The sequence below is a fragment of the Mesorhizobium sp. KR1-2 genome (genome assembly GCF_040045035.1).
In the GTDB taxonomy this organism is placed as follows: domain Bacteria; phylum Pseudomonadota; class Alphaproteobacteria; order Rhizobiales; family Rhizobiaceae; genus Pseudaminobacter.
Genome location: NZ_JBDZDS010000011.1, coordinates 1 through 54,500 on the forward strand (window position 1 = coordinate 1; position 54,500 = coordinate 54,500).

Here is a 54,500-nt window from a genome sequence, read left to right on the forward strand (position 1 = left end):
GGGGCGCAGCGGTGTTCCCGCGTTGCGCCGGAAGTTCTCAAGTCCCTGCGGCGTCGAATGCTGCGGATGTGTCACGGATGGTGCCCGTCCTCTGGCGCCGGCTGGCCGCTTGCCGCGGCCGCGTCGGCGCAATTTGTTAGAATTCAATCATTATGTTTGGATCGTTTCATATTGGACCGAAGCCTGTCAAGGGCGCGTCTGACCGGACGGAACGATGGCGCTGCTGCAGGGCCAGCCTCATGGCCCTTAACCCCTTGGGGTTATTCTGGTTTGCTTCGCAAACCACCTCTGCCCCGCTCGACGGGGGGAGAGGAAGAGCCGTCCGCAAGGCTTGGCACCCTTCCTCTTCCCTTGTCAGAGGCAGAGTGGGGTAGGTGGCGCCGAATGCCATTGCTCCGCGCCAATAGCTAAGACCGATCACACGCCGCAGCCGCGTGGTGCATCAGACGACCCTGAGCACCCTGCCCTCCATGTGGCACCGCGCCAAAGCCTCGATGGTGACGTTCTCGGCGATGGCATCATGAGGGATCAGCAGGTAGCCCCAGGGCTTGCCGCCGTGCTTCAAGGCATGGCCGGTGGCGTGCCGGCACCAGTGCACCGCCGCATTACGCTTGGCCAGCACGATGCGGTCGTCCATCCGGTCCGACGCCTTGACCTCGATCATCAGGGTCCGCGTGCCGGTTTCGGCCACGAAATCCGGCTGATAGTCCAGTTCCTGCCCCTCGGCACGATAGCGAAGCTGGAACTGCCCCTTCGCCGGTCTGAACCATTTCAAGGCCTCGCGGTCGAGCACGACGGCCAGCATTCGCTCTGCGTCCGAATGGAACTTCTCCTCCGCGTAGAGGCAACGGGCGAAGCCGCCGAACAGATGTCGCGCCATGTTGCCCTTGTCGGCCGGGGGCAGCCGGAAATCGAGCACAGGCTCGTCCATTGCCTTGCTGAAGGTCCGCTCGCGCAAGGCCGTGTAGCCGCGGGTCACGACGACATCGTCGTCCGCATGCGCCTCCTGCCAGAGATGCTCCTGCATCTGCGCATGCACCGCCCGCGCGATCTCGTGCCGATGCAGCCACAGCACCTTGCGCGCGTCCCTCTCCGACATGCGCGACAGCAGGTGCCGGCTCACCTGCCCGGCGAGGTCGTAGAGCAGTTCGGCGTGCTCTTCATAGGCAACGTCGTCAAACGCGACCAAGGCGTCGACGATGCAATTGTCGAGGCGCTCTTCAATCACCGCCGCCGCAGCGCCGATCCTGTCGACCTGTCCGGTCCTGAGATGGGTCGCCCAGAGGTTTTCGGTTGGAACCTCGTAGGAGAACCGAGACAGGTCGAGCCGGAAGGACCGGTAGCCCCATTTCGCCTCATTCTTCGGAACCGCGAGGATAAGCGGTATCTCGATCGTCTCCTGCAGCACGAACTCGGTCGTATCCGTCACCACCGCCGCCAGTTCGTCGGCAGGCCCCTCCCTTCCCGCGCTCCGATAGCCGCTCGCGACCGCCGATATCAATGCGTCGCGGATTTCGGGCCGCATGAGATGACCAAGGCTCGGCAACGGCGCCCCGAATCCCACGGTCGCCTCGCCCATGATCGTCTCGTAAGTGAGCCGGGCGATCGCCCGCTTGTCGTCGCCGAAGCTCGCCTGCTCTTCATGGAATCCGCCCGGAGCATTGCTGGCGCTGCCTTCGGGCTCGATGCCCAGCCAGTCGACGAGCCGGGGCCTGGAAACCACCGTCACCGTCGATTGCTGCAACTGGCTTTCGGCAAGCACGAGCTGTTCCAGCCTTGCCGGCGAATCCGGGCGCCTGGCCTCCTCGACAATCTCTTGGAACCGGTCGTGCGCGACGATGTTCAGCCGGTCGATGGCGGCGATGCCGGTGCGACCACCGTAGGGAAGCCGCAGCCCGCGGCCGATCGCCTGCCAGACGAGGGTGTTCGAGTTGCCGGCCCTCAGCGGCACGATGGTGTAGAGATTGTTCACGTCCCAGCCCTCGCGCAGCATATTGACGTGGATGACGATCTCCGTCGGCTCGTCCGCGCGCTCGACCTTGAGCAGCCGCTCGACCGCCTCGTCCTCCCTGACGCTCGAATCCACCTGAATGACCTTGTTCGTAAAGCGCCCGTCGAAAAAGCGCGGGGATCGGATCAGCCGCATCAGTTCGGCGGCATGGCTCGTGTCGCGCGCAATGACCAGCACGATGGGTTTCACCGCCCCCACCCGGTTCTCGCGCGCATAAACCTCCAGCTCGACCCTGACGCCTTCATGCAGCCGGATGGCGTCGTGCAGCTTGATCTCCTCGATCTCCCCCGGCGACTTCCCGGCCGGGTGGAAATTCTCGCGGGTCACCACCGCCGGCTCCTTGACGAAGCCGTCCGCCAGGGCACGCCCAAGCGGATAGTCGAAGACCACATTTGCGAACGGCACCGGCCTGCGCGGCGCTTCCACGAAGGGCGTCGCCGTCAGTTCCAGGCCGAGCGTCGGCTTCAGCGCCTCGATGGCGCGAACGCCGGCCGAGCCGCGATAGCGATGCGCTTCGTCCATGATCAGCACAAGGTCGTCCAGGCCGGCCAGGTGGTCGAAATAGCTCTCGCCGATCTCCTCGCGCAGGCTGCGGATCCGCAGCGACCGGCCGTCACGCATTTCCGAATTGATCTTGGCCACGTTGAAGATGTTGACGGTGATGGCATGCCGCGTCCTGGCGCCGCCGACCCGGTAGGCGAAATTCTCGCCCGTCACGATCACGGGCGGCTCGATGCTGAACTGCTGGATTCCCGGAAGCACATATTTCGGCGTGCCGGGCGTGAAATCGGCGATCAGCTTGTCGTGGATCGTCAGGCTTGGCGCCAGCACCAGGAAATTGCGGATGCCGTGCGCCAGATGAAGATAGGCGACAAAGGCGCCCATCAACCGCGTCTTGCCCACCCCTGTCGCGAGAGCAAAGCACAGGCTCGGAAAGCCGCGCCCGAAGTCGGAAACCTGCGGGAACTCGCGGCGGATCGCGGCGAGAGCCGCGGCCAAGTCGCTCTCTTTTCCAGGCGGCAGGATCTCCATGATCCGGTCGAGGATTTCCAACGACCTCTGTTGCGGCGCGCGCAGGCTGAGGCGCGCGGCGATAGCGCCGACGTGACGACCGCTGTCTTTCCTCATGCACCCCTACCGTTTGCCTCCCGCATCCAGGAACAGCGCCGGTCCGCTCTAAGCCCGCCGTCGCTTCGGCGAAGCTCCGCCTCCGGCGGAACCGGCAGCCGTCCCCGAGATGCTCCCCCTGCTGCGCCGGCAGATCCCTCGCCGGCGCGCCCCATCTCACAGATGTTCGCCAGCCTCAAATATCGGGCTGTGGTTTCGCTGCGGCCCTCCCAGCGCATAGTCGTCCTTGCCCCATTCGCAACGAGCCGCGAGATGATCCGGAATCTTGCACAACGTCAGATTCGGGAATGCAGCCGCGCTGCCGCGAAAGGCACGGCACATGACCAGCAGCGTGCGTGAAGGCCCCACCTCTTCGCTCAACAGCGCCAGCTCCTCGACCGGCAGTGCACGCGGCGTGACGAAGATGAAGTCGCGCTCGCTCGATCGCCCATGCTGCCAGAACACCGTTTCGCTCGGCGCATAGGTGAAGCCATTCAGCTTGCACACGGCCTCGGCCAGCATCCGCTGGTCATAGGCGCGGGCGATCACCTCGCGCCCGTGCACGTCCCGCTCGATCAGCGACGGCGCAAGCCGGAAATAGTTAAAGCCGCCTCCGCCCTTCCATCCGGCGCCCTGTGTCACCCCGCCCTCGTCCGTGCCGTCGATCACCTTCTTGAGCCGGGGCACGATGTGGGTGTGGCAATGCCCACCCAGTTCCACCATGATCCAGCGGCGTCCCATCTTGTGGGCGACGGCGCCGGTGGTGCCCGAGCCCGCAAAGGAATCCAACACAAGGTCGCCGGGCCGGGTGGCGATATCGAGCACGCGCTTGATCAGGCGTTCAGGCTTCGGCGTCTCGAAAGCCTTGTGGGCCCCGAAGAGGCTTATGCTCTCCTTCTTGGCCTCCTGGCTATGCCCCACCTCGTTGTTGTCCCACCAGCTCCAGGCCGAGATGCCCTGGTTTTCCGAGAGGAAGGTCTTGCGGCGCGGAACCCCCTTCTCGTCCTTGCCGAAATAGATCCTGTTCTCGGCTACCAGCTGACGGAAAACGATTTCGGTGTTTTTCCAGCACATGCCGGGCGGGGGGCGGTGCCGCGCGCCACCGGGGGTGACGATCTCGTACATTTGGTTGGGACGATAGCCTTGCGCCGAATAGTCGGAAGACACCCATGGCCCGCGCGGATCGCCATCGGGGTTGCGATAGCCCTTCAGCTGCCGGGCGCTGCGGGGAATCTGGCTGAAGGCCAGCCGCGACGCGTCCTTGGCGAAGACAAGGATGTGATCATGGGCGTCGCCGAGGCGCCGGCGCGCATCGGGCGAGGTTCGCTTCTGCCAGACCACGTTGGCGACGAAATTCCGGCGCCCGAAAATCTCGTCGCAGACGATCTTCAGGTAATGCGCCTCGTTATCGTCGATGGCGATCCACAGCGAGCCGTCATCGGCGAGCAGCCGGCGGATGATCTCGATGCGGTCGCGCATCAGCCCCAGCCAAATCGAGTGCTCCACCCCGTCGTCGTAATGCGCGAAGGCGCTGCCGGTATTGTAGGGCGGGTCGATGAAGCAGCATTTGACCTTGCCGGAAAACTCTTGCTCCAATGCCTTCAGCGCCAGGAGATTGTCGCCGAAGACGAGGCGGTTGTCGCCCTCGGGAGGAACGACCGAGCCGTAGGACTGGTCTTTCTCCTCCAGAAGAATGCGCGGCTCCAACCGACGCCGCACATGCTTGTCTACCCATGTCAGCTCAAGGCGCTGCCGACGCGCTTCGGAAAGGAGGGGCTGTGACACGGCATCCTCCGGTTGCATAATGTCTAAATACAACTATTAAGGGAATTCATATTTGTAAAGACATTATTTCCTCGCCGACGCGCTGGACGCGGCGATCGTCACGCGCGGTGCCGGCACCGCCGGCCGCGATGGATCGCATCCGCCCTACCAGCGTTATGAGTGGTCGCACCCCAGCATCGGACCACACCCATGAACACCGCGAACCTGCAACTCGAAGGCCTTTATCTGGCCATGGCCGCAATCAACGAGATCCTGGTCAGGAAAGGCATCCTGACCGGCGAGGAGATCGACATCGCGCTGCGCCGCGCCGAGGCCAACGCCACCGGCGACAACCACATCATCGAAGACATGTCGCCGGCCAACCGGGACGCCGTCTGCTTCCCGATACGTTTCCTTCAATTGGCCAACAACAACGGCTCGGGCCGTGACATGCCGAGCTTCTCCGAGCTCACCAAGATGGTCGGCCAGACCAAGCAGCCCTACAACGACCAGATGTAGAAGCGTGCCGCGCCTACCCGGCCACGCCTCTCTTGCCGAGCGTCACTGACAATGCTTTGCTGGACCTCGGGAACGGAAGGCAGCCACAGCCGCCGCCTGAAGAGACCGGTGGCTCACAGGACCTCGACATTGACGGTGGGTAGCAGGAATTGAAGCAGCATCGCATTGTGCCTTCTGGCGCCGAAGGACTGGCTCCTATCGCCAGCGCGCGGACTTTCCCGAACGGTTCCCTGCCGAAGGCGACGGGCAAGGCATGACGATGTTCCCGAGAGCCTTGGGCCTTGCCGGCCTGATCCTGTCCGCGTCCATGGCCCAGCAGGCGAGCGCCGAGCCCGAGCCGGGCCGGCTGGCTGAAGGCACCTACCACTGCGAGGTCTATTCGCTGGGGGTGTTCATCCATCTCGGCGACATCGTCATCGAAGCCGATACCTATCGCGGCCCGTATCGCTTCGGACCGCCACCGCCGGCCCACAAATACGAACTCAGCCCGGAAGGCGAGATCACCTGGCACGGCCCCCTCGGCGGCTTCACCACAGGAGGAAACTCCATCGACATCACCCAGGTGACCGCCAACAGCGAACAGGCCGGCTCCTTCGACATCATCATGCGCGAGGTGAGTGGCAACTATTCGGCCACCACCTGCGACAAGCAGTGAGGCAACAAGCCGAAGGGCTTGGCCTCAGGCGGCCGTCGGTCCCGGATCGTCCGGGCCGTCGTCATAGTGCACCGGAATTCGCCTTGCCGGCTGTGCCGGAGGCTCATCGGCGCTGTGCACGAGACGCAGGATCGGACCGCGCGACCTCGGCTGGGCGACGCCTTCCTGCCTGCCGGCAGCGGCACGCCTGGCGGTTTCCGGCTGGTAGACCACCTCCTGCACCGTCAGCCTCTCCTCCTCGCCGTCGGCGCGGCGGATGGTGATGGACTGCCCCTCCGCGAGGCCCAGCAGCGCCAGCCCGCGCGGGGTGGTGATCGACAGCACCGCTCCGACCATGCCGCGCATCTCGTCATGGGCGACGATCCGGGTTTCGGCCGGGCCGTCGTCCACCGTGTAGGTGACGCGGCTGCTCAGGGTGACGACCGTGGGCGGGATGTCGTCGCGAAACACGACGGTCGCGCCGTCGATCTTGCGCCTGAGAAGTTCGCGCATCGGGTCGTCGCCCAGGCTGCGCTCCAGCATCACCTCGAGAATGGTGTAGTCCTTTGTCGTCAGTTGACAATCATCCGTGTTCGACATGGCAGGCCTCCAGCCGAGCCGTTTTCGGGCGGCATCGGCATCAAGCATTGATCTTGATTTCGGAAGATCTCCCCTGGGCCGAAGTCACCTCAACGACGACTTCGGCGCAGGGGGTTAGACTCCTGCGACGAGCTTGCCTGATCGATGCACGAAATGACGTCGGACGAAACTTGCCATGCCGTCAGTTACCGTCGGTGGCCGCCGCCACGGGCCGATCCTTGCCATTGCCCGCGGAGCCGTCCATCGGCTGCACTTCGAGCACCTCGAGTTGATGCGTGCGGCCATCCCGTGCCGTCCACATGATCTCCTGCCCGGTCGCCAGACCGATCAGCGCGGTGCCGATGGGCGTCAGAATGGAAATCTTGCCCTGCGCGATGTCCGCGTCGCCCGGGAATACGAGCGTGACGGTCTTGGCCTCGCCCGTGTCGGGCTTGAAGGTCACGGTCGAGCCCATCTGGACGACGTCGCCGGGAATGGAACCGTCAGCAACCACCCGGGCGCGATCCAGCTCGAGAAGCAGTTCCTCGGCCATCTCCGGATTGCGGCTCTCCATCGCGGTCGCAAAAGCCATCAGCTTCGCGTGGTCAGAGGCGCCGATCTTGATGGTCGGCTTGCGCTTGGCCTTGGTCTTTTCCTGCATAGTGCACCCATGGTTGTGACCGTCACGGAACCCGGTCCTAGGGATACGAGCGTGCGGCTGCCGATCTGGCAAAAAAAATAACGATCTGGTTGAAGCGCCGATATTTGCAGGACTTAGAAACCTGCGGAAAATGCCATATTCACCCCACGGCTCGGGGGCGCATGGCAGCCGAGCCGGGGGCTAATATCCCGCGATGGGGCAAACCCGCAGGAATAGAGTGGTTCGGACTTCGACGACGATAGACATGTATTAATAGTCTCGAAACTTCGCCGGAAAGTCAAGCAACGCGGTCGCCGCACCCCTCGGACGGCCGAATTCGGGCTTTCGGACAGGGCAGTCCGGCTGCGTTCTCGACCCTTCGTCCCCCGGCTCAAGGGGGCTATTTCGCGGCGCTGCGAATCCCCGTCGTCGCTTCAGGCGATGTTATTTCAATCGCTCGAACAGGATGGTCGGCGAGCCCTTGTAGGTGGTGCGCGTCACCTCGCGATAGCCGCATTTTTTCGCCACGCGGATCGATCCGCCATTGCCGGGGTCGATGATGCAGACCGTCCGCGCCCCGCCGAAATGTCGGTCGCCCCACGCATGCATCGCCATCGCCACCTCGCTGGCCAAACCCTTGCCATGGGCGGTAGGAGCAAGAACCCAGCCGGCTTCAGGCGCGTCGTCGAAAGCGGGCACGATGTCGCGTCTGAGATTCTGGAAGCCGGCCTCACCCAGGAAGCGGCCGCTACCTTTTTCTTCGATGACCCAGTAACCGAAGCCGAACAGTTTCCACAGACCCGCATAGCGCAGCAGGCGCCCCCAGACTTCCTCGGCCGTCATGGCACGGCCACCGATATACTGCGTGACCGCCAGGTCCGCCCACATGGTGGCGGAGGCATCGAAATCGGACAGGCGATGACCGCGCAGGATCGTGCGCGGCGTCTCGACAACGGGAATGTCGGAAGGATCGGGATTCATCATCAAACACTTCATCTTGCGGGAAATAGGCGCCGGCCAGAACAGCGGCGCCTTGGACATCGCGTCATGGTCTTATCGTAACCATGCGCAAATAGCGCCGCAACCGGGCGCTGTGAGCAGAGTCTGGCAATGGGAGACGGCCGCTTGACCGAGGCGCGAATGTCCGTCCTTCTGTGCGCGGGATAGTTTCGCTCGCACAAGGAATGACCATGGAAACCGTCGACCTGCTGCTCGCCATCTTCCACCACATACTGGTCTTTTCGCTCGCGGCGGTGCTCGCCGCCGAGGTCGTGCTGATCCGCAACGAGATGACGCACAGGACGATCGGCAGGCTTGCCGGCATCGACCGCGCCTATGGCCTCGTCGCGCTTTTCGTCATCATCATCGGCGTCGCGCGCGTGTTCTACGGCCTGAAGGGCTGGGAGTTCTACGTCTACAGCTGGACCTTTTGGGCCAAGATGGCTGCCTTCGCCGCCGTCGCCCTGCTGTCGATCCCGCCCACCATAAGCTTCTTGGCGTGGAAGAAGCAGGCGGCCGCCGACGCCGCCTTCGCCGTGCCCTCGGCCGAACTCGCCTCGGCGCGCGGCTATCTGCGCGCCCAGATGATGATCTTCATGCTGATCCCGATCTTCGCGGCGGCCATGGCGCGCGGTTATGGCCAGTTCGGCTACTGACCGGGATCTTCCAGCGGCGCGATCGGCACCAGCGGCGCCGGAATGCTGGTGGTCTTTTCCTTGTATTTACAAATGTCGGCGATCACGCACTTTTCGCATTCGGGCTTGCGTGCCTTGCACACATAGCGCCCGTGCAGGATCAGCCAGTGATGGGCGTGCCGCATATATTCGTCGGGAATGATGCGGACGAGCTCGGCTTCCACCTGTTCCGGCGTCTTGCCGGGTGCCAGCCCGATGCGGTTGCCGATGCGCAAGATATGCGTGTCGACCGCCATGGTGTGGTGACCGAAGGCCATGTTGAGCACCACATTCGCCGTCTTGCGACCCACCCCCGGCAGCTTCACCAGCGCGTCGAGGTCGTCGGGCACCTGGCCGCCATGGTCGCGGATGAGCGCCTCCGACAGCGCAATCACGTTCTTGGCCTTGGCGCGCCACAGCCCGATGGTGCGGATGTATTCGCCCACCTTCTCCTCGCCGAGCGCCAGCATCTTCTGCGGCGTGTCGGCGACCGCAAACAGCGGCCGCGTCGCCTTGTTCACCCCGGCGTCGGTGGCCTGCGCCGAGAGCACCACGGCCACCAGCAGGGTGAAGGCATTGACATGCTCGAGCTCGCCCTTCGGCTCTGGCCTTTGCACGGCGAAACGCCGGAAGATCTCGTGCACCTCGGCAGGCGTATAGAGCGATTTCGGCCGGCGCACACGCGGCTGTGCGCGCTTCTGCGCGCCATTGGCGGTTGCGGCTTGCGGCTTTTTCGGCCGCGGCTGATCTTTGGGCTTTGGACTGTCCATCGCTTTCCTATAAACTGCAGGCATGAGCGAGACAAACGCTGCATATGCGGCCGACGAGCCGTTCTTCCACGCACTCCTGACGCCCTACAGGTCGCTGGGCCGCACCGGCTTCCTGGTGCTGATGGGCGCGTTGACATTCGGCTGGATCGTTACCGGCATATTCTTGATTTACAATGGCGCCTGGCCGGTCTTCGGCTTCCTGGGGCTCGACGTCCTCGCGCTCTATGTCGCCTTCCGGCTGAACTACCGGGCCGCCCGCGCCCGAGAAGAGGTCATCGTCTCGCGCACGCGCCTGGACATCTGGAAGGTGTCCCCGTCCGGCCGCACGGAAGACCATCATTTCAATCCGTTCTGGACCCGCTTTGCGGTCAAGCGCCATTCCGAGATCGGCATCACCAGCATGGCCGTGGAAGCGCGGGGCCAGTACGTGTCGATCGGCAGCTTCCTCAATCCCGATGACCGCGAGAGCTTCGCCAAGGCATTTTCGCGCGCACTGGCGACCGCTAAGGGACGCTGATATTCCTCATCAGAATTGGAACCTGAGCAGCCGGCCGATCTTCCTGAGCGCCGGAAAGAAGCTCCACACCAGGACGATCCACCCTGCTGACCAGTCCATCCGGGCGGCATGCTCCGGCCGGTAGGCGGGAATGTCCTCAATAAGCGTCAAGCCGGGCGCGGCCAGCTCCAACTCATGCGGGTCGTCGATGGCCCAGTGGATTTCCGCCCCGGTCGCGCGGAAGGAAGGGCTGAGGCGAACGAATTTCAGCCCCAGCTCGCTGTAGACGTCGCAGATCAGCTCTCCGCTCCCCAGATGCGAGACCAGCCAGGCGACGAGCCGCGGGCCCTCTTCGGAGGTGAGGTAGGGCGTCAAGCCTTCGGCCACCACCATGGCGGGGCGGTCGCGCGGCACCTGCGCCAGCCACTCAGGCACCGTGACCGACGACGCGATCGGGCGGCAGCTCCGGTGCGCCGGGTAGAGCTTGCGCCTCAGTTCCATCACCTCGGGAAAGTCGATGTCGAACCATTCCACGCCGTCGTCCGGATCGATGCGGAAGACCCGCGTGTCGAGCCCGCAGCCGAGTTCCAGCACGATCGCATCGGGATGCGCGGCCAGGAACGCGCGAATCCAGGCGTCCAGCGTGCTGGCCCGGATCGCCAGGCTCGCCGCCAGATTGGCGTCGACCTCCAGCCTGGAGAAATCATAGTCGATCCTGCCGATCGCCTCGTCGGCGAAGCAATCGCCGAGCAGGGTGTCGGCGCGCCTGCTCTCCAAAGCCTTGCCATAGAGGGTGATCAGCAGGGTTTCCTTTTCCCTGGTCAGGGAGACCTTCTCGCGTCGCATTCCACTTCCCTGCGCCCGACCAACTTTATGGTGGGGCAGGCGGCGCATATGGCAAGTTTCGGGTGGCGAAGCCGGCGTCGCGGCACGATAATCGTGATCAAGGAGACCAAAGCAATGAACGCACGCACCGCGATCCTCCGCGAGGAAATCACGCCGCAGGGCAGCGACTACGAGATCGTCCGCCGCGTCATCGAGAAGATCAGCCTCGACTATCGCGACCAGCCCTCGCTAGAAACGCTTGCCGCCGAAGTGGGCGAGACGCCGACGGCCTTGCAAAAACTGTTCACCCGCTGGGCCGGCCTCTCCCCCAAGGGGTTTTTGCAGGCCGTGACGCTGGACCACGCCCGGCGGCTGCTCGACGAGGGCATGCCGCTGCTTGAAACCGCCTTCGAGGTTGGCATGTCCGGTCCCGGCCGCCTGCACGACCTGTTCGTCACCCACGAGGCCATGTCGCCCGGCGACTACAAGAGCCGCGGCGCGGGCCTGACCGTCCGCTATGGCTATCATATCTCGCCCTTCGGCGTGGCGCTGATCATGGTCACCGACCGGGGCCTTGCCGGCCTCTCCTTCAACGATGCCGGCCACGAGCGCGAAGCCTTTGAGGACATGTCCGGCCGCTGGCCGAACGCGATCTATGTGGAAGACATGGCCGCCACCGCGCCCTATGCCGCGCGCATCTTCGACCCGACGCGCTGGCGAGCCGACGACCCGCTGCGCGTCGTCATGATCGGCACCGACTTCCAGATCAGCGTCTGGGACGCGCTGCTGAAGATCCCGTTGGGAAAGGCGGTCAGCTATTCGGCCATCGCCGCCGGCATCGGCGCGCCCAAGGCGAGCCGCGCGGTGGGTGCGGCCGTGGGCGCCAACCCCATCTCCTTCGTGGTGCCCTGCCATCGCGCCGTCGGCAAGTCGGGCGCGCTCACCGGTTATCACTGGGGCCTGACGCGCAAGCGCGCCATCCTCGGCTGGGAAGCCGGGCAGCTCTGCAAAAACGGCTGAAACCGGCTTCCGGCATATTTCCATATCGGCTCAAACCGATTAGCTTCCCACCGATTTGGCGCGCCCCCGGCGAAAGGCCCGGCGCGCCGAAATTTTGAATCCGCGCATTTCCGCCGTGCCTTCCCCGCGCGCCCCGGATGCGCCAGCGGGAGGCATTCCTTGATCACCGTCATCGGCTCCATCAACCTCGACCTCATCGCCACCGTCGACCGGCTTCCCGCCCCCGGCGAGACCGTGCCCGGCAGCGGCTTCAAGACGGCGCCGGGCGGCAAGGGTGCCAACCAGGCACTCGCCGCCGCGCGCGCCGGCGCCTCCGTGCGCATGGTCGGTGCCGTCGGCAAGGACGCCTTCGCGGGCGAGGCGCTGGCCTGCCTCAACGACGGCAAGGTCGATCTGTCCGGCGTGGCCAAAACGGACGAGCCCACCGGCACGGCGCTCATCCTGGTGGGCGGCGACGGCGAGAACATGATCGCCGTGGTGCCGGGCGCCAATGCCACCGTGCTGCCGGCCAATGTCGGCACCGCCGCGCCCGAGAAAGGCGACATCGTGCTCCTGCAGCACGAGATCCCGCTCGAAACCGTCGATGCGGCACTCGACGCCACGGCTGCCGCCGGCGCAATCGCCATCCTCAACACCGCGCCCTTCCGCAAGGAAGCCGCCAGCTTCCTCGGCAAGGCAAACTATGTCGTCGCCAACGAAACCGAGTTCGACCTCTATTGCGAGGCGCTCGCGCTCGAGGGCGCCGACCGCCCCGCCCGCATGAAGGCCTTCGCCGTCGCCACCGGCCGCACCATCATCGTCACGCTGGGCGGCGAAGGCGTGCTCGCGGCGACGCCCGAGGCCTTCCTCAGCGTGCCAGCGCTGAAAATCACGCCGGTCGACACGGTCGGCGCCGGCGACACTTTTTGCGGCTATCTGGCCGCCGGCCTGGCCGAAAGCCTTGCGCTGGGCGACGCGCTGCGGCGCGCGGCCGTCGCCGGCTCGCTTGCCTGCCTGGAGCCTGGCGCGCAGCCGGCCATCCCGCTGGCCGGCGAGGTCGACGAGGCGATCGCCGCGGCCCAGGCGCGCTGACCTCCATGGACGCGCGCAACCGTCCCTCGAGCATGCTCGACGTGCCGCCGGCAGGCGAGATCTGCCGTATGTCGGCGGTCGAGCTGGCGAGCAGGATCAGGGCCCGGCAGCTTTCCGCGCGCGAGGTGGCGACCGCCTTCCTCGACCGCATCGAGGCCGTGAACCCTGAGGTCAATGCGATCGTGTCGCTGCGCGACCGCGCCGACATCCTCGCCGAGGCCGACGCCGCGGACGGCGCGCTGGCGAAAGGCGCGGCCCCCGGCCCGCTCCACGGCCTGCCCATAGCGATAAAGGACCTGGCCCTGACCAAGGGCCTGAAAACCACCTTCGGCTCGCCGATCTTCGCCGATTTCGTGCCCGACGAGGACGATTTCTTCGTCGAGCGCATGCGCGCGGCCGGCGCCATCCTCATCGGCAAGACCAACACGCCTGAATTCGGCCTCGGCTCGAACACCTATAACAACGTTTTCGGCGCGACCCTCAACGCCTTCGACCCCGCGCTGACGGCCGGCGGATCGAGCGGCGGCGCGGCGGTGGCGCTGGCGCTTCACATGGTGCCTGTGGCCGACGGCAGCGATTTCGGCGGCTCGTTGCGCAACCCCGCCGCCTTCAACAATGTCTTCGGCCTGCGTCCCTCGCAGGGGCTGGTGCCGGCCGGGCCGACGAACGAGGTGTTCCATTCGCAGATGGGCATCGAGGGGCCGATGGGCCGCAATGTGCGCGACATGGCGCTGCTGCTCGACGTGCAGGCCGGCCACGATGCGCGCTCGCCGCTCTCTCTTGACGACGAATCCTCCTATCTCGACCGCCTCGGCAACGCGCCCGAGGGCGGCCGCATCGCCTGGTTCGGCGACCTCGGCGGGCACCTACCGGTCGAGCCCGGCATTCTCAACCTGTGCGAGGCGGGCCTGCGGCGCTTCGCCGATATCGGCTTTGTCAGCGAACCCCTCGTGCCGGAATTCGACTTCGAGGCACTGTGGCGTGCCTTCGTCACGCTGCGCCAGGCCACGAGCGGCTGCGAACTGAAGGCGCATTTCGACAATCCCGCCCGGCGCGATCTCCTGAAGCCCGAGGCGATCTGGGAGATCTTGGGCGCGATGCGCCTTAGCGCGCCGCAGGTGCACGCCGCCTCCACCACCCGTTCCAGGTGGCACGCGACGCTGCTGAAGCTTTTCGAGCGCTTCGACCTTGTGGCGCTGCCCACCGCGCAGGTGTTTCCCTTCCCGGCCGGCACGAACTGGCCGCAGGAGGTCGCCGGCCGGACGATGGACAGCTACCATCGCTGGATGGAAGTCTCGGCCTATGCCACGCTGGCCGGCTGCCCCGCCGTCAACGTGCCGGTGGGCTTCGACACGCAAGGTCGGCCTATGGGCATGCAGCTCATCGGCCGCCCGCGCGGCGACCTCGCCGTATTGCAGGCGGCCGCTGCCTATGAGACCGTGCTGCCGTGGGCGGCGGGGGCATGACGGCTTAGCGCCCCCGCGGCCAGCTTCGGCGAAGCGGGAGGAGAGGGAATACCGCGCGGCGCTTGCCGGCCGAGTGCCGCTCAAAGTGGCGCAACGCGGCAACGTTCTGCCGCCATGCGCGCAATCTGAACCGAACTCTCCGACAGGCGAAGATTGTTCTGGATCATAAACTCTATCGATTGCCGCATGATGTCGCTCTGGACAGCGCCAAGTTCGACCAGCGTGCGGCATCTGAGCAGGCGCTCGGCGTTTTCGACGTTGCGCATAACGCCCGAGCGAAACGAGTCCGTCCAGATGTGGGCGAGTTCATGCCCGCCGTCAGCCAACGCCGTGCCACACTGCAAGATCGCGTCAAGGTTGCGCGTGGTGTTGTGCGTGACGTTCCGAGCGTGCTCGTCGCCACTGGCAAGACCGAATATGGTCGCGACCTGGTCCATGGAGCGCTGGACTGCCTGGGTCGAGAACTGGATGATTTCAGCCCCGGCCTCAACGCCACGCTTGCTCGCGGCCGCGACCTTCTCCGCAGTGGCGTGAACCGCCTCGGTGGCGGCTTGGTCGCTCAGCAGCGCTGTCTCCCGGGGGGATGACTTCCTCGCAGGGTCTTCCTGAATACTCATAGTTTTCTCCCGCTGGATAGTGAGGATGATCAGAGGCGGTGTTCTTGGTCCGGGCGCACCCGGAGGCGACACGTCATCGCAAACAAGGACGTCTTCAGTTGCGATGCAGCATGGTGTCGTCCTGCGATGCAACAAGCTATCGCCGAGTCGGTATCGGTTGGCACAGCGCCATATATGGCCCGCGAACAAAGCGGCAAGGTCAGCTTGCTTGCGATAGCAGAGCACCTCTGGACAGTTCCCCAGCGGAATGCATTGATCGTCCCCTGAACGGGGAACAAAAGCATGTCGCCGGAAATCTATGCCGCCTATGTCCTTGCCTGCATCGTCATCATCCTGGTGCCGGGTCCGACCGTCACGCTGATCATCGCCTCCAGCATGCGCCACGGCACGCGCGCGGGCCTGCTCAACGTCGCCGGCACGCAGGCGGGCATTGCCCTCATGATCGGCATCGTCGGCATCGGCCTCACCTCCATGATCGAGTCGGCCGGCCACTGGTTCGAGTGGCTGCGGCTGTTGGGTGCGGCATACCTGATATGGATGGGTTGGCAGATGCTGCGCGCCGGCGGTCGGCTGGCCGAGGGCGCCGCGCCGGTGCCGCCGCGCGGCGGCTTTTTCCTGCAGGGCTTTCTGGTCGCCATCAGCAATCCCAAGACGCTGATCTTCTTTGGCGCCTTCATCCCGCAGTTCCTCGATCCGACGGGCAACTACCCGCTGCAGATCGTCATCATGGGCGCCACCGCGCTGGTTTTCGCGGCGATGTCGGATTCCACCTATGCCATGCTGGCCGGCCGCGCCGGCCGCGCGCTTTCGGCCAGCCGCATCCGGCTGCTCTCGCGCCTCAGCGGCAGTTTTCTGATCGGCGGCGGACTGTGGCTGGCCTTTTCACGGAAGTGAGGCGAGCGCTACCGCAGCGCCCCCTCCCGGCCCTTCGGGCCACCCTCCCCTCAAGGGGGGAGGGTAAGCGCCGCGCGAAGCCGCTGCTACAGCCTCGCCAGCCTTTCGGTCAGCAGGTCGAAGAAGCCCTCGTGATCGATGTCGCGCATGACCATCGCGTTCTTTCCACGCGCGGTGACGCCCCACCAGTCGATCACGGTCATGCCCATGGTGAGCTCGGAGCCGATCTCGACCTCGACATTGCAGTTGCGGCCCTTGAACAGCTCGGGCTTGAGCAGGTAGGCGATGACGCAGGGGTCGTGCAGCGGGCCGCCGTCGGTGCCGTACTTCTCCTCGTCATAGCGCTCGAAGAAGTCGAGCAACTCCGCGGTGGCGGTGCCGACCCGGGTGCCCATGGCGCGGAACCTTGCCACGCGCTTGGCCGTGGTCAGCGCCTTGTGGGTGACGTCGAGCGGCATCATGACGATCGGCACGCCGGAGCGGAACACCACGTCGGCCGCATGCGGATCGACATATATGTTGAATTCGCCCACCGGCGTAACGTTGCCGCCCTCGAAGAAGCCGCCGCCCATCAGCACGATCTGCTTGATGCGCTTGGCGATCTGCGGCTCGCGCACCAGCGCCAACGCGATGTTGGTAAGGGGGCCGAGCGGGCAGAGCGTGACGGTGCCGGCCTCTTCCTTCATCAGCGTCTCGACGATGAAGTCGACCGCGTGCTGCTCCTGCAGCTTCATCGTCGGCTCGGGCAGGTCCGGACCGTCGAGGCCGGTCTTGCCGTGGACATGCTCGGCCGTCACCAGAGGACGCACCACGGGGCGTATGGCGCCGGCGTAGACCTTGGTGTCGGTCTTGCCGGCGAGCTCGCAGACCTTGAGCGCGTTCTTGGTGGTGAGGTGCAGGGGAACGTTCCCGGCGACGGCGGTGATGCCGAGGATTTCCAGCTCCGGGCTGGCCAGGGCCAGCAGGATAGCTACGGCGTCGTCCTGGCCGGGGTCGGTGTCGATGATGATCTTTTGAGTGTCGGCCATCCGAATTCCTTCACATGATAGGCACAGGCTTGAACTTGTTGGCGGGGCGGACCATATCAGGATCGACGGGAAAAATGCCACTAGGGTTTTTCCTTTTGAGGTCGCTCTTAGAGGACGAAAATGAGTCGCATGACGCCTTTCTCGAGCCCGCTACTGCTCGGGTTCGATGCAATGGAAAAGACGCTGGAGCGCCTGGCGAAGTCGGGCGATAGCTATCCACCCTACAACATCGAACGCATCCGGCATTCCGAAGGCAATGGCGAGACGCTGCGCATCACGCTGGCGGTGGCCGGCTTCTGCGAGGAAAATCTGGACGTCACCACCGAGGAAAACCAGCTCGTCGTGCGCGGCCGGCAGAATGACGACACGGAACGCGAGTTCCTGCACCGCGGCATAGCCGCCAGGCAGTTCCAGCGGACCTTCGTGCTGGCGGACGGCATGCGGGTCATCGGTGCCGAACTCAAGAACGGTCTTCTGTCGATCGACCTCGACCGCCCGGAGCCTGAGCGCTTCGTACGGAAAATAAACATTTCGGTGAAAGACTGATCTCACCGGAACAAGCAGCTCTACAGCGGGTTTGGTCCGTTGGACGCCCCGCAAAAAGGAGGCTCACCATGACATACCATGATCCGAGACACGCTCTCACCCAGGCCGAACTCGCCCATCTCGGCGAAGGCTCCCTGGCATATCTCCGCAAAATCGACAGCGACGAGCTGAAGGGCAAGTTCCCGAGCTTGCAGGAAATCGCCTCCGGCATGGAGATCTGGGCCTTGTTCGCCGCTAATGGACAGCCGCTACTCCTGTCGGACGCCCGCGACACCGCCATTGCCGGCGCTCTTGAAAATCACCTCACCCCGCTCGCGATCAACTAAGCGGCGGCTGGCAAAACGAAGGGCGGCCCTAAGGCCGCCCGACGCTGAATTCTCCAAAAGATCAGATCAGGCCGCGTGGGCCTGCGCATCCGAAAGCAGCGCGTGGATCGCCGAAGCGTCGCGCGTGCCGCGAATCTTGGCCACCGTGTCGGCGTCACGCAGAACGCGCGCGATGCGCGACAGCGCCTTCAGATGATCCGCGCCCGCCCCCTCGGGCGCCAGCAGCAGGAACACGAGGTCGACAGGCTGGTCGTCCAGCGCCTCGAACTCGACCGGCGACTCCAGCCGTGCGAACACGCCGGTGATGCGCTTGACCCCCGCCAGCTTGCCGTGGGGGATGGCGATGCCATTGCCGACGCCGGTAGACCCCAGACGCTCACGCTGGAGGATGGTGTCGAACACTTCCCGCTCGCTCAAACCGGTAATGGCCGAAGCCCGTTCGGCCAGAAGCTGCAAGAGCTGCTTCTTGGAATTCGCCTTCAAGGCCGGCATTATCGCCTGAACCTCGATCAGATCGCTCAGATCCATGCCCAATATCCTTTCTCTGCCCGGTCGCCCGAACCCCAAATCGGTGCTCCGGCCAGGAGACGTTTCTTATCCCTGCGCGATTTTCGTCGTCGAAGGGTCGATCCACCCGATATTTCCGTCCGGCCTCCTGTAGACGATATTGACCTGTTCATTCCCGGCGTTGCGAAACACGAAGACCGGGCTATCCTTGGTGTCGAGCTCGATCACCGCCGACGCCACCGACATGGTCTTCAGCGGCATGGTCGTCTCCGCGACGATGGCCGGCGCGTAGTCTTCCGGCACCTCCTCCTCGTCCTCGTCCAGAGCCGCCATGACCGTATAGGCGACGTTCACAGCCGCGCCATTGCCGGCAGCCGGATAATGCGACTTCAGGCGGCGCTTATAGCGACGCAGGCGCTTCTCAAGACGCTCGGCAGCGGCGTCGAATGCCGCAGTCGGCTCCTGCGCCTCTCCGGCGGCCTGGAGCGATATACCCGTGTCGAGCCGGATCATGCAGTCGGCCGCGAAACGCGACGTCGATTTCACGACCGTGACATGTCCGGAAAACCCGCCATCGAAGTACTTGCTGATGGCCTCACCGATCCGATCCTCGATGCGCAGACGGAACGCATCGCCGATATCCATGTGCTTTCCCGAAACGCGTAGAGTCATCTGAAAACTGACCTTCCTGCTCAGACTTCACATTCTTTCGAGTTTATACCCGTGGTGGGCGCACACAAGGTTCACGGCGGATCTCACGCCGAATTTAAGCCTGAACTTTCCGCTTAATCACAAGCCGTCTCCAGACGGAGCATCTATTCCCGGGCAACCGCCCCTTTCCTTGCGGGCGGGCTTCTAGTCACTTCCCCAGAGCTTGTCAATGAAGGCCCCAACGGGCACCCCCGCGGGGTGTGAATTACCGTCCGGCGGCGGCCAGCGCCCGCTTCTCGCGCCGGCGCTGCACCGACGAGGGAATGTTCATACTTTCCCGATACTTGGCGACGGTGCGCCGGGCGATGTCGACGCCCTCCCGCTGCAGGATATCCACAATCGCGTCGTCGGACAGAACTTCGCTCGGCTGCTCCTCGGCAATGAGCTGCCGAATGCGGTCGCGCACTGCTTCGGCCGAATGGGCGTCGCCCTCGCCAGCCGAAGCGATCGCAGCGGTAAAGAAATAACGGAGCTCGAAAACCCCGCGCGGAGTGAGCATGTACTTATTGGAGGTGACCCGGCTGACCGTCGATTCATGCATGCCGATGGCCTCCGCAACGGTGCGCAGGTTGAGCGGACGCAGGTGCCTGACACCATGCATTAGGAAGGCGTCCTGTTGGCGCACGATCTCGGACGCGACCTTCAGGATGGTCTTGGCGCGCTGGTCGAGGCTGCGGGTCAACCAGCTGGCATTCTGCAGACATTCGGCCAGGAAATCCTTCTCGGCCTGATCCTTCGCCTGGGCCGAAACCTGGGCGAAATAGACGTTGTCGACGAGCACGCGCGGCAGCGTTTCGGGATTCAACTCCACCGCCCACCCGCCATCGCCGGCGGCCCGCACCTCCACATCGGGTACGATGGTATCCGCGCTGCCACCGGAAAAGGCCATGCCGGGCCGCGGATCGAGGCGCCGGATCTCGGCCATCATGTCCACGAGGTCCTCTTCGTCGACGCCGCAGAGCTTTTTCAAGGCGTGGAAGTCACGGCGGGCGAGCAGGTCGAGATTGTCGAGCAATGCGCGCATCGCCGGGTCGAGCCGGTCCTTGCGGGCGAGCTGGAGCGCCAGGCATTCGGCCAGGTCGCGTGCGAAAAGACCCGCAGGATCAAAGGTCTGGCAGGTCCGAAGGACGTCGAGGACAGCCGCTTCGCCCGACCCTAGGCGCGTGCCGATCTCCGTCACGTCGGCGCGCATGTAGCCAGCTTCGTCGAGCGCGTCGGCCAGATCGTGCGCGATCAGCCGCACCGACGGGTCGACGAAAGCAAACGCAATCTGTTCGCCCACATGATCGCGCAGCGTCACCGTTGCCGCGAACATGTCCTCCATATCGAAGTCGCTGCCGCCGGAAGGTCCCGCCCCCATACCGGCCGATTTCCACTGCGCGGCGAGATCAGGGCCAAGCCTCTCGGCAACACCGGGATCGTCGGGAAAGACATTCTCCAGCGAACTGTCGAGTTTCTCCGACATGGCCTCGGCGCTCCAGGCCACGTCCGTCCCAACCCAATCCTCGCTGACCTCAGGTGCGGCCTCCGCCCTTTCCGGCACTTCGCCGGCCACTTCGTCGCGCTGCTCGGCACGATCCAGAAGCGGATTGCGTTCGATCTCCTCGTCGACGAAGCGCTCGAGTTCGACATGAGTCATCTGCAGCAGACGGATCGATTGCATCAGCTGCGGCGTCATCACCAACGACTGCGACTGCCGAAGCTGCAATTTGGCCGCAAGCGCCATGATGATGAACTCTACGACCCCGCTTCACCCGCAACGGACAGCTGCAGGCGGATTTCAACCGACCACAGTGAAACTGGCCCGACTTTTGCTTGTCAAGGAAAAGCCGGCGCAAGCTCAAAGTTGTAGCCCGAAAATGGTGCACGAAACGTCACGCCGCCGGCTGGCGATCGGGTCAGAGGGTGAAGCCTTCGCCGAGATAGAGACGGCGCACATCCTGATCGGCGACGATATCCGAAGCCGAACCATGCTTCAGGATTTCGCCCGCATGGATAATGTAGGCGCGATCGATGAGGCCCAGCGTCTCGCGGACATTGTGGTCGGTGATGAGAACGCCAATGCCGCGCTTGGTCAGGTGCCGTACGAGTTGCTGGATGTCGGAGACGGCGATCGGATCGACGCCCGCGAAAGGCTCGTCCAGCAGCATGTAATTGGGACGGCTCGCCAGCGCGCGGGCGATTTCGAGGCGCCGCCGCTCGCCGCCAGACAGGGCGATCGCTGGCGACTTGCGCAGATGCGCAATGTGGAACTCGTCAAGCAGGGAGTCGAGATTGCGCTCGCGCTCCTTGCGGCTCTTCTCGACGACTTCGAGCACCGCGCGGATGTTGTTTTCCACGCTCAGCCCGCGAAAGATCGATGCTTCCTGCGGCAGATAGCCAACACCCAGACGGGCGCGCCGATACATCGGCATCGAGGAGACGTCGAAGCCATCGATCTGGATCGAGCCCTTGTCCACCGGCACAAGGCCCGTGACCATGTAGAAGCAGGTGGTCTTGCCCGCACCGTTGGGGCCAAGCAGCCCGACAGCCTCGCCGGCCCTCACGCCCAGCGACACGCCGTTGACGACGGTCCGGCCCTTGTAGGCCTTGGTCAGGCCCTTCGCGATCAGGGTTCCCTTGAGGTTGCCTGCATCCTTGCGCAAGGCGGGTGCTGCCGGAGTTGGCCGCAAGCGCCCGGACAGGCGCGACAAAAGCGATGGGCGTTGCTGCATTACGGTTTCTGATTTCCAGGCACGGAACCCGGCGTGATCGACATCATGACACGGCCGTTGCCGGTCTCGCCCTTCTGGCAACCTTCGACCTGAGCCTGGCCACTTTTCATGTCGGCCGTCAGCCTGCAGCCTACAAGCACGTTGGTTCCTTCCGAAAGAACCACTTCCTTGCCAGACAGGACCAGCACCTCGGTTTTCATGTCGAAGGTACCGCGATCGCCGGTGGCAACCTGGGTGTTTGACTTCACGTAGACTTTGTCGTCGACTTCCAGCCGATCGATGTTGGCCGAGCCGGTGGCCGCCGAGCCGTCGCCCCTGACATAGTAGACGGTCATCTTGCCCGCCTTCAGCAGCGTCGGCCCCTGAACGACCGTGACATTGCCGCTGAAGATCGCGACATTGTCGGCTTCGCGGACCTCGAGCTTGTCGCTCTCGATCTGGATCGGCTCCTTGCCCGAAAGGCTCAGGCCCGTCAGGCGGCTCTGAGCCTTGTTGTCCTGAGCGAAGCTCTGTGCGGGAGCAACGGCGAGAAGCGCCAGCCCCAAGGCCGCACGCATCGGCAGCCGATTATCACTGAACCACATACTCGCCTCCGCCCGCGTCCTGTCCAGCCTTTAACCGGCCGGGGTCAATGTTCATGCGCACCCGCTTCTCGAACACCAAAACCTTACCATTTTCAAGGATTGTCATCGAATCCGAGGTAATCTTGGCACCCTGAAGCTGGATGTCGATGGGATCGTCCGTCTTCATTCCGCCCTGGCCAATGTCCAGATAGGCCGATTGCAGCTTCGCAACCATGCCATTGGCCGTAGTGATGGTCATCTCGCTGGTGATGTCGAGAGTGTTGTTGTCGCGATCATAGACACCATGCGGAGCGTCGACCATCGCCCAATTTTCCGCATCGATCGGCAGCTTGGCGGCGATCCCCTCGAGCTGGACGACACCTTCGCTCTTCAGATCCTGGATCGCACGAGACGCGCTCATCTTGTAGGGCCGATTGTCCTTGGTGAAGCCCTCGAGCTTGGGATTGGCCATTACCAGCTTGCCGTTGGAATAGGCCGAGCCGTCGGTCTCCACGGCCACAGCCGCGGGGCGCGCCATATAGGAATAGCCGACGAAGCCGACCGCCATCAGAACGGCCAGGACAGGCAGCGCGCCCTTGAGAAAGCGGACCCGGTAGGAATGCCGCCGCGCGCGCTCGAACGCCGTGCGAAGCTGCGGGCTCGCTCCGCCCGCCGAACTCGCGAACGGAAACTCACCGCTGGTCGTTTCTATCGGTCGCGCCAACTTACTGCCTTCTGCTGTCCGGCATCCATGCCGGTTTGGTTGCCATTGCGAGTATCCCGTCCCGCGCGGGAAGCATCAAACAATTGAAAGCCACAAAATTGTGGCCTTATGTCTCAACAATATCCGCACATGCCAACAGACTGGCTCCCAGTCTGGAAGAATGTTGATCAAATTCCATCGAATACAAGCCCGCCCGGTCGATTCATCACATGACGACCGTCCCAGCCTCCGATGGAACCACCCAAGCTCCCTCGGGTTACACAGCAATATGGTTACTTTTGGGTGAAAATTCAGCCTTTTCGGCTAACCAACCTGCCCGACGGCTGCTTTTGGCCTATGAAAGCGGGTAGCGGTGGCGTGCCGCTTGGACTAGAAACGACCTTCCCGCGACCACGAGGCCAGTATGGTTATGAGAGCCGACGACACGATCGACCGCCGCCATTTGCGGCGCAAGTTGACCTTCTGGCGCATCGTTTCCATCCTCATTGCCGCTATCGGCATCGCATTCGCCTCCATGTGGCTCTATGGCGGTGAACTGGGCACGAGCGCCAGCCACATCGCCAAGGTCTCGATTGACGGCACCATCACTGAAGACGAGGAACTCCTCCAGCGCCTCGACAAGATTGGCAAGTCGACGTCGGTGAAGGCGCTGATCCTGTCGATCGATTCGCCCGGCGGAACCACCGCCGGCGGCGAGGCGATCTTCGACGCAGTCCGCCGAATCGCCGCTGAAAAGCCTGTCGTGGCCCAGGTCGGGACGCTGGCGGCCTCCGCCGGCTACATGATCGCCACCGCATCCGACCACATCGTCGCGCGCAAGACCTCGATCGTCGGCTCGATCGGCGTCCTGGTGCAGTATCCCGACGTCAGCGGGCTCATGGACAAGCTCGGCGTCAAGCTCGAAGAGATCAAGTCATCGCCGCTGAAGGCTGAGCCCTCCCCCTTCAAGCCGACCTCGGATGCGGCGCGCGCCATGATCCGCTCGATGATCCTCGACAGCTACGACTGGTTCGTCGGCCTCGTGGAGGACCGTCGGCCGCTGACGCGGGCGGAAGTGGTGGCGCTTGCCGACGGCTCGGTGTTCACCGGCCGTCAGGCGCTGGAGAAGAAGCTGGTGGACGAACTGGGCGGAGAGACGGAGGCAGTGGCCTGGCTGGCCTCGCAAGGCGTGGACGAGAAACTCAAGGTCATCGAGTGGAAGCCCCGGGGCGGCGGCGCCGCCAGCCTGCTGCTCGGCGGCTCGGTGGGCGGAATGGTGGGCCAGGCGCTTGGCATTCCCAACACCAGCGACGACCTCATGCGCAAGATCGGAGCCGAGCGCTTGTTGCTTGACGGTCTCGTGTCGCTCTGGCACCCTTGAAAATCCTAAGGGCCGGCTTAAAAACAAATAAAATCATACGCATACTTTCACCGAACCATTTGGCGGGGACCGCGCTCATGATCAAATCCGAACTTGTGCAGATCATTGCCTCTCGCAATCCGCATCTGTTTTTGCGAGACGTGGAAAATATCGTCAACGCGATCTTTGACGAGATCACGGACGCGTTGGCCGAGGGCAACCGCGTGGAACTGCGCGGCTTCGGCGCGTTCTCCGTGAAGAACCGTCCGGCCCGGACCGGGCGCAATCCAAGGACCGGCGACTCGGTCGAGGTGGAGGAGAAGTGGGTTCCCTTCTTCAAGACCGGCAAGGAGTTGCGCGAGAGGCTCAACGCCAGCAAATAATAAAGGTGCGCACTACCGTCGCCGCACCTGCGCCGGCCGCATTGGAATAACACATGCTCAACCGCTTCCTGCTCATCGTGGTCTTCGTGCCGCTTGCCATCATCCTGATCGCGCTGGCGGTGGCCAACCGCGCGCCGGTGGCATTCACGCTTGATCCGTTCAACCCGGGCAACCCCGCGCTGACGATGGAGATGCCGCTGTTCGTTCTTTTGTTTGCGGCACTGGCTCTAGGCGTGATCGTGGGCGGAGTGGTCACCTGGTTCAGGCAGGGCCGCTACCGCAAGCTGGCGCGAGTACGGGGCCAGGAACTGCAGATCCTGAGCGAAGGCACGCCACGCCAGCCAGCCGACAAGGCCGGCCTTCCCGCCGCCAAGCCCTGAAACCCGCGGGCGACGGACGGCCTGCTTCATCGACGAGGTGCAGCAATGAAGATGATTTCGGCTGCCGAGGTCGACAAGGCCCTGACCTTTCCTGGCCTTGTGGAGACGCTGCGCCGGGTTTTCCGTGACGGCGCCATCCAGCCGGTGCGCCATCATCACACGGTCGAGCGGCCGACAGGTGCCGCCTCCACGCTGCTGCTGATGCCGGCCTGGACGGACTTCAGCGCAGGCGGCGCAAGCGGCAACGGCCATATCGGTGTGAAGATCGTGACGGTTTCGCCCGACAACAACGCCATCGGCAAGCCGGCGGTGATGGGGCTTTATCTTCTGCTTGACGGTACGACGGGCGAACCGCAGGCGCTGATCGACGGGCAGCGGCTGACGCAGTGGCGCACCGCCTGCGCCTCGGCGCTCGCCGCCAGCTATCTCGCCCGCGAGGACGCTTCCCACCTCGTTGTCGTCGGCGCGGGCGCGCTGGCGCCGTTCCTGGCTCAGGCGCATGCGGCGGTACGACCAATCAAGAAGGTCAGCATCTGGAACCGCACCCACACGAACGCCGAAACCGTCGCCACCGAGCTGCGCGCCAAGGGCTTCGACGCCAGTGCCGTGCAGGACCTCGACGCGGCAATCGCGACGGCCGACATCGTCTCCTGCGCCACCATCTCGACCACGCCCTTGGTCACGGGCGCACTGCTCAAGCCCGGCACGCATCTCGACCTGGTCGGCGCCTTCACGCCAGAAATGCGCGAGAGCGACGACGAGGCGATCCGCCGTGCCCGCGTTTACGTCGACACCCGCGCCGGCGCGACCAAGGAGGCCGGCGACATCGTGCAGCCGCTGGCTTCCGGCGTGCTCAAGAGCGAAGACATCGTGGCCGATTTGCACGAGCTAGCCCAAGGGCAGAAGCTGGGCCGCCGTAGCGCCGACGAAATCACGCTGTTCAAATCGGTGGGTGCCGCGCTGGAAGATCTCGCGGCGGGGATTGCGGTTTACGAGCAGCAATCGCAGGCACAGTAGCGGCGGACGCAGGCAAGTCCCCTTCCACACAGGCGTGCCGGCTCCGGCCGATCACTTGCGCTTTTGTTGCACCGCCCGGTGGGCTGTGGCAGAAGCGCGGCTGCCATAACTGGAGTGTGCATGAAACCCTCTCGTGACAAACGCCGCGACAAGCGCCCGCAGCCCGACCGCACGTCGCAACCAGCGGCCCGGGGCGAACGGTCGGACGCGCCTCGCCGCGCCCCCGAGAAAGCGGAAGCACACGCCGCGCCCGAACCCAAAACCGCTCCCCGCCAGCTCGTGCGCCGCGAAGGCGCCCTGCCCGCCGAGCGGCTGCCGGTGATCCTCGAAGTTGCGCCCAACGATGACTACGCCCTGCTCGACAGCGGCAATGGCGAAAAGCTCGAGCAATACGGCCCCTATCGCATCGTGCGCCCCGAGGGCCAGGCGATCTGGCAGCGCGCGCTGCCGGCCAAGGAATGGAACAATGTCGATGCCGTCTTCACCGGCGACACCGACGAAGAAGGCATGGGCCGCTGGCGCTTTCCAAAAACGCCGCTGGGCGAGACCTGGCCGATGCGCCATGACGGCATCGACTATCTCGGCCGCTTCACCTCCTTCCGCCATGTCGGCGTGTTTCCCGAGCAGGCCTCGCACTGGGACCATATGGCCGGGCTGATCCGCGACGCGAAACGCCCGGTGAAGGTGCTGAACCTGTTCGGCTATACCGGCCTCGCCTCACTTGTCGCCGCCCGAGCCGGTGCGGAAGTGACCCATGTCGATGCCTCGAAAAAGGCCATCGGCTGGGCGCGCGAGAATCAGGAGATTGCGCGCCTCACAGACAAGCCGATCCGCTGGATCTGCGAGGACGCGATGAAATTCGCCGAGCGCGAGGAGCGGCGCGGCAATGCCTATGACATCATCCTGTTCGACCCGCCCGCCTATGGGCGCGGGCCGAAGGGCGAGGTGTGGCAGCTGTTCGAGGACCTGCCGGCGTTGACTGACATCTGCCGCTCGATCCTGACGCCGAAGCCGCTTGCCGTGGTGCTGACGGCCTATTCCATCCGCGCCTCGTTCTTCGCCATCCATGCGCTGATGCGCGACACCTTCGCCAGCATGGGCGGCGTGGTGGAATCGGGCGAGCTCATCATCCGCGAAAAGGCCGGCGGCCGGGCGCTTTCGACATCCCTCTTCTCAAGGTGGCTGGCAAAATGACTGAGCATCGCGCGCCCGGACGGGTCAAGGAAGTCACCAGCCTCGCCAATCCGCTGGTCAAGGACATCAAGGCGCTGGCGCTGAAGAAATTCCGCGACCAGCAGAACGCGTTCATGGCCGAGGGGCTGAAGCTGGTCATCGACGCGCTCGACCTGGGCTGGTCGATCAAGACGCTGATCTTCGCCAAGGCCGGCCTCGGCAATCCGACCATCGAGAAGGTGGCCGCCCGCACGGTTGCCGCCGGCGGCACGGTGCTGGAAGTCTCCGAAAAGGTGCTGACCTCGATCACCCGGCGCGACAACCCGCAGATGGTGGTCGGCGTATTCGCGCAGCGCTATCTGCCGCTGAAAGATATCCGCCCGAAAGACGGTGATGTCTGGGTGGCGCTCGACCGCGTGCGCGACCCCGGCAATCTCGGCACAGTCATCCGCACCGTGGATGCGGTGGGCGCCAAGGGCGTCATCCTGGTGGGCGAAACCACCGACCCCTTCTCGCTGGAAACGGTCCGCGCCACCATGGGCTCGATCTTCGCCGTTCCGGTAGCCAAGGCCACGCCCGAGGCGTTTCTGGGCTGGCGCAAGCATTTCCCCGGCATCGTGGCCGGCACGCATCTCAAGGGCGCGGTCGACTACCGCTCCGTGGATTTCAAAGGCAAGCCAGTCGTGCTCATGATGGGCAACGAGCAGCAGGGCCTGCCCGACATGCTGGCCGAAAGCTGCGACCGGCTGCTGCGCATCCCGCAGGCGGGCCGTGCGGATTCGCTCAACCTGGCTGTCGCCACCGGCGTCATGCTCTACGAGATCCGGCGCGGCGCGCTGAGCCTCGACGCGAGGAGCGGTTCGTGACTTGGAAATCACTGCTGCCCTATGGCTTGCTTGCCGTGTTCGTGGTTGCCGTCGACCAATGGATCAAATTCCTGGTCGAAACCGAACTTTTCATGCATGACATGGTCAGCCTGCTGCCGTTCCTGGCGCTCTATCGCACCTACAACACCGGCGTCGCCTTCTCCATGTTCTCGTCGATCGGCGACAAGGGGCTGATCCTCGTCTCGCTCGCGGTCGTCGCTTTCGTGCTTTATCTGGCGTTCCGCACGGGCCCCAGGCAGGTGCTGTCGCGGATAGGCTTCGCCCTGATCATCGGTGGCGCCGTCGGCAACCTCATCGACCGCGCCGTCTACGGCCATGTCATCGACTACATCCTTTTCCACACGCCGGTCTGGTCCTTTGCCATCTTCAACCTGGCGGACGCCTTCATCACGGTCGGCGCCGGGCTGGTGCTGGTGGACGAACTGATCGGCTGGAGACGCAGCAAGGCGCCTTCTCACGATTGATTTTGCGAAGCGCACGCCGCACAGTCCGCTTCGAGTGAAAAGCGCTGCACGGAGAGCCCGCATGTCCGACACCTTCAAGGCCATCCTGATCACCCGCGACGAGGCCAAGAACCAGTCAGTGGCCGTGACGGAGATCTCTGAGGCGGAACTCATGGAGGGCGACGTCACGGTCGCCGTCGATGCGACCACGGTGAACTACAAGGACGGGCTGGCGATCACCGGTAAGGCGCCGGTGGTGCGGCGGTACCCCATGATTCCCGGTGTCGATTTCGCCGGTACGGTGCTTTCCTCCTCGCATCCCGACTGGAAGGAGGGCGACAAGGTCATCCTCAATGGCTGGGGCCTGGGCGAAACCCATCTCGGCGCCTATGCCGCCAAGGCGCGCGTGAAGGGCGACTGGCTGGTGCCGCTGCCGGAAGGCATGAGCGCGCGCACCGCCATGGCGATCGGCACGGCCGGTTACACGGCGATGCTGTCGGTCATGGCGCTGGAGCGCCATGACCTCACGCCGGATCGTGGCCCCATTGTCGTTACCGGCGCGGCCGGCGGCGTCGGCTCGGTGGCGGTCGCCTTGCTGTCCAAGCTCGGCTACCACGTCATCGCCTCGACCGGACGCCCCGAGGAAAGCGCCTATCTGCATGACCTGGGTGCCGCCGAGATTATTGCCCGCGAAGAGCTTTCCGGGCCGGCCAAACCGCTCAACAAGGAGCGCTGGGCGGGCGGCGTCGATGCCGTCGGCAGCCACACGCTGGCCAATGTGCTGTCGATGACCTCTTATGGCGGTGCGATCGCCGCCTGCGGGCTGGCGCAGGGCATGGACCTGCCCGGCAGTGTCGCCCCCTTCATCCTGCGTGGCGTATCGCTGCTTGGCATCGACTCGGTCATGGCGCCGAAGGAACTGCGGCTCGAGGCCTGGCAGCGACTTGCCACCGATCTCGACCACGCCAAGCTGGAAAGGTTCGCGACCCGGATCGGCTTCGATGGCATCATCCAGGCCGCCCGCGACATTGTCGAAGGGAAGATCAGGGGGCGCGTCGTCGTCGAGATGTGACCCTCTACAGGCCGGACGCAGAGGTATTTCGGCCGACTGCTAAAATTCGAACATTCCGTCCAAAGCTTCCATAAGGCTCACCGCATACAATTGCCGTATGAAGACGGATTCCATCATCATCGAACTGGACGAAAGCGGAGCGGCGCCCGCGCGCGAGCACAGCTTGCTGCTCCGGCACGTGATGCCGCCGCCGCTTGCGCCGGATCTGCCGAAGCATAAGGTCCTCGCTCTTGGCGGCGTCATTATCGCCGCTGCCCTGGCCTCTTCCGGCATCGCCTGGCTGCTCGGCGCTCCCAGCGAGGTCAACCTTGGCCTGTTGGGGCTGAGTTCGGCCGGACTTGCTCTCGCCGCGGCATACTACGCCGGAAAGAGTGCCGCGGGCGCTTCTCCCGGGGCCGGGACGGAACAGGCCGAAATCGAGGCTCTCGCCGACCGGATGTGGGAGCTGCAGGAAAACGAGGAGCGCTTCCACGGCCTTATCGACGCGCTCGGCGACCTGGTCATCCACCGTGACCGCGAAGGCAGCATCGTCTATGCCAACAAGGTCTTCGCCGACCTGCTGGAACTGGACAAGAGCGAGATTTCCGGGCGCATGCTTGCCGATCTCGGGGTCGAGGTTGGCCTCGTTCCCGACGCGGCGTTCGCCAGCGGCGAATGTCTAAGCTCGACTGACGTCGAGATTCACGCGCCGGGCGGGTCGCGCTGGTTTTCGTGGATCGAGCTCTCCGTGCGCCATAAGGAGAGCGATGCGGCGTCTCACCGGGCGATCGCCCGTGACATTACGGCCCGCAAGCGCGCCGAAGCGGCGCTCATCAATGCGCGCGAGCGCGCCGAGCATGCCAGCCAGGCCAAATCGCGCTTCCTCGCGACCGTGAGTCACGAGATCCGGACGCCGATGAACGGCATCATGGGCATGGCCAAGCTGCTGGCCGACACCGAGCTGTCACCGGAGCAGCGCACCTATGTCGGTGCAGTGTCCACCTCGGCAAGCGCATTGCTGGCTTTGATCGAGGACCTGCTCGACTATTCCAAGATCGAGGCCGGGCGGTTCGAGCCGGAGCCGCAGCCGATGTCACCCCGCGAGATCGTCGAAAGTGTCGTCGAGCTCCTGGCCGCACGCGCCTTCGCCAAGGGCATCGGCATCGGTTGCCATGTCTCTCCCGACGTCCCCCAGGCGATCACCGCCGATCCGGGGCGGGTGCGGCAGGTTCTGCTCAACCTGATCGGCAATGCCGTCAAGTTCACCGACAACGGCGGCGTGCTGGTGACGGTAGCGCCCGCTGCAGACAAACCCGGCATGCTGCGTTTCGCGGTCGCCGACACCGGGACCGGGCTGCAGGAGGCGGACCTGGAGCGCGTCTTCGACGAGTTCGAGCAGGCCGACGGCACCTCGACCCGCGCCTATGGCGGGGCGGGGCTTGGCCTGGCCATCTCCAGGGGCATCGTGCAGTCGATGGGCGGCGATATCGAGGTCACCAGCGAATACGGCAAGGGCTCGGAATTTTCCTTCACCATCCCGGCCGCCGAAGCAGTTCATGGCGACAACGTTCGCGGCGAGGTGCTTGCGGGGCGCCGGGCCGTGATGCTGACGTCCAACCGGACCGAGGCGGAAGCGATTGCTCGCACCATCGCGGCGCATGGCGGAACCATGGAGGTCGCCGAAAACACGGAGCAAGCCACGGCACTGCCGGAGGATTGCGACACGCTCCTGATCGACGCCGCGCTGGAGAATGCCGAGGGCGATACCCTGAAAGAGCTGCGTTTGGCAGGCTTCGGCGCCTGCGACGCGATCACCGTGATCGCCCCTAACGAGCGAGGCATGTTGGCGGATTTCCGCCGCAACGGCTATTCGACATTTCTGGCGCGACCGGTGCGCAGCGAAACGCTGCTGCGCGTGCTCCTCTCGGCCGTGGCGGCACCTTCCGCCATGCCGTCGGCGCCTGAGTCGAAGAACGGCGAAGCCTCGAAACATGAGGAGACGGAGCTATCCATCCTTATCGCCGAGGACAATGACATCAACGCCCTGCTGGCCCGCATCACGCTGCTCAAGGCAGGCCACAAGGTCGATGTGGTCGGAAACGGCAAGGCCGCAGTGGAGGCGGTAACCAGCGCCACCACACGCTACGATGTCGTGCTGATGGACCTGCACATGCCGATCATGGACGGCCTCGACGCAATCGCGGCCATCCGCCGGCACGAGGCGGAAACCGCCGCCGCGCCGGTCCCGATCATGGTTCTCACCGCCGACAGCCAGGAAAAGACCCGGCATACGGTGCTGGCGCATGGCGCAAATGGCTTCGTGACCAAGCCGATCGACCCCGACGCACTGGTGCAGGCGATCGCCGAGCAGGCGACGCTCTGATCCTCTCAGGCGATGCTCTCGCCGCCGTCGATGACCAGCGCATGCCCGGTCATGAAGGCCGAGTGGTCGGAGGCCAGATAGAGGATCGATTCCGCGATCTCCTCCACGGTCGCCCAGCGTCCGAGCGGAATGGTCTTCTCCACATAACGCTCAAGCGCCTCGCGGCCGCCCATCTGCGCCATGTAGGGCTCGTTGAAGGGGGTATCGACAAAGCCGGGGCACAGCGCGTTGACGCGGATGTTGTCCTTGCCGTAGTCGATCGCCATCTGCTTGGTCATCATGATGGTCGCGGCCTTCGAGGTGATGTAGGCCAGCATGCCGGTGTCCAGGAACACGCCGGAATTTGAGGCGGTGTTGATGATAACCCCGCCGCCCTGGGCTCGCATGTGGGGCACGGCGAGCCTCGAAGCGAAGAAATGCGCGCGGGTATTGAGGCGGTAGGAGATGTCCATGCCGTCCGGGCTGACCTCTTCGAGCGTGCCGTTGATCTGGACACCGGCATGATTGTGCAGGATGTCGATGCGGCCGTGACACTCGATCGCGAAGTCGATCATCTTCTTCAGATCGTCGTCTACTGACACGTCGACCCGCAGAAAATCGGCCCGGCCGCCGGCCGCGCGGATTTCCTCAGCCGCCGCTTCGCCCGCCGCTTGGTCGCGATCCGTGACGACGACGATGGCCCCTTCCCTGCCCAGGCGCTTCGCGCCGGCGCGACCGATCCCGGAGGCCGCCCCGGTGATCACCGCGACCCGATCTTTCAGCAACATTGTCGATTGTCTCCCTGCGTGAGGTATCGTGTCGTGCCTTTAGTCAACCCGCAGCCGCGTTGCCCTGCCGCTTGTCGCGGAGCAGCACCTGCACCGTGAACAGGAGGATCAGCGAGACGGCGAGGATCATCGTGCCGATGGCGTTGATTTCCGGGGTGACGCCGCGCCTGATCGACGAGAAGACGAAGATAGGCAGCGTGGTGTTGGGACCGGCAACGAAGAAGGCGATGATGAAATCGTCGAAGCTGAAGGTGAAGCTCAGAAGAAAGCCCGCGGCGATCGCCGGCAGAAGCTGCGGCAGCGTGATGGTGCGGAAAGTGTTGAACGGCGTCGAATAGAGATCGGCCGAGGCCTCCACCAGCGAGTGGTCCATGCCGACCAAGCGCGAGCGCACCACCAGGATCACCAGGGACAGCGTGTAGAGCGTGTGGGCGGCTATGATCGAGCCGTAGCCAAGCCCGGCGCGCGGCGCGCCGCCCCATGCGGTAGGCCACAGCGAGGCCATCAGGCTGTTGACGGCATCGAACACGCTTGCCAGCGCCACGAGTGTCGCGATGCCGATGACCACTCCCGGCACCATGATGGCGACATAGATCAGGCTGTCGAACACGGCGCGTAGCTTTCCCCGAAGCCGCTCGAGGGCAAGGGCGGCCGTGGTACCCAGGATCACCGACAGCACCGCCGTGACGCTCGCCACAATCAGGCTGTTGACCAGCGCCTTGGTGACGAATGGGTTGGCCAGGGCGCGGCCGTACCAAGCAACGCTGAAGCCCTGGAAGTCCGCCGCATAGCGCCCCGAATTGAAGCTGAACGCCACGATCACGGCGATCGGCATATAGAGGAAGAAATAAACCAGCCAGGCGTAGATGCGCATCCTGCTTTTCCTTCAAGTCACGGCAAGGAGCGGGATTTGCCGGCGCTCGCCGCCATGGTGAGGCGGACATAGAGCGTGATCAGCACGAGCATGACGACCACCAGTGTCAGCGACATTGCAGCCCCCAGGGGCCAGTTGCGCGACTGCAGGAAGAGATCGACCAGCGCGTTGCCGATGAAGAAGATCTTGCCGCCGCCCAATAGCGAGGGGATGAGGAATTCGCCCATCAACAGGATGAAGACCAGCAGCGAGCCCGTGACCACGCCCGGCAGAGAGAGCGGCAGCGTCACCGTCAGAAAGCTCCGCAGCGGCGAACTGCCGAGATCGGCCGCGGCATCGAGCAGGCGCTTGTCCAGCTTCTCCAGGCTGACGAAGATCGGCAGCACCATCAGCGGCATGTAGGCATAGACGATGCCCAGCAGCACGGCGAAAGGCGTGTTGATCATCTGAATCTCGGGAAAGCCGATTGCAGCCAGAAGCGAGGGTAACCCCTTGCCGCTCAGGATGAACATCCAGGCATAGGTGCGCACCAGAAGGCTGGTCCAGAACGGCAGCACCACGAGCACGAGCAGCCCGTATCGCCAGCGCGGCGACACTTTCACGGCCAGGAAATAGGCCAGCGGGTAAGCGACCAGCACGGAGATCAGCGTTCCCGCCGGCGCCAGCATGATGGTGTTCTTGAAAGCGGCCAGCCTGGAGCCCAGGCTGGCATATTGCTTGAGGGTGAGTGCGGCCTGATAGCCGCCCACCGGTCCGCGCTCGCCCAGGCTGAAGACGATGATCACCAGCATGGGCAGGATGAGGAGCACGAAGAACCAGAGGGCCGTGGGCGCCAGAAGCAGCGCCGTGACGACGGACTTTCGCCTGCCTTCGTTGGATGTCGCGAGAGCGGCTGTCATCGCCACGGCCTTCCGGTTTGCTTACGCGGACTTGAAACGCGCGATGATCTCGGCGCGGTTCGGGTCGGTCAGGGTCACGGCCGCGCCGAATTCCAGCGCCGACAGAAGTTCGGCCGCCGGATTGAGGATCGGATCGTTCACCACCTCGGCCGGCTGCAACCCAACCGCACGCTTGTCGGTCAGCGGATAGCCCGCCACTTCGGCCTCGCGCACCTGGACGGCCGGATCGAGCAGGTAGTTGAGGAAGGCGTAGGCGGCCTCGCGATGCGGCGCATCCTTGGGGATGACGAAGAAGTCGGTCCAGATCTCGCCGCCCTCGGCACCCAGCACATAGAGCATGTTGGGGTCGTCGCGGTTGAGCTGCTTGGCGTCGCCCACCCAGCATAGCGACATCCAGGCATCGCCATTGCGCAGCGGCGGCTGGTAGTCGCTGGTGATGCCGAACAGATGCGGCTTGGCCTTCATCAGCAGTTCTTCGGCCTTGGCGAGCTCGTTGGGATCGACCGAGTTGAACGAGTAACCGTAATATTTCAGCGCCATGCCGATGGCAGTGAGCTGATAGTCGTGGACGATGGCGCGGCCCGTGTAGTCGGTCATCGCACGATCCCAGAAATCCTTCCAGGTGGCGATGGTCGGGTCGACGCGGGCAGTATTGAGAATGAATCCGGTGGTGCCCCAGTGCTTCGGGATGCCGTAGACGACGCCGTCGACCATGCCTTCATTGGCAAAACGCTGGTTCTGCGCCGACATGTCGAAGTTGGGCAGCTTGGCCAGGTCCAGCGGCTCAATGAAGTCCAGCTGCTTGTAGGTCGAGATGGTGTAGTTGGTGGCGACGAACATGCTCCAGCCGGCGCTGCCCGCCTGGAGCTTGGCCAGCATCTCTTCGTTCGAACCGAAGACGTTGACGTCGACCGCGACGCCGGTCTTGTCGGTGAATTCCTGCAGAACCTCGGTGTTGTGGTAGTTCGGCCAGGTGGCGATCGACAGCTGGTTGCCCAGCTCTCCCTCGGCGTAGGCCGGCCGGGTGAACAAGCCGGGCATGGCACCGCCAAGCGCCAGCGTGGCTGCGCCCAGACCGGTCACGCCCAGGAAATGGCGCCGGGAAATCGACCCGCGCTGGTAGCTTTTCAGCAAGTCCATGAACTTCTTGCGCGGGAACACGCCTGCGCGCACGTCTTCGTAGTCGGCCATTGTCTTCCTCCCTGTGTTTTTTCCGAAACCCTATGAGATCCCCTCAGGACACCGCCAGCACATCCGCCGATCTCCAGCCGAAGGCGACCGCGTCGTCTTTCTCGAAGGAGCGGGCGCTTCCATCCGCCTGCCGGGAACGGCGAGCCAGGATGTTCCCCAGGACAGGATGATGGATTCGATACTCGGTCAGGTCACCGAGGAAGATCCGGTTGACGATCCGGCCCTCCAGCCGGACGTCGAGGTCTTCGCCCAGTTTCTGCGTCGCCGGCACCACGGCCACGATTTCCGGCCGGACCGAGAGTGTGACGGCCTGGCCGGCCGCCAGAGGCGACGCCTGATTGGTGCGCTGGCCGCTCAGGCGACCGATGCCATCCATCACGATGCTCGCCGCCACGCTATCGGAGGCTGTGGCGGTTCCCGAAATGAGATTGGATTTGCCGACGAAACCGGCCACGAATGCATCCGCCGGACGGTCGTAAAGTTCCTGCGCCGAGCCCTTCTGGACGATGCGCCCCTTGTTCATGAGGCAGACCACGTCGCTCATGGACATGGCCTCTTCCTGGTCATGCGTGACCAGGATAAAAGTGATGCCGAGTTCGCGCTGCAGGCTCTGCAGCTCGTGCTGCATATCCTCGCGCAGCTTGCGGTCCAGCGCGGCGAGCGGCTCGTCCAGCAACAGCACGTTGGGCCGGTTGACGAGTGCACGCGCCAGCGCCACGCGCTGCTGCTGTCCGCCAGACATCTGGAAGATGCGGCGATCGCCGAAGCCCGGCAGTTGCACCAGCTCGAGCGCCTCGCCGACACGGCGGTCGATCTCCGCCTTGTCGAGGCGCGGACGCTGGTTGCGCAAGCCATAGGCGATGTTCTGCGCAACCGTCATGTGCGGGAACAGCGCATAATGCTGGAACACCATGTTTACCGCGCGTCGATAGGGCGGCACGTCGATGACCGATTTGCCGCGAATGAGAATGTCGCCGCTGGTGGGCTGCTCGAAGCCTGCGATCAGCCGCAGCGAAGTGGTCTTGCCGCTGCCGGACGGCCCAAGGATCGACAGAAAGGTGCCGGGCTCGACGACCAGATCGAAATTCTCGACCGCGGCGACCCCGCCATAATGCTTCGATGCCGATCGAAACTCGATATCCGGCATTGATTCGAGATCGAACACTCTGCTCTCCCGATTACGGCCTGGGTGCCTGCGCAATCCCCTGCCGGTATATGCCTCTCGATCGGCATCTGATACAGAAACCCCTCAAGCTAAGCATATCCCTCCATTTGACAAAATTCTACATATAATGCTTGTTTATGGGATATTTCCCAATTGGGATAATCCAGAATGCATATTACTTTTGAGATAGGAGCCGGTGCATGGTGAGCGGAGCAAAGGCGGGCGGCGCTTTAGCCGGCAGTCCCCTTTCCCAGCCGCAATGGTATGTGCAGCTTGGCGAACTGGTCGCGCAGGTGGGCGAGCCAGGCTTCCCCGATGCCCTCACAGCAACGCTCAGGCATCTGGCCGAGTTCGATTATACGGTCACCTTCGCCTATAACGGCCCCGACGTGCCCCTCTGCCTGCACCACACCTTCCCGCCGGAGCAGTATGCCATCCACGTCACCGAATATGAGGTCGGCCCCTATTTCCTCGATCCGCTCTACAAGGCGTCAATAGACGGGGTGAGATCCGGCATCTTCCGCCTGGGCGACGTGGCCCCCGACCAGTTCTACAAGAGCGAATACTACCGCTCCTACTATGTGCAGACCGGGCCCGTGGACGAGGTTGCCATGTTCATTCCCGGCAATGAGAGCTGGACGATCGTGACATCGCTGATGCGCCGGCACAGCCAGCCGGGGTTTTCCGCGCGCGAACTGCGCACGCTTCGCTGCGTCGAGCCCCTGCTGGGAAAAATCGCCGAGGCGCATTGGCGAACCGACCCGCGGCTCAAGGCGGCAAGGCCCGTGCAGGACGAGAAGGAGGTGCTACGGCGCACCGTTCAGGATGCCCTGACGCGCCTCGACATGCCGTCGCTGACGCCCCGGGAAACGGAAGTCGTCGGCCTGGTGCTGCAGGGACATTCGTCGGAATCGATCTCCAACATCCTTGGCATTTCCGCAGGCACCGTGCGCATCCACCGCAAGAACGTCTACGCCAAGATGCGAATATCCTCGCAGCGCGAGTTGTTTTCCATCTTCATGCGGTCGCCGATCTACAGCGCCTCTTGAAGGCTTCGGCGATTTGCCGGCGGCGAAGAGAACGGTCCCTGCGGACGCGTGCACGGCTCAGACTTCGCCCCCGTCGTCGTTAGCCGGCTGCGGCCCTCGCCCGCAATTGCCCGGGTGCGCCGATCAAGTTACAGTCATATTCCTGTTGTAGTATCACTTTAATTCCGCTGCATGTGGGCTTGGCTCGAAGGAGAAACATCCATGCAGACCGCGACGTTGGAGCGTGAAAATTTCCTGGACGCCAACGGCGGCGCCCTTGGCGACGAGGCGTTCGGAGGCGATCTGCTGGGCCGGATCGGTTCGCTTGAGGTGCGCCTGGCGCGCAGCGACGACGAGATCGCTGTTGCCCAGGAAATTCGCTACCGCGTCTTCTATGACGAGCTTGGCGCCCGGCAAAGTGCAGACCACGCGATGGAACGCCGCGACACTGACCGTTTCGACGCCGTCTGCGACCACCTGCTGGTGGTCGACAACGCCCTCGCCGGCCCCATGCACAAGCGCATCGTCGGCACCTACCGCTTGCTCAGGCAGGAAGCCGCCATTGCGGCCGGCGGCTTCTATTCGGAAGACGAATTCGAACTGAAGAAACTCATCGCCCGCCACCCCGGCCGCCGCTTCCTGGAACTGGGCCGCTCCTGCGTTCTGGCGGAATATCGCTCCAAGCGGACGATCGAGCTGCTCTGGCAGGGCATCTGGGCCTATGTCAATCGCCATGGGATTGACGTCATGGCCGGTTGCGCGTCGTTCAACGGCACGGTGCCGGCCGCCCATGCCGAGGCATTGTCCTACCTGGCGCACAACTGCCGCGCCAGCGGCCCTTGGGAAGTGCGCGCACTGCCGGGCCGCTACTACGACATGGACATGATGCCGAACGAGGCTATCAGCGTGAAATCTGCGATCGTCGCCATGCCGCCCCTGATCAAGGGCTATCTGCGACTGGGCGCGCGTATAGGCGATGGCTGCGTGGTCGACGAGGACTTCCGCACCGTAGACGTGTTCGTGGTCCTGCCGGTCAAGGAAATCAACGCCCGCTACATCAACTATTACGGCAGCGAAGCGCAGCGTTTCGCCGCCTGAGGCTTCAGGTGAACACCGACCTCTCACAGGCCTTCGACAAGCTGCGCAAAGCCGCTGAAGGCCTGCCGCTGGTCGGTGAGAGCACGTCCCACGGAACTCCAGCGCTCAAGATCCGCGGCAAATTGCTCTGCCGGGTCAACGATGCCGAAACGGCCATGGTTTCCTGCCCGCCCGACGAACAGGAGATGCTGCTCGAAGCGGCGCCTGATCTTTATTCAGAGGCCGAGTACCATGTCGGCTGGCCGGCGATTCTGGTCCACCTCGATCTCATTCCGCTCGACGAACTGCATCTGCGGCTGGAGCAGGCATGGTTGCGGCAGGCACCGAAGCCGGTTGCACGGGCCTGGCGCGCCCGGCACGCACTGTAGACGCGCCTCTGATCAGGAGATGTCCTCGGGCCTGCGGCCAGGCCGGCTCTTGTAGGCGGGGAACGACCAGCCGAACTTCAGCGCGCCGCCGCGAACCAGGAATGCGGCGGTGCATGCCACCGCGACCGAGACTGTCGCCGGCGCGCCAAGCACACCGGCAAGGATGAACGCCCCGGCGCCCACGAGTGCCGCGGTGACATAGATTTCCGGGCGCAACAGCACCGAGGGTTGCCCGGCCAGCAGATCGCGCAGAATGCCACCAAAGGTGGCTGTGAGCATGCCGGTGACGATGGCGACAGTGGGCGAACCGGTGGCCGCCAGGCCCTTGGCGGCACCCACTACCGAATAGGCCGACAGGCCGAGCGCGTCGAACCAAAGCAGCAGCCTGTAGCGCGACTCGACCAGATGGGCCGTGAAGAACACGCCGACCGCGATTGCCGCACAGACGAGCACATAGTTAGGATTACGGACCCAGAACACCGGTGTGCCGAGGATCAGGTCGCGGAACGTGCCGCCGCCTATGCCGGTGACGGATGCCAGGAACAGGAAGCCGATGATGTCTAGCTGCTTGCGCGAGGCCGCCAGCGCGCCGGTGGCGGCAAATACCGCCACGCCGGCATAGTCGAGAAGCTGGAATGGAGTCATAGCGTCCGTTCCGGGTTCCGGAGCGACGGACGCCAGACGCGGTCGGTCAGGACGTCGTCCCCCTCATTCCGACCATGATCGATCCCGTAGGCTCACGCAATGCCGCGATCGATCTGGAGATGCGGCAGGCCGCTCAGGCGTCCTTCTCGGCCTGTTCGTTGATCGGGCCGGGCTCGGCCGTGTCGGCCGCATTGTGCTTGGGGCCGCCCTTGGCAACGCCGACCATGGCCGGGCGCAATACGCGCTCGCCGATCGAATAGCCGGGCTGCACCACCTGCACCACCGTATTGGCCGGCACGTTGGGGTTGGGCACCTCGAACATGGCCTGATGGAAATGCGGGTCGAACTTCGCGCCCTCCGGGTCGAGCTTCTTGACGCCATGGCGCTCAAGTGCCTGGAGCATCGCCCGCTCGGTCATCTCGACACCCTCGATCAGTGCCGCGAGGCCGGCCTCGCCGGCGGCGCGCGCCTCGGCAGGTACGGCATCGATGGCGCGTTGCAGGTTGTCGGCCACGCCCAGCATGTCGCGCGCGAAATTGGCCATGGAGTAGGCACGTGCATCCTGAACGTCACGAGCAGTACGCCGGCGCAGGTTTTCCATGTCGGCGGCAACACGAAGAGCCCGGTCCTTCAGCTCCTCGTTTTCCTTCATCAGTCGCACGAGCGCTTCGTAGTCGCCCTCCTGCCCGGTCGTCCCGGCGGCGGCCTCCAGGGCCTCGTTTTCCTCGGGCGCGCGTTCGTGTTTGTCCTGGTCGCTCATCGCAAATCCCGTAATTGCTTCAAGATTGGGAAAGTTGCGCCCGATATCGATGTTCGCCCACGAAAAATCAAGGGGTGAGGGCCTTCGCATCACATTCACGGCCGTTCTTCAGTGCCTGAAAGTCCGTTACCTGCACCTTAACTAAATCTTTACCGGAAAAGGCTCGAATCAGTGCAGACTGTCAGATGCAGGAACCAATTGGGGCGGCCGGAGTTTTGCGCCCGAACGAGAAGGTTTTTGGGGCCATGGCCCGAGCTATTGACAAGACGACCAGCACCTTGGCAGCCGAGATCAGACGCCAGCTCGGCACCGAGACGATGACTAGATTCGTCCGTTCCCTGCCGGCTTTCAAGCCAGATCCGGAAATACCCGGCAATATTCGCGATCTACTGGGAAAACTGGATCGCGTGGAACAATCTGCAACGGACGCGCGCCCGCACGGACAATAGGGCGCGCCGCGGCAGACGAGACGCCCAGCGTATCAGACTGCGGATTTGCGGCGCCAAGAGTATTTGGGATCCTTTTCCGACGGTTTTGCCGACGGCTGGTAGTGCAGCGGCAATCCACCCGTGCGCCCTGCCTCCAGCCGGGCGATCAATGTCGGATGCGACACCTCGAATTCATCGAAGCCAAGACGCAGCATGTGCGGAAGCTGGTCGACCAGCACCTGGCCCGTGGCGCGCAAAGCGCCCGCAAAACCATGGCGCCGGCGCAGCAATTCGGCCTTGGAGAAGCTGCGGCCGTCGTTGAAGGCCGGGAAGGCCAGCGCCACTAGAGAAAGCGTGCCCAGCTGATCGACGATGGTGTCCACCGCCTCGCTTGGCTGAAGAAGCACGCCGAGCCGCTCCTTGTACGCTTCCCGCACCTGCGGATCGAGACCGAGGAAGGCCTGCAGCGGCAGGATGAAGCGGCCATTGCCGGACAAGGCCTCGGCACTTTCGGCGTGTGCCCAGTCGTCCTCGCGAAAACCTTCAGGCGTCCAGAGGCGCGGTTGCGCGTTGGTTTCAGACATTCGGGGACTTCCTAAAGCGATGAATTGTTCAGCGACCGGTCGAGGCCGGAGAGATGGATACCGCATTCCGTCTTGCCCTGCCCGGCCCAGCGACCGCTGCGGGCATCCTCGCCCGGCTTGGCAGCCTGGGTGCAGGGGAAGCAGCCGATCGACAGATAGCCATAGGCGACCAGCGGGTTCTCGCGCAGGCCATGGGCACGCATGTAATCGCCCAGATCAGCGGCGGTCCAGCTCGCCAGCGGATTTATGCGCACGCGCGCACCGATGGCCTCGAAGGCAGGCAGCGCCTGGCGCGTCGCGGCCTGGAAGCGCTTGCGCCCGGTGAACCAGGCGCGAAACGGCGCCACACCACGCGCCATCGGCTCGACCTTGCGGATCGCGCAGCAGGCATCGACGTCGGAGAGGTGCAGCTTCCCGTCCGCGTCGTCGCGTTCAAGGGCCGCCTGCTCCGGCGTGACGATGCGCAGATCGGTCAGCCCGAGGTCGGCGAACAGCGCATCGCGGTAGTCCAGCGTCTCGCCGAAATGCTTGCCGGTGTCGAGGAAGACGACCGGCACGGAGCGGTCGACCTCGGCGATCATGTGCAGCAGCACTGCGGAATCGGCGCCGAAGGACGACACCGCCGCGATCTCGCCGGCAAAGGACCGGACCACCGCCTGCTCGATGATATCAACCGCCGCGCGCGCGCCATATCGCTCTTCCAGCGAGGCGGCCTCAGCCTGCGCCGCGGCTTCGGCGTCAAGCGGCCTTGGCTTCGCTGCCATAGAGCGCCTCCTTGAACGGCGCGGCACCGAGACGACGATAGGCGTCAATGAACTTCTCCGAGCGGTCGAGGCGCAGCTTCAGATAGGTCTCCACCACGGTTTCGATGGCGTCGGTGATCTCATCCGGGCCGAAGCCGCGGCCGACGATCTCGCCGATCGATGTGTTCTCATCGGCTGAGCCGCCGAGCGTCACCTGATAGAGCTCGCCGCCCTTCTTCTCCACGCCCAGAATGCCGATGTGGCCGACATGGTGATGACCGCAGGCATTGATGCAGCCGGAGATCTTGAGCTTCAGCTCGCCGATGTCGCGCTGCCGCTCCAGCGAGGCGAAGCGCTGCGAAATCTCCTGCGCCACGGGGATGGCGCGGGCATTGGCAAGCGCGCAGTAGTCGAGGCCCGGGCATGCGATGATGTCCGAGATCAGCCCGGCATTGGCCGTCGCAAGGCCCACCTCCACCAGCGCGTCATAGACGGCCTTGAGGTCGGCGCGCGCGACATGCGGCAGGATCAGGTTCTGCTCATGGGAAACGCGCAGCTCGTCGAAGGCATATCTTTCCGCGATGTCGGCCACGGCCTCCATCTGGCTGTCGGTGGCATCGCCGGGCGCTTCGCCAATACCCTTCAGCGAAATCGTCACCGCGGCGTAGTCGGGATGCTTGTGGGTGATGACGTTCTGGTCGAGCCATTCGCTGAAGTTCTTACTGTCGAGCCGCGCCGCCTTGACCGCCTCGTCGCCCTCCGGGCGCGCGCCGAGCGCCGGCGGCGCGAAATAGGCAGCGATTGCCTGCACATCCGCTTCCGGCAGCTTGAGCTCGCCATCCTTCAGCGCTTCCCATTCGGCCTCGACCTGGCGGGTCAGTTCCTCGACGCCGGTCTCATGCACCAGGATCTTGATGCGCGCCTTGTACTTGTTGTCGCGGCGGCCGTGGAGATTGTAAACGCGCAGGATCGCCGTGGTGTAGGAAAGCAGGTGCTCCTCCGGCAGGAAATCCCGGATCTTCTTGGCGATAATCGGCGTACGCCCCTGCCCGCCGCCGACATAGACAGCAAAGCCAAGCTCGCCGGCCGCGTTCTTCTTCAGGTGAAGGCCGATGTCGTGGACCTGGATGGCGGCGCGGTCGCGCTCGGCGCCGGTCACGGCGATCTTGAACTTGCGCGGCAGGTAGGAAAACTCCGGGTGCACGGTCGACCACTGGCGCAGGATTTCGGCGTAGGGGCGCGGGTCGGCGACCTCATCGGCGGCAGCGCCGGCGAAGTGATCGGCAGTGACATTGCGGATGCAATTGCCCGAAGTCTGGATCGCGTGCATCTCCACGCTCGCCAGATCGGCGAGGATCGCCGGGATGTCCGACAGCGCCGGCCAGTTGAACTGGATGTTCTGGCGCGTGGTGAAGTGGCCGTAGCCCTTGTCGTATTTGCGGCCGATATGGGCCAGCATGCGCAGCTGGCGCGAATTCAGCGTGCCGTAGGGGATCGCCACGCGCAGCATGTAGGCGTGCAGCTGCAGATAGACGCCGTTCATCAGCCGCAGCGGGCGGAACTGGTCCTCGGTGATCTCGCCGGCAAGGCGCCGCTCGACCTGGTCGCTGAACTCGGCGACGCGGGCCTTCACGAAATCATGGTCGAACTCATCGTAACGGTACATCGTCTTCGTCTCTCAATGGGCCGGATGGCCAAAACTTCACGCCGCGCGGGAAATGTCGGGGCGGGCCTGCTTGCCAAGGTCAATGCGGTTGGTCGGGCCGGCGGCGCGGATCTGTTCGCGCAGCCGCGTCGGACGGATTTCGCCGTCGACGAGTTCCACGTCGATCAGGTTCACGTCGACAACCTCGTTGTTCTCAAGCGCCGCGTTGCCGACGGCCTCAAGACGGGCCTCGCCGGCTTTGTCGGTGGCAATCTCGGCCCCCACGATCGTCTCGGCCCAGACGTGGGCGGTCGAAAACCACACGGCTTCGCCGTCGGTCAGGCGGTTGGCGGTCAGTATCTTCATGCCACGCTTTCCTTGAAATCCTGGGCGTCGGCCCTGTTGGCGCGAATGGAGCGGGCCAGCGGCTCGGAGCCCGTAAAATTGGCGCCGGCAACGGCATCGCCGATGATGGTCATGACCGGGCCGGAAAGGTCGGTGCGCTGCTCCAGCGAGGGCAGGTCGGCCAGCGTGCCGTGGAACTTGCGGCGGTCGGCGAGGCTGGCGTTTTCCACCACCGCGACGGCCGTGTCGGGCGCAAGACCCGCCGCGATCAGCCGCGAGGCGACATCGGCGGCCACCGAGCGGCCCATATAGACGGCAACGGTCGCGCCCGAGATGGCGAGCTTGGCCCAGTCCGGCAACGACTTGCCCTTGAGGTCGTGCCCGGTGGTAAAGACCATCGACGATGTGACCCCACGCAAGGTGAGCGGCAATTCGAAATCGGCCGCGGCAGCAAAGGCGGAAGTGACGCCGGGAACGACCTCATAGGAAATGCCGGCATCGCGCAACGCCTGCATCTCCTCGCCGGCCCGGCCGAACACCAGCGGGTCGCCCGACTTCAGCCGCACCACACGCTTGCCCTCGCGCGCCAGGCTGACCAGCAGCGTATTGATCTGCGCTTGCGACTTGGAATGGCAGCCCTTGCGCTTGCCGACGGGCAGCCGCTCGGCATCGCGCCGGCCCATGGCGATCACCGCCTCGGGCACCAGCGCGTCATAAAGGACGACATCCGCTTCCATGAGGTGGCGGTGGGCGCGCAGCGTCAGCAGATCCTCCGCGCCCGGCCCCGCGCCCACGAGCGCCACATGGCCATGCGCCGGTTCGTCTTGCGCAAGCAATTCCGATGCTGCCCGGCGCGCTTCGCCTAGCTCCCCGCGCTCCATAGCGCGCGCCGGCGCACCGCTAAAAAACTCGCGCCAGAAGCGGCGGCGGGCGACACCCTTGGGCATGAAAGCCTCGGCGGCCTCGCGGAAGGTCTCGGCAAGCGAAGCAAGCGGGCCGAGCGAGGGCGAAAGCATGCGATCGATCCTGGCGCGCACCATCTGCGCCAGCACGGGCCCAGCCCCCTCGGTGCCTATGGCGACGGCCAAGGGCGCGCGGTTGACCAGCGCCGGCGTGAAGAAGTCGCACAGCTCGGGCCGGTCGACGGCGTTGACCGGAATGCCCAGGCGGCGCGCGTCTTCCGAGACCATGCGATCCTGCACCGCATCGCCGGTGGCGGCGAAGACCAGAACCGCACCTTCAAGGCGGGCAGGATCGTAGACGGCCTCGACATGGGTCGCGCTGCCGGCTTCGATCCAGGCCGCGAATTCAGGATCGAGCCGATCTGAAAGCACCACGATGCGGGCGCTCGACTGGCCAAGCAGCCGCGCCTTGGCGAAAGCTTCGTCGCCGCCGCCGACGATGACCACGGCTTCGCCCTCGACCCGCATGAAGACGGGAAAGGCGTTGAGCTTGGCGGGCGACTGCGTCATGGCGAAAAAGGGTTCCGGCTATCGTCATGATTTGTAGCCCTGAGCCCCGGACAGCAGAAGAAATGCACTCGCGCCGCCAAACAGGGGACGCAATCGTTTTTCTGCTGGTTATGACCGCGGCGGAAAAATAATCCCGGCCTTGCCGCGAGACGCCTTCACGCGGCGATCGCCAGCCTCATTTTCGCGAAAGATCTGCCAACGGCACGAGCTTCGGGAGCGCCCGGAAGCGCACCCGAACAGCCATCTCCGGTTCGTGAAATTTCCGCCTGTTGCCGCCATGCCGGGCGGCCGCACGTCAGACGTGCTGGCCGCCGTTGATGTGGATTTCGGACCCAGTCACGTAGGACGACTGACCCGAGCAGAGGAAGTAGATGATGTCGGCCACTTCCGACGTCGCGCCAAGGCGGCGCAGCGGGATGGTCTCGACGATCTTGTCGGTGCCGGGCGACAGGATCGAGGTGTCGATCTCGCCGGGCGCGATGGCGTTGACGCGGATGCCGTGCGGGCCGAAGTCGTGCGCCATCTCGCGGGTCAGCGAGCCGAGCGCCGCCTTCGACGTGGCATAGGAGGTGCCGGCGAACGGGTGGACGCGCGTGCCGGCGATGGACGTGACGTTCACGATCGAGCCCTGCGCGGCCTCGAGTTCCTTGAACAGGCCGCGCGCCAGCATGATGGGCGCGAAGAAATTGACCTGGAAAACATCGCGCCAGACATGCATCGGCGTCTCCAGCGAGTTCATGCGGCTGCCGTCCTTGAGCTTCGGCGAGATGCCCGCATTGTTGACCAGTGCATGGAGCTTGCCGCCCTGGTCCTGCAGCCTGTGGCGGATTTCAGCGACGGCGCGGCCGACATCCTCCGGATCGGCGAGATCGACCTTGATATGGTCCTCCGGCCCCGCCGGCCAGGGGCAATTCTCGGCAAACGCCTGGCGCGAGCAGGTGATGACGCGCCAGCCTTCGCGCGAGAAGCGCTTGACGGTGGCGTGCCCGATGCCGCGGCTGGCACCGGTCAGGACGATGGTCTTTCTTGCGTCGGCTGTGTCGGCGGTCATGATGCGATCTCCCGCCGCCTATGTAGACGATGGAAATCGCGCTGGCGAGTGGTGTTTGGCCGCAGCCGCCTGGCTCAGTTTCCGAGGATCACGTCGAGGATCGAGCCCTGGCGCCGGACGACCGGCCCACCGACATCGGCCTGCGGAACCGGGCGTCCGACCGACGAGGTCGGCGCCTCCCGCGGCATCGGCACGAACCCGCCATCAGGCTCGGCCGCGTCGATCGCCCTGGCCACCTCTCCCAGAAGCTGATCCTCCGGCTGCGGAGCGGGAATGCCATCGCCGGCCATCGGCACCGAGGGCGCCAGTTCGGGGTCGGTCAGTTCGTCCTGCGGAGACGGCTTCCAGGTGCCGGGCAGTGGCGCAACCGGAACACCCTCATGCGCCGCCACCATGAACTCGTGCCAGGCCTGCGCCGGCAGCGCGCCGCCGGTCACCTTCTTCATCGGCTTGCCGTCGTCATTGCCGAACCAGACGCCAGTGGTCAGGTTGGAGGTATAGCCGACGAACCAGGCGTCGCGCGAATTCTGGCTCGTGCCGGTCTTGCCGGCGGAGGGCCAGTTGAACGCCGCCTTCTTGGCGGTGCCGACCTCCACCGTCCCGGTCATCATGGCGTTCATCATGCCGACGATCTCGGGGCGGATGACACGCGGAGCATTGCCGCCGGTGTTCTCGTAGAGCACTTCGCCCGAGGCCGTGGTGACCCGCTGGATGAAGTGGATTTCCGGCCGGTAGCCGCCATTGGCGAACGGCACATAGGCGGCCGTCAGCTCCAGCGGGGTGACCTCGGAGGTGCCGAGCGCGATCGAGGCGTTGGCCTGCAAGGGCGATTCGATGCCCATCCGCCGTGCCGCCTCAACGACGGCCTCGGGTCCGACTTCCATGGCGAGCTGCGCCGCGACCGAATTCAGCGACTTGGCCAGCGCCGTCGCCAGCGTGACCCGGCCGTAATACTTGCCGTTATAGTTGTTGGGCGTCCAGTTGCCGATCTTGATCGGCGCGTCGTTGCGGATGCTGTCCGGCGTGCGGCCCTGTTCCATCGCGGCCAGGTAGACGAAGGGCTTGAAGGTCGAGCCCGGCTGGCGGCGCGCCTCCGCGGCGCGGTCGAACTGGCTGTTGGCGTAGTCGTAACCGCCGACCATTGCGCGCACCGCGCCGGAATTGTCGATCGACACCAGAGCGCCCTGACTGACGTCGAGCTTCTTGCCGTTCTCGTCGATCAGCCGGCGAATGGATTTTTCGGCCAGGTTCTGCAGGGTCAGGTCGATGGTGGTGTCGACGATGATGTCGCCGCGCACCTCGCCGATGAGGCCCGGGAGATCTTCCATCACCCGGTCGGCGACATAGTGCTCCGAACCGGTCCAGTAGGCGGCGGCGCGGGTCGCCGGCGCGCTCATGGCGGTTGTCAGCTCCTTGTCGGTGATCATCTTCTCGTCGCGCATCGCGGCCAGCACGAGTTGCGCGCGCGCCTCCGCCGCCTTGGGATCGCGCGCTGGGGAAAGCCGCGACGGCGCCTTGAGCAGGCCGGCCAGCAGAGCCGCTTCCGAAAGCGTCACGTCGCGCGCCGACTTGCCGAAATAACGGCGCGAGGCCGCTTCCACGCCATAGGCGCCGGAGCCGAAATAGACCCGGTTAAGGTACATTTCGAGTATCTGGTCCTTGGTGTGCTTGTGCTCCAGCCAGAGCGCGAGCAGCACTTCCTGCACCTTGCGCTCGAGAGTGCGGTCGGGCTTGAGGAAAAGGTTCTTGGCCAGCTGCTGGGTCAGCGTCGAGCCGCCCTGCGAGACGCGGCCGCGGGTGAGATTTCCGACCAAAGCGCGAGCGAGGCCGAGCGGATCAACGCCCAAATGCGAATAGAAACGGCGATCCTCGATCGCGATCACGGCCTGCGGGATGTAGGGCGACATTTCATGCAAGCCGACGGCCTCGCCCCCGGTCATGCCGCGGTTGGCGAGCAGCTTGCCGTCGACCGACACGATCTTCACGTTTGGCGGCCGGTCGGGAATGGACCAGGTCGTTGAGCTCGGCATCTGCGCGCCGTAGTAGATGAGCACGCCGGCGGCGGCGATACCGCACCAGATTGCCAGGACGAAAGCCCAATAAATCAGCCGTCCCAGGCCGCCGAACAGGCCGCGACGTTGCTTGACCTTTCCACGTCCACGCCGCGCTTTCGGCTCAGGCCTTTCAGCCCGTTCCGCCTTCTCCGCCTTGCGGCGCGGGGCAACTTCCCGGTTGCGGCGCGAAGAAGGGACGACGCGATCGTCCTCGCTGACCGACAGGCCCGACTCGTCCTCGCGCTCGGCGGGGCCGTCGAATGTCGGCTCTATGCGCCTGTTGTCTTTCTTCGCCATGCCCGTCCGCTGCCCGTCGATGCTTTCTGTGGGCATCGACTGGACAGTAAATGCGGCGAATTAACGAGGCATTAACCTGCGTTTCGAAAAAGCCGTTGAAGAACAGCGTTCTAGGCGGCGTGCGTTGCCACATGCTGCTGCTCTGCTCACCGCGTCTCAAGCCGGCTTCGGCCAAGCGGTCGGCAGCTTCCGTGATGAGCTTTGCAGCCCTGCTATGGCTCGACTTGATGGGCCGAGTATGCGTCCATCACGCGCGCCGAATAGATCAGCGCCGCACCGGCATTCACCGCAACGGCCACACCCAGCGCTTCGGCAATCTCCTCGCGTGTGGCACCATGCTTGATTGCCGCATCCGTGTGGACAGTGATGCAACCATCACACTGTCGTGTGACTGCCACCGCGAGCGCGATCAATTCACGTGTTTTCGGATCGAGCAACCCGGTCTTGGCGCCCGCATCGCCGAGCGCACGATAGCCACGGATAGTCTCGGGGCTGATCCTTCCAAACTCGGCGATCCTGGCAAGAAGCTGTTTCCGATAGTCAGTCCAGTCGAACATCATCTGTCTGACCCTCCTGGTGCCGATCAGGATGACATGGGTAACGGTTGCGGAAAAGCTCAAATTCCCGGGGTGGCTGAGCGTCAGCTTTATTGGCGGCGCCGTAACTGAATCACTGCCGTGCCAGCTGCCTTGCTTCGACAGCGTCGAATATCAATGCACCCTTCCGCGCTTCCTGCGCAACTTTCTGGATGTTGGGATTATTGCGCACCGCCTGCCTGCCGGCCTCGATGGCGAGATCGACTTCGCTGCGAGCCAGTTTGAGCCGCGTGGGCATCTTGTTGAGGCGAGCAGAAGAGTCCGGATCCGCGTCGCGGAACGAGAGGTACTCGGTCGTTACCGTCACGTTGCGGCAATCCCATCCATCGAGGGTTCCGCGCAGCTTGAGCACCTGTTCCCGCGGAAGGCCACACCGGTAGTGGATCAGAGCTTCCTGCCATTGAATTAGGGCGAGATCGATCGCGTCGAACCCGCTCCTGTTCGCCGACGCAATCGCGGTGTCCGACACGGCGCGAACGATATTCCCCAGATGGGGCGGGCTCTGTGTCTCACCCCACTCATACGAGATGCGCCTACCGGCGTCGGTGACGATGAAGAGAAAGTTGCGGAGCCTGACGGCCTGCTGCGGCGACAGCGGCGCATACGGCTTATCCGCCTTTGCCAGCTCAAGGGTGAGACCGGTGATGCCAAGATTGTCGGTCAGTGCGCCGTCGAGTAGCCTGACGAAATTGAGATTTTTATCGGCTTGGTAGGAGTCGAGCGTTCGAGCATAGGCCTGCAACCGTACCGAGGGATTGTCCGTCTCCTCCAAGACCTGCTTCACCCAGTGCGGGCGCTGGTAGTCGCAATTGATCTTGGGCGCCTTAAGGATCATCGGCGCGAATGCAATCGGAACCGCAGCCGATGCCCCCACGGCCTCGGAGATCTTGAGCTGGTTGAGGTCGCTGCACAGGGCGGCGAATGTGTCTTCGGTGAACAGAAACGGCGTATTGTTGTAGATGTCCGAGGCGGTCACCCAGACCAGCGGCCTGCCCGGCTTGTCGAACGCCGAGAAGGTTTGGTGATCGAACAGGTTGTCGTCCAGCCATCGGGCAAAGCTGTTCCGGTCATTCGCGCCGCCGCGGAGTGCCACCTTGGCCACGGTACCGGGCGAGACGCTGGTGGCCATATTGGCTTCGGCGTTCTGGTACAGAAACCGTTCGCGGAAATCCCGGTACTCATCTTTGCCCTTGTAGCCGAGATAGGCCGCCAGGACGGCGCCGCCCGACGTTCCGGCGACAGTGCGAACATTGTCGACCAATGTGCGCTTGACGGGGAATTCGTCGATGATCAGCGCGTCGAGCTCCAGAAGCGCGCCATAGCCGAAGGCCGCCGCCCTCGTGCCGCCGCCTGAAAACGACAGCGCCACCACGGTCGAGCCGTCGTCAGTGGCATCGGGGATGTAGTCCGGGGATGGGCCGGCGGGTTCGGCGCTGACGAAGTTTATCGGTGTGGTATCGACCGCGACGCAGCCCGCGGCTGCAACCACCGTGGCAAGGCCTATCGCCCCCAGCAGCTTGGACATTGCATTTGGCACTGATTGGAAGGCCCCTACCGCCGAATTCCCCTCTGACTTCTAGGATGGCACGGGCGAACCGGTCCTTCAAGAGTCTCGGTCTGCCAACATCTGGATTCGAGCGGCCCAGTGGAATCAAAATTCGGCTTGTTCCGGTGAGTGGTAGCGCGTCTTTTGATCAAGAATAGAGTTCATCGGAGGGCATTTTTTGCGCGGTCGCCTTCGGTCCGGCTTCGCAGTTCTTTCCTATTGCCGGTCACCGGCCCTGCGCTGGGACGCCTTTTCAATACTTTGGGTGCTTTTAGATATCGGATAGAATATAGCCATCAATACACCGACAGGTCCAAGTAAAATTCCAACTAAAAACCAAACAAAAGCATTTGATCCCCTGGATGATGAAATAACGATCGTAACACCAGTACAGATAATCCAGAGTGCCAGGAAAAACATCTCACCCTCCCAAGCCCCCTGAACGAGTACCATGGCTCAAAAACTCCAACCAAGCAAGTTTAAGACAAGGAAATCGCGCATATCGTAAATAAGCTCTCGCGCGGACGAGCCGATACCGGAAACGCTACTGGGTGGATTTTGTTCCAAACATTATTGAGTTCATGCTAGTTGCATGAACTCAATCGACAATTCAGAAATGGGAAGGTCTTGCGAAAGCCGACCACCGTCAGCTGTGGGCGAAAATGTCGGTTTCTTCCCATCCCATGAGGTCCAATCTTGCCCGTGCCGGCAAGAAGCGGAAGCAGGCATCGGCAACCGCGCTCCGGTTCTCGCGCGCCAACCTTGCCACCAGAACCTCACGCAGGCGATGCAAGTATAGCACGTCGGAAGCGGCGTATTCGATCTGCTCCGGCGTCAGTGTCTCGGCCGCCCAATCGGACGACTGCTGCACCTTCGAAAGGCTTACGCCAAGCAATTCGGAGCAGATGTCCTTCAAGCCGTGACGGTCGGTGTAGGTGCGCGTCAGCCGCGAGGCGATCTTGGTGCAGAACACCGGCTCCGGCATGACGCCGAAGGCATTGTAGAGCACGGCAAGATCGAAGCGACCATAATGGAACAGCTTGGTGATGTTGCCATCACCAAGCAGCCGCACGAGGTTGGGCGCGCTCTTCTGCCCCTGCGCGATCTGGATGACATCCGCCGTGCCGTCACCCGGCGAGATCTGCACCACGCAAAGACGGTCGCGGTGCGGGTTCAGACCCAGCGTCTCGGTGTCGATGGCGACAGCATCGACATTGTAGTTCGACAGGTCCGGTAGGTCGTTCTTGTGGAAGCGGATGGTCATCTCGGTTCTTTCCAATTTCAGCGGGTCAGCGCATCGAGAATCCGCGCCCAGGAGCGCTGACCCTTATGGAACGACGACAGGTCGTATTTCTCGTTCGGCGAATGGATACGGTCGTCGACCAGCGCAAAGCCCACCAGAAGCGATTCCATGCCAAGGAAGGTCTGGAAGTCGCCGACAATCGGGATCGAACCGCCCATGGCGATCGTCACCGCCGGCTTCTCCCATTCATCCGTCAGCGCATGCTGGGCCTTGATGAGGAACGGCGAGTCGTAAGACAGCTGGATCGCAGGCCCGCTGCCATGCTCATGGAACTCGACCGAGCAGTCGGCCGGGATGCGCGCGCGCACGAAGTCGCGGAAGGCGGCGCGGATCTTGTCCGGGTCCTGCTTGTGCACCAGCCGGCACGACACTTTTGCCGAGGCCTTGGCCGCGATCACCGTCTTAAAGCCCTCGCCCGCATAGCCGCCGGTGATGCCGTTGAACTCGGCGGTCGGCCGCGCCCAGGTCAGCTCGAGGACCGACCGGCCCTTCTCGCCAGAGGGAATGGAAAGGCCGACCTCGCCCAGGAAGCTCTCCGTGGTCTCACCCAGGGCTTCCCAGGACTTCAACACCTGCGAGGGCGTTTCCTCGACGCCGTCGTAGAAGCCCGGAATGGTCACTCGGCCGGTCTCGTCATGCATGTCGGCCAGCACCTTGGCCAGGATACGGATGGGGTTGGCGGCCGCGCCGCCGAACTCGCCCGAATGGAGATCGCGATCGGCCGCATGCACCACGACCTCCTCGCCGACCATGCCGCGGAGGCCCACGCAGATAGCGGGCGTGGTCCGGTCCCACATGCCGGTATCGCAGACCATGGCGAAGTCGGCCTTGAGCTCGGCCGCATTGGCCTCGAGGAACGGCTTCAGCGAAGGCGAACCCGATTCTTCCTCACCTTCGAACAGGATGCTGACCTTGCAGGGCAGCTTGCCGTGCACCTGCTTGTAGGCGCGGCATGCCTCGACGAAGAGCATCAGCTGGCCCTTGTCGTCGGAGGAGCCGCGGCCGGTGATGACCTTGCGGCCCGGGCTGAGCTCCTTTAGCTTAGGATCGAACGGATCGTCTTCCCACAGATTGAGCGGGTCTACCGGCTGCACGTCGTAGTGGCCGTAGAACAGGACATGCGGCGCATCGGGCGACGGGCCATCGTGATGGGCCACCACCATCGGATGGCCGGGAGTGTAGCGAACGCTGGCCTCGAAGCCGATCGACTTCAGGTCCGCCGCCAGCCACTCGGCCGCCTTGCGGCAATCCCCGGCAAAAGCCGGGTCGGTCGAGATCGAGCGGATGCGAAGCAGTTCGTATAGACGCTCCAGGCTCTGGTCGAGGTTGGCGTCGATTTGATCGAGAACGGGTGCGATGGCGAGCATTCTTCATGGCCTT

The 54,500-nt window shown here is 64.2% G+C and carries 57 protein-coding genes; 23 read left to right on the top strand and 34 right to left on the bottom strand.

The genetic code is table 11. The features are described from left to right. Positions 1–442: 442 nt before the first annotated feature. Both ABLE85_RS19710 and ABLE85_RS19715 read right to left on the bottom strand, forming a co-directional pair. Entirely contained in the window at positions 443–3,139 is a 2,697-nt protein-coding gene (locus ABLE85_RS19710) for a DEAD/DEAH box helicase family protein (protein WP_348794417.1), read from the bottom strand. Positions 3,140–3,295: 156 nt separating this feature from the next. Further along, positions 3,296–4,903, bottom strand: a complete 1,608-nt coding sequence (locus tag ABLE85_RS19715) for a site-specific DNA-methyltransferase (protein ID WP_348794418.1) — start codon at positions 4,901–4,903, stop codon at positions 3,296–3,298. Positions 4,904–5,092: 189 nt separating this feature from the next. Between ABLE85_RS19715 and ABLE85_RS19720 the strand changes: the two genes are divergently transcribed. Both ABLE85_RS19720 and ABLE85_RS19725 read left to right on the top strand, forming a co-directional pair. Continuing rightward, positions 5,093–5,401, top strand: a complete 309-nt coding sequence (locus tag ABLE85_RS19720) for a hypothetical protein (protein WP_348794419.1) — start codon at positions 5,093–5,095, stop codon at positions 5,399–5,401. 253 nt (positions 5,402–5,654) lie between these two features. Further along, entirely contained in the window at positions 5,655–6,056 is a 402-nt protein-coding gene (locus ABLE85_RS19725) for a hypothetical protein (protein ID WP_348794420.1), read from the top strand. 24 nt (positions 6,057–6,080) lie between these two features. Here ABLE85_RS19725 and ABLE85_RS19730 read toward each other — a convergent pair whose 3' ends face one another. The 3 genes from ABLE85_RS19730 to ABLE85_RS19740 form a co-directional block, all read right to left on the bottom strand. Then, positions 6,081–6,635, bottom strand: coding sequence for a GreA/GreB family elongation factor (locus ABLE85_RS19730; RefSeq protein ID WP_348794421.1), 555 nt, complete (start codon positions 6,633–6,635; stop codon positions 6,081–6,083). 181 nt (positions 6,636–6,816) lie between these two features. After that, a complete protein-coding gene (gene rnk, locus ABLE85_RS19735) occupies positions 6,817–7,275 on the bottom strand; it encodes a nucleoside diphosphate kinase regulator (protein ID WP_348794422.1) in 459 nt (152 codons plus the stop codon). A gap of 423 nt (positions 7,276–7,698) precedes the next feature. Next, on the bottom strand, positions 7,699–8,238 hold the full coding sequence (locus ABLE85_RS19740) for a GNAT family N-acetyltransferase (protein ID WP_348794423.1): 540 nt from the start codon (positions 8,236–8,238) through the stop codon (positions 7,699–7,701). Between the two features lie 206 nt (positions 8,239–8,444). Between ABLE85_RS19740 and ABLE85_RS19745 the strand changes: the two genes are divergently transcribed. Then, positions 8,445–8,909, top strand: coding sequence for a DUF2214 family protein (locus ABLE85_RS19745; protein ID WP_348794424.1), 465 nt, complete (start codon positions 8,445–8,447; stop codon positions 8,907–8,909). On the opposite strand, the gene nth is transcribed toward ABLE85_RS19745, so the two are convergent. Beyond that, positions 8,903–9,697 (bottom strand): endonuclease III, encoded by a 795-nt coding sequence (gene nth / locus ABLE85_RS19750; protein ID WP_348794425.1) that lies wholly within the window; start codon positions 9,695–9,697, stop codon positions 8,903–8,905. The two genes, ABLE85_RS19745 and nth, sit on opposite strands and share 7 nt — an antisense overlap. A gap of 22 nt (positions 9,698–9,719) precedes the next feature. Between nth and ABLE85_RS19755 the strand changes: the two genes are divergently transcribed. After that, complete coding sequence (locus ABLE85_RS19755; RefSeq protein WP_348794426.1) at positions 9,720–10,214, top strand: DUF2244 domain-containing protein; 495 nt, start codon at positions 9,720–9,722, stop codon at positions 10,212–10,214. A gap of 9 nt (positions 10,215–10,223) precedes the next feature. Here ABLE85_RS19755 and ABLE85_RS19760 read toward each other — a convergent pair whose 3' ends face one another. Beyond that, the gene (locus ABLE85_RS19760) at positions 10,224–11,039 is read right to left on the bottom strand and encodes a class I SAM-dependent methyltransferase (RefSeq protein WP_348794427.1); all 816 of its coding nucleotides are present in this window, start codon (positions 11,037–11,039) and stop codon (positions 10,224–10,226) included. A gap of 114 nt (positions 11,040–11,153) precedes the next feature. On the opposite strand from ABLE85_RS19760, the gene ABLE85_RS19765 reads away from it, so the two are divergent. The 3 genes from ABLE85_RS19765 (at position 11,154) to ABLE85_RS19775 (ending at position 14,575) form a co-directional block, all read left to right on the top strand. Continuing rightward, complete coding sequence (locus ABLE85_RS19765; protein ID WP_348794428.1) at positions 11,154–12,038, top strand: bifunctional helix-turn-helix domain-containing protein/methylated-DNA--[protein]-cysteine S-methyltransferase; 885 nt, start codon at positions 11,154–11,156, stop codon at positions 12,036–12,038. Between the two features lie 159 nt (positions 12,039–12,197). Further along, positions 12,198–13,109, top strand: coding sequence for a ribokinase (locus ABLE85_RS19770; RefSeq protein ID WP_348794429.1), 912 nt, complete (start codon positions 12,198–12,200; stop codon positions 13,107–13,109). Positions 13,110–13,114: 5 nt separating this feature from the next. Then, positions 13,115–14,575, top strand: coding sequence for an amidase (locus ABLE85_RS19775; RefSeq protein WP_348794430.1), 1,461 nt, complete (start codon positions 13,115–13,117; stop codon positions 14,573–14,575). Positions 14,576–14,655: 80 nt separating this feature from the next. Here the strand turns inward: ABLE85_RS19775 and ABLE85_RS19780 are convergent, their stop codons facing one another. Beyond that, positions 14,656–15,192, bottom strand: coding sequence for a phasin family protein (locus tag ABLE85_RS19780; protein WP_348794431.1), 537 nt, complete (start codon positions 15,190–15,192; stop codon positions 14,656–14,658). Between the two features lie 282 nt (positions 15,193–15,474). Between ABLE85_RS19780 and ABLE85_RS19785 the strand changes: the two genes are divergently transcribed. Then, positions 15,475–16,086, top strand: a complete 612-nt coding sequence (locus ABLE85_RS19785) for a LysE family translocator (RefSeq protein ID WP_348794432.1) — start codon at positions 15,475–15,477, stop codon at positions 16,084–16,086. Between the two features lie 86 nt (positions 16,087–16,172). Here the strand turns inward: ABLE85_RS19785 and ABLE85_RS19790 are convergent, their stop codons facing one another. Beyond that, on the bottom strand, positions 16,173–17,114 hold the full coding sequence (locus tag ABLE85_RS19790) for a nucleoside hydrolase (RefSeq protein ID WP_348794433.1): 942 nt from the start codon (positions 17,112–17,114) through the stop codon (positions 16,173–16,175). A 120-nt stretch (positions 17,115–17,234) separates the two neighbouring features. On the opposite strand from ABLE85_RS19790, the gene ABLE85_RS19795 reads away from it, so the two are divergent. Both ABLE85_RS19795 and ABLE85_RS19800 read left to right on the top strand, forming a co-directional pair. Further along, positions 17,235–17,660, top strand: coding sequence for an Hsp20 family protein (locus ABLE85_RS19795; protein ID WP_348794434.1), 426 nt, complete (start codon positions 17,235–17,237; stop codon positions 17,658–17,660). Between the two features lie 68 nt (positions 17,661–17,728). Then, positions 17,729–17,986 (top strand): DUF1150 family protein, encoded by a 258-nt coding sequence (locus tag ABLE85_RS19800; protein ID WP_348794435.1) that lies wholly within the window; start codon positions 17,729–17,731, stop codon positions 17,984–17,986. A 66-nt stretch (positions 17,987–18,052) separates the two neighbouring features. Here the strand turns inward: ABLE85_RS19800 and ptsN are convergent, their stop codons facing one another. The 6 genes from ptsN to lptC form a co-directional block, all read right to left on the bottom strand. Beyond that, positions 18,053–18,514, bottom strand: coding sequence for a PTS IIA-like nitrogen regulatory protein PtsN (gene ptsN, locus ABLE85_RS19805; RefSeq protein WP_348794436.1), 462 nt, complete (start codon positions 18,512–18,514; stop codon positions 18,053–18,055). A gap of 66 nt (positions 18,515–18,580) precedes the next feature. Beyond that, the gene (raiA, locus tag ABLE85_RS19810; RefSeq protein ID WP_348794437.1) at positions 18,581–19,165 is read right to left on the bottom strand and encodes a ribosome-associated translation inhibitor RaiA; all 585 of its coding nucleotides are present in this window, start codon (positions 19,163–19,165) and stop codon (positions 18,581–18,583) included. Positions 19,166–19,409: 244 nt separating this feature from the next. Beyond that, the gene (gene rpoN, locus ABLE85_RS19815) at positions 19,410–20,930 is read right to left on the bottom strand and encodes an RNA polymerase factor sigma-54 (RefSeq protein WP_348794438.1); all 1,521 of its coding nucleotides are present in this window, start codon (positions 20,928–20,930) and stop codon (positions 19,410–19,412) included. 172 nt (positions 20,931–21,102) lie between these two features. Beyond that, entirely contained in the window at positions 21,103–21,918 is an 816-nt protein-coding gene (gene lptB, locus ABLE85_RS19820) for an LPS export ABC transporter ATP-binding protein (RefSeq protein WP_348794439.1), read from the bottom strand. Then, positions 21,918–22,475: an LptA/OstA family protein gene (locus ABLE85_RS19825; RefSeq protein ID WP_348794599.1), complete on the bottom strand. Its 558-nt coding sequence runs from the start codon at positions 22,473–22,475 to the stop codon at positions 21,918–21,920. The genes lptB and ABLE85_RS19825 overlap by 1 nt, the downstream gene beginning before the upstream one ends. A gap of 13 nt (positions 22,476–22,488) precedes the next feature. Further along, positions 22,489–23,049: an LPS export ABC transporter periplasmic protein LptC gene (gene lptC / locus ABLE85_RS19830; RefSeq protein ID WP_348794440.1), complete on the bottom strand. Its 561-nt coding sequence runs from the start codon at positions 23,047–23,049 to the stop codon at positions 22,489–22,491. 559 nt (positions 23,050–23,608) lie between these two features. Between lptC and sppA the strand changes: the two genes are divergently transcribed. The 9 genes from sppA (at position 23,609) to ABLE85_RS19875 (ending at position 32,261) form a co-directional block, all read left to right on the top strand. Then, positions 23,609–24,565: a signal peptide peptidase SppA gene (sppA, locus tag ABLE85_RS19835; RefSeq protein WP_348794441.1), complete on the top strand. Its 957-nt coding sequence runs from the start codon at positions 23,609–23,611 to the stop codon at positions 24,563–24,565. Positions 24,566–24,642: 77 nt separating this feature from the next. Next, positions 24,643–24,927: an integration host factor subunit beta gene (locus tag ABLE85_RS19840; RefSeq protein WP_348794442.1), complete on the top strand. Its 285-nt coding sequence runs from the start codon at positions 24,643–24,645 to the stop codon at positions 24,925–24,927. A gap of 53 nt (positions 24,928–24,980) precedes the next feature. Further along, positions 24,981–25,307, top strand: coding sequence for a lipopolysaccharide assembly protein LapA domain-containing protein (locus tag ABLE85_RS19845; RefSeq protein ID WP_348794443.1), 327 nt, complete (start codon positions 24,981–24,983; stop codon positions 25,305–25,307). Positions 25,308–25,352: 45 nt separating this feature from the next. Next, positions 25,353–26,324, top strand: a complete 972-nt coding sequence (locus tag ABLE85_RS19850) for an ornithine cyclodeaminase family protein (RefSeq protein WP_348794444.1) — start codon at positions 25,353–25,355, stop codon at positions 26,322–26,324. 120 nt (positions 26,325–26,444) lie between these two features. Beyond that, entirely contained in the window at positions 26,445–27,518 is a 1,074-nt protein-coding gene (locus tag ABLE85_RS19855) for a class I SAM-dependent rRNA methyltransferase (protein ID WP_348794445.1), read from the top strand. Beyond that, a complete protein-coding gene (locus ABLE85_RS19860; protein ID WP_348794446.1) occupies positions 27,515–28,363 on the top strand; it encodes an RNA methyltransferase in 849 nt (282 codons plus the stop codon). The genes ABLE85_RS19855 and ABLE85_RS19860 overlap by 4 nt, the downstream gene beginning before the upstream one ends. Further along, positions 28,360–28,848: a signal peptidase II gene (lspA, locus tag ABLE85_RS19865; protein WP_348794447.1), complete on the top strand. Its 489-nt coding sequence runs from the start codon at positions 28,360–28,362 to the stop codon at positions 28,846–28,848. Before ABLE85_RS19860 ends, lspA begins: the two co-directional genes overlap by 4 nt. 61 nt (positions 28,849–28,909) lie before the next feature. Next, entirely contained in the window at positions 28,910–29,899 is a 990-nt protein-coding gene (locus ABLE85_RS19870) for an MDR family oxidoreductase (RefSeq protein ID WP_348794448.1), read from the top strand. 97 nt (positions 29,900–29,996) lie between these two features. Beyond that, a complete protein-coding gene (locus ABLE85_RS19875; protein ID WP_348794449.1) occupies positions 29,997–32,261 on the top strand; it encodes an ATP-binding protein in 2,265 nt (754 codons plus the stop codon). Between the two features lie 5 nt (positions 32,262–32,266). Here the strand turns inward: ABLE85_RS19875 and ABLE85_RS19880 are convergent, their stop codons facing one another. From ABLE85_RS19880 to ABLE85_RS19900, 5 genes are all read right to left on the bottom strand, one after another. Further along, positions 32,267–33,028, bottom strand: coding sequence for an SDR family oxidoreductase (locus ABLE85_RS19880; protein WP_348794450.1), 762 nt, complete (start codon positions 33,026–33,028; stop codon positions 32,267–32,269). A 43-nt stretch (positions 33,029–33,071) separates the two neighbouring features. Beyond that, positions 33,072–33,902, bottom strand: a complete 831-nt coding sequence (locus ABLE85_RS19885; protein ID WP_348794451.1) for an ABC transporter permease — start codon at positions 33,900–33,902, stop codon at positions 33,072–33,074. Positions 33,903–33,919: 17 nt separating this feature from the next. Continuing rightward, positions 33,920–34,801: an ABC transporter permease gene (locus ABLE85_RS19890; protein ID WP_348794452.1), complete on the bottom strand. Its 882-nt coding sequence runs from the start codon at positions 34,799–34,801 to the stop codon at positions 33,920–33,922. A gap of 21 nt (positions 34,802–34,822) precedes the next feature. Then, entirely contained in the window at positions 34,823–35,941 is a 1,119-nt protein-coding gene (locus ABLE85_RS19895; RefSeq protein WP_348794600.1) for a spermidine/putrescine ABC transporter substrate-binding protein, read from the bottom strand. A 94-nt stretch (positions 35,942–36,035) separates the two neighbouring features. After that, a complete protein-coding gene (locus ABLE85_RS19900) occupies positions 36,036–37,139 on the bottom strand; it encodes an ABC transporter ATP-binding protein (RefSeq protein WP_348794601.1) in 1,104 nt (367 codons plus the stop codon). 218 nt (positions 37,140–37,357) lie between these two features. On the opposite strand from ABLE85_RS19900, the gene ABLE85_RS19905 reads away from it, so the two are divergent. The 3 genes from ABLE85_RS19905 to ABLE85_RS19915 all read left to right on the top strand — a co-directional run bounded on the left by ABLE85_RS19905 (position 37,358) and on the right by ABLE85_RS19915 (position 39,651). Further along, positions 37,358–38,206 (top strand): helix-turn-helix transcriptional regulator, encoded by an 849-nt coding sequence (locus tag ABLE85_RS19905; RefSeq protein ID WP_348794453.1) that lies wholly within the window; start codon positions 37,358–37,360, stop codon positions 38,204–38,206. A 201-nt stretch (positions 38,207–38,407) separates the two neighbouring features. Further along, positions 38,408–39,283, top strand: a complete 876-nt coding sequence (locus ABLE85_RS19910; protein WP_348794454.1) for a GNAT family N-acetyltransferase — start codon at positions 38,408–38,410, stop codon at positions 39,281–39,283. 8 nt (positions 39,284–39,291) lie between these two features. Then, positions 39,292–39,651, top strand: coding sequence for an MmcQ/YjbR family DNA-binding protein (locus tag ABLE85_RS19915; RefSeq protein WP_348794455.1), 360 nt, complete (start codon positions 39,292–39,294; stop codon positions 39,649–39,651). Positions 39,652–39,663: 12 nt separating this feature from the next. Here ABLE85_RS19915 and ABLE85_RS19920 read toward each other — a convergent pair whose 3' ends face one another. Together ABLE85_RS19920 and grpE are read right to left on the bottom strand one after the other, a co-directional pair. After that, entirely contained in the window at positions 39,664–40,296 is a 633-nt protein-coding gene (locus ABLE85_RS19920; protein WP_348794456.1) for a trimeric intracellular cation channel family protein, read from the bottom strand. A gap of 133 nt (positions 40,297–40,429) precedes the next feature. Beyond that, positions 40,430–41,056, bottom strand: a complete 627-nt coding sequence (gene grpE, locus ABLE85_RS19925; RefSeq protein WP_348794457.1) for a nucleotide exchange factor GrpE — start codon at positions 41,054–41,056, stop codon at positions 40,430–40,432. Between the two features lie 185 nt (positions 41,057–41,241). Between grpE and ABLE85_RS19930 the strand changes: the two genes are divergently transcribed. Then, positions 41,242–41,505 carry a hypothetical protein gene (locus tag ABLE85_RS19930; RefSeq protein ID WP_348794458.1) on the top strand — a complete coding sequence of 88 codons (264 nt, stop codon included), beginning with the start codon at positions 41,242–41,244 and terminating at the stop codon, positions 41,503–41,505. Between the two features lie 32 nt (positions 41,506–41,537). Here ABLE85_RS19930 and ABLE85_RS19935 read toward each other — a convergent pair whose 3' ends face one another. From ABLE85_RS19935 to ABLE85_RS19990, 12 genes are all read right to left on the bottom strand, one after another. Further along, positions 41,538–42,068 (bottom strand): DUF934 domain-containing protein, encoded by a 531-nt coding sequence (locus tag ABLE85_RS19935; protein WP_348794459.1) that lies wholly within the window; start codon positions 42,066–42,068, stop codon positions 41,538–41,540. Positions 42,069–42,079: 11 nt separating this feature from the next. Next, the gene (locus ABLE85_RS19940) at positions 42,080–42,832 is read right to left on the bottom strand and encodes a phosphoadenylyl-sulfate reductase (protein ID WP_348794460.1); all 753 of its coding nucleotides are present in this window, start codon (positions 42,830–42,832) and stop codon (positions 42,080–42,082) included. Next, on the bottom strand, positions 42,807–44,477 hold the full coding sequence (locus tag ABLE85_RS19945) for a nitrite/sulfite reductase (RefSeq protein ID WP_348794461.1): 1,671 nt from the start codon (positions 44,475–44,477) through the stop codon (positions 42,807–42,809). Before ABLE85_RS19945 ends, ABLE85_RS19940 begins: the two co-directional genes overlap by 26 nt. 36 nt (positions 44,478–44,513) lie before the next feature. Next, positions 44,514–44,822 (bottom strand): DUF2849 domain-containing protein, encoded by a 309-nt coding sequence (locus ABLE85_RS19950; RefSeq protein ID WP_348794462.1) that lies wholly within the window; start codon positions 44,820–44,822, stop codon positions 44,514–44,516. Beyond that, positions 44,819–46,273, bottom strand: coding sequence for a siroheme synthase CysG (gene cysG / locus ABLE85_RS19955; RefSeq protein WP_348794463.1), 1,455 nt, complete (start codon positions 46,271–46,273; stop codon positions 44,819–44,821). Before cysG ends, ABLE85_RS19950 begins: the two co-directional genes overlap by 4 nt. A gap of 295 nt (positions 46,274–46,568) precedes the next feature. After that, positions 46,569–47,324 carry an SDR family oxidoreductase gene (locus tag ABLE85_RS19960; RefSeq protein ID WP_348794464.1) on the bottom strand — a complete coding sequence of 252 codons (756 nt, stop codon included), beginning with the start codon at positions 47,322–47,324 and terminating at the stop codon, positions 46,569–46,571. A gap of 74 nt (positions 47,325–47,398) precedes the next feature. Beyond that, on the bottom strand, positions 47,399–49,675 hold the full coding sequence (locus ABLE85_RS19965; RefSeq protein ID WP_348794465.1) for a transglycosylase domain-containing protein: 2,277 nt from the start codon (positions 49,673–49,675) through the stop codon (positions 47,399–47,401). Between the two features lie 212 nt (positions 49,676–49,887). After that, a complete protein-coding gene (locus tag ABLE85_RS19970; protein ID WP_348794602.1) occupies positions 49,888–50,232 on the bottom strand; it encodes a carboxymuconolactone decarboxylase family protein in 345 nt (114 codons plus the stop codon). Positions 50,233–50,344: 112 nt separating this feature from the next. Beyond that, entirely contained in the window at positions 50,345–51,796 is a 1,452-nt protein-coding gene (locus ABLE85_RS19975) for a patatin-like phospholipase family protein (RefSeq protein ID WP_348794466.1), read from the bottom strand. A gap of 237 nt (positions 51,797–52,033) precedes the next feature. Next, on the bottom strand, positions 52,034–52,270 hold the full coding sequence (locus tag ABLE85_RS19980; RefSeq protein WP_348794467.1) for a hypothetical protein: 237 nt from the start codon (positions 52,268–52,270) through the stop codon (positions 52,034–52,036). Positions 52,271–52,463: 193 nt separating this feature from the next. After that, positions 52,464–53,081 carry a ribonuclease D gene (locus ABLE85_RS19985; RefSeq protein WP_348794468.1) on the bottom strand — a complete coding sequence of 206 codons (618 nt, stop codon included), beginning with the start codon at positions 53,079–53,081 and terminating at the stop codon, positions 52,464–52,466. 17 nt (positions 53,082–53,098) lie between these two features. Further along, on the bottom strand, positions 53,099–54,487 hold the full coding sequence (locus ABLE85_RS19990) for a M20/M25/M40 family metallo-hydrolase (protein WP_348794469.1): 1,389 nt from the start codon (positions 54,485–54,487) through the stop codon (positions 53,099–53,101). Positions 54,488–54,500: the final 13 nt, after the last annotated feature.

Excerpts from the sequence above, each read along its gene's own strand:
- ABLE85_RS19710 (WP_348794417.1), bottom strand. The coding sequence starts at position 3,139 with ATGAGGAAAGACAGCGGTCGTCACGTCGGCGCTATCGCCGCGCGCCTC.
- ABLE85_RS19720 (WP_348794419.1), top strand. The coding sequence starts at position 5,093 with ATGAACACCGCGAACCTGCAACTCGAAGGCCTTTATCTGGCCATGGCC.
- ABLE85_RS19725 (WP_348794420.1), top strand. The coding sequence starts at position 5,655 with ATGACGATGTTCCCGAGAGCCTTGGGCCTTGCCGGCCTGATCCTGTCC.
- ABLE85_RS19730 (WP_348794421.1), bottom strand. The coding sequence starts at position 6,635 with ATGTCGAACACGGATGATTGTCAACTGACGACAAAGGACTACACCATT.
- rnk (WP_348794422.1), bottom strand. The coding sequence starts at position 7,275 with ATGCAGGAAAAGACCAAGGCCAAGCGCAAGCCGACCATCAAGATCGGC.
- ABLE85_RS19740 (WP_348794423.1), bottom strand. The coding sequence starts at position 8,238 with ATGATGAATCCCGATCCTTCCGACATTCCCGTTGTCGAGACGCCGCGC.
- ABLE85_RS19745 (WP_348794424.1), top strand. The coding sequence starts at position 8,445 with ATGGAAACCGTCGACCTGCTGCTCGCCATCTTCCACCACATACTGGTC.
- nth (WP_348794425.1), bottom strand. The coding sequence starts at position 9,697 with ATGGACAGTCCAAAGCCCAAAGATCAGCCGCGGCCGAAAAAGCCGCAA.
- ABLE85_RS19755 (WP_348794426.1), top strand. The coding sequence starts at position 9,720 with ATGAGCGAGACAAACGCTGCATATGCGGCCGACGAGCCGTTCTTCCAC.
- ABLE85_RS19760 (WP_348794427.1), bottom strand. The coding sequence starts at position 11,039 with ATGCGACGCGAGAAGGTCTCCCTGACCAGGGAAAAGGAAACCCTGCTG.
- ABLE85_RS19765 (WP_348794428.1), top strand. The coding sequence starts at position 11,154 with ATGAACGCACGCACCGCGATCCTCCGCGAGGAAATCACGCCGCAGGGC.
- ABLE85_RS19775 (WP_348794430.1), top strand. The coding sequence starts at position 13,115 with ATGGACGCGCGCAACCGTCCCTCGAGCATGCTCGACGTGCCGCCGGCA.
- ABLE85_RS19780 (WP_348794431.1), bottom strand. The coding sequence starts at position 15,192 with ATGAGTATTCAGGAAGACCCTGCGAGGAAGTCATCCCCCCGGGAGACA.
- ABLE85_RS19785 (WP_348794432.1), top strand. The coding sequence starts at position 15,475 with ATGTCGCCGGAAATCTATGCCGCCTATGTCCTTGCCTGCATCGTCATC.
- ABLE85_RS19790 (WP_348794433.1), bottom strand. The coding sequence starts at position 17,114 with ATGGCCGACACTCAAAAGATCATCATCGACACCGACCCCGGCCAGGAC.
- ABLE85_RS19795 (WP_348794434.1), top strand. The coding sequence starts at position 17,235 with ATGAGTCGCATGACGCCTTTCTCGAGCCCGCTACTGCTCGGGTTCGAT.
- ABLE85_RS19800 (WP_348794435.1), top strand. The coding sequence starts at position 17,729 with ATGACATACCATGATCCGAGACACGCTCTCACCCAGGCCGAACTCGCC.
- ptsN (WP_348794436.1), bottom strand. The coding sequence starts at position 18,514 with ATGGATCTGAGCGATCTGATCGAGGTTCAGGCGATAATGCCGGCCTTG.
- raiA (WP_348794437.1), bottom strand. The coding sequence starts at position 19,165 with ATGACTCTACGCGTTTCGGGAAAGCACATGGATATCGGCGATGCGTTC.
- rpoN (WP_348794438.1), bottom strand. The coding sequence starts at position 20,930 with ATGGCGCTTGCGGCCAAATTGCAGCTTCGGCAGTCGCAGTCGTTGGTG.
- lptB (WP_348794439.1), bottom strand. The coding sequence starts at position 21,918 with ATGCAGCAACGCCCATCGCTTTTGTCGCGCCTGTCCGGGCGCTTGCGG.
- ABLE85_RS19825 (WP_348794599.1), bottom strand. The coding sequence starts at position 22,475 with ATGCGTGCGGCCTTGGGGCTGGCGCTTCTCGCCGTTGCTCCCGCACAG.
- lptC (WP_348794440.1), bottom strand. The coding sequence starts at position 23,049 with ATGGCGGTCGGCTTCGTCGGCTATTCCTATATGGCGCGCCCCGCGGCT.
- sppA (WP_348794441.1), top strand. The coding sequence starts at position 23,609 with ATGGTTATGAGAGCCGACGACACGATCGACCGCCGCCATTTGCGGCGC.
- ABLE85_RS19840 (WP_348794442.1), top strand. The coding sequence starts at position 24,643 with ATGATCAAATCCGAACTTGTGCAGATCATTGCCTCTCGCAATCCGCAT.
- ABLE85_RS19845 (WP_348794443.1), top strand. The coding sequence starts at position 24,981 with ATGCTCAACCGCTTCCTGCTCATCGTGGTCTTCGTGCCGCTTGCCATC.
- ABLE85_RS19850 (WP_348794444.1), top strand. The coding sequence starts at position 25,353 with ATGAAGATGATTTCGGCTGCCGAGGTCGACAAGGCCCTGACCTTTCCT.
- ABLE85_RS19855 (WP_348794445.1), top strand. The coding sequence starts at position 26,445 with ATGAAACCCTCTCGTGACAAACGCCGCGACAAGCGCCCGCAGCCCGAC.
- ABLE85_RS19860 (WP_348794446.1), top strand. The coding sequence starts at position 27,515 with ATGACTGAGCATCGCGCGCCCGGACGGGTCAAGGAAGTCACCAGCCTC.
- ABLE85_RS19870 (WP_348794448.1), top strand. The coding sequence starts at position 28,910 with ATGTCCGACACCTTCAAGGCCATCCTGATCACCCGCGACGAGGCCAAG.
- ABLE85_RS19875 (WP_348794449.1), top strand. The coding sequence starts at position 29,997 with ATGAAGACGGATTCCATCATCATCGAACTGGACGAAAGCGGAGCGGCG.
- ABLE85_RS19880 (WP_348794450.1), bottom strand. The coding sequence starts at position 33,028 with ATGTTGCTGAAAGATCGGGTCGCGGTGATCACCGGGGCGGCCTCCGGG.
- ABLE85_RS19885 (WP_348794451.1), bottom strand. The coding sequence starts at position 33,902 with ATGCGCATCTACGCCTGGCTGGTTTATTTCTTCCTCTATATGCCGATC.
- ABLE85_RS19890 (WP_348794452.1), bottom strand. The coding sequence starts at position 34,801 with ATGACAGCCGCTCTCGCGACATCCAACGAAGGCAGGCGAAAGTCCGTC.
- ABLE85_RS19895 (WP_348794600.1), bottom strand. The coding sequence starts at position 35,941 with ATGGACTTGCTGAAAAGCTACCAGCGCGGGTCGATTTCCCGGCGCCAT.
- ABLE85_RS19900 (WP_348794601.1), bottom strand. The coding sequence starts at position 37,139 with ATGCCGGATATCGAGTTTCGATCGGCATCGAAGCATTATGGCGGGGTC.
- ABLE85_RS19905 (WP_348794453.1), top strand. The coding sequence starts at position 37,358 with ATGGTGAGCGGAGCAAAGGCGGGCGGCGCTTTAGCCGGCAGTCCCCTT.
- ABLE85_RS19910 (WP_348794454.1), top strand. The coding sequence starts at position 38,408 with ATGCAGACCGCGACGTTGGAGCGTGAAAATTTCCTGGACGCCAACGGC.
- ABLE85_RS19920 (WP_348794456.1), bottom strand. The coding sequence starts at position 40,296 with ATGACTCCATTCCAGCTTCTCGACTATGCCGGCGTGGCGGTATTTGCC.
- grpE (WP_348794457.1), bottom strand. The coding sequence starts at position 41,056 with ATGAGCGACCAGGACAAACACGAACGCGCGCCCGAGGAAAACGAGGCC.
- ABLE85_RS19930 (WP_348794458.1), top strand. The coding sequence starts at position 41,242 with ATGCAGGAACCAATTGGGGCGGCCGGAGTTTTGCGCCCGAACGAGAAG.
- ABLE85_RS19935 (WP_348794459.1), bottom strand. The coding sequence starts at position 42,068 with ATGTCTGAAACCAACGCGCAACCGCGCCTCTGGACGCCTGAAGGTTTT.
- ABLE85_RS19940 (WP_348794460.1), bottom strand. The coding sequence starts at position 42,832 with ATGGCAGCGAAGCCAAGGCCGCTTGACGCCGAAGCCGCGGCGCAGGCT.
- ABLE85_RS19945 (WP_348794461.1), bottom strand. The coding sequence starts at position 44,477 with ATGTACCGTTACGATGAGTTCGACCATGATTTCGTGAAGGCCCGCGTC.
- ABLE85_RS19950 (WP_348794462.1), bottom strand. The coding sequence starts at position 44,822 with ATGAAGATACTGACCGCCAACCGCCTGACCGACGGCGAAGCCGTGTGG.
- cysG (WP_348794463.1), bottom strand. The coding sequence starts at position 46,273 with ATGACGCAGTCGCCCGCCAAGCTCAACGCCTTTCCCGTCTTCATGCGG.
- ABLE85_RS19960 (WP_348794464.1), bottom strand. The coding sequence starts at position 47,324 with ATGACCGCCGACACAGCCGACGCAAGAAAGACCATCGTCCTGACCGGT.
- ABLE85_RS19965 (WP_348794465.1), bottom strand. The coding sequence starts at position 49,675 with ATGGCGAAGAAAGACAACAGGCGCATAGAGCCGACATTCGACGGCCCC.
- ABLE85_RS19970 (WP_348794602.1), bottom strand. The coding sequence starts at position 50,232 with ATGTTCGACTGGACTGACTATCGGAAACAGCTTCTTGCCAGGATCGCC.
- ABLE85_RS19975 (WP_348794466.1), bottom strand. The coding sequence starts at position 51,796 with ATGTCCAAGCTGCTGGGGGCGATAGGCCTTGCCACGGTGGTTGCAGCC.
- ABLE85_RS19980 (WP_348794467.1), bottom strand. The coding sequence starts at position 52,270 with ATGGTACTCGTTCAGGGGGCTTGGGAGGGTGAGATGTTTTTCCTGGCA.
- ABLE85_RS19985 (WP_348794468.1), bottom strand. The coding sequence starts at position 53,081 with ATGACCATCCGCTTCCACAAGAACGACCTACCGGACCTGTCGAACTAC.
- ABLE85_RS19990 (WP_348794469.1), bottom strand. The coding sequence starts at position 54,487 with ATGCTCGCCATCGCACCCGTTCTCGATCAAATCGACGCCAACCTCGAC.